The following is a 41,219-nucleotide window of genomic DNA, read 5'->3' as shown; positions in this document are numbered from 1 at the left end:
AGCTTCAAATAGGTCCCGCGCTGGACTTGCGGCGAGATCTGCGACGCGGGACCTATTTGAACCCTCCAGTATTCCGAGATGATCTCGCCCACCATTCCGATTTGATGTCGCCCGGGGCGCGAGGCGTTCTGGCTGTCTGGTTTCTGGCATCGGCGAAGCCGCGTGGTCAATCTTGAATCGCGGCTCGACGGGCGGGTTTTTCTGTTGTTCCTGCTGTGGGCATGTGGGCAACGCTCTTGCGTTGTCCAAGCGTAGCGGCATGTCCACAGCGCCACAGGCTCAGGCCTTTCGGTCAGGTTTGCGGGTTCGCCGCATGCTTTCGCCGTTCAGATCGATCCGGTGGGCGTTATGGACCAGGCGGTCGAGGACGGCGTCGGCGTAGGTGGGATCACCAAACACAACAGAGTGCCCCTATTTTGGAACGGGTCGTGTCTCACGTCACGATCACTGACCCGCATCATTTTCTTTTTGGGCACCGGCTTGAGGTGCTGAAGGAGCGGTCGGGGGCGGTCCCGCCTACGTCGTTGTCGCGCTGCCGGACGGCCGGCCGCGGGCAGTTCGGATCGCGTCGACGGATCTTGTCGAGACGCCGATCACGCCTCGCCCGAACGCCGCCGATCTGCCGCGCATCAGTGCCCGTACGCTGATCCCATTGATGCAACATTTGAGCGCGAGTCTGAGCCTTCTCGACGAGAAGGTGATTCGCGATGACCCACCGACCGCTTCCAGGTCGCGTTGCGTATCGACCCCTGCCGATATTGGCAAATCCACCCCGCCGTCCGACGGCCGACATTCCGCGCCTGTGGCCGAATCTGTCGACCGCGACGCAAACCCAGATCGCTCAAATCCTCGCCACGCTGCTGCGGCGAATGCAAGCGGTTCCCGGCACGGCCGGAAGGAGACTGGGTCGTGCTGATCAGCTCGACCGTCGCTGACGAGCGGCTCACGACCGCACACCGAGCCAAGTTGGCCTACGTCTACGTGCGGCAGTCATCCGTGAACCAGGTGCGCCAGCACCAGGAGAGCACCGAGCTGCAGTACCGCCTCGTCGATCGGGCCATCGGTCTGGGCTGGCCGCCGGAGCGCGTCCAGGTCATTGACGAGGATCTGGGCAAGTCCGGAGCTGGCGCTGTGGATCGTCATGGTTTCCAGAAGCTCATTGCCGAGATCGGCCTTGGCAACGCCGGCCTTGTGGTGAGCCTCGACGCTTCTCGCTTGGCCCGTCGTCTGGCAGACCGCCACAACCAGCGAGCATCACGTACAACGGCGCGTTCATACCTACCGCAACTACATTGACATTGATCGGTTGCGGCGACGGATCGTCGAGTTGAATGCTGAACATAAAATGGATGCCGAGATCGCGGCAATCCTCAATCAGGAAGGCTTTGTCGCGGCCCGAGGCTGCGCTTTCAAAGGCGAGAACGTCCGGCTGTTGCGCACCCGCTGGGGCATTCCCACGGTCAAAATCAACGGCGTAGACAAGAATCCGATGCGCTGGCCCGACGGCAGCTTCTCGATTCAGGGCGCAGCGGCTGAGCTTGGAGTAACCCCGCAGACGGTATTCGACTATCTCGCGCGCGGAATGCTGGCAGGTCGTCAGTTAACCAAAGGCCAGCCATGGCAGATCGAGCTCTCAGACGAACAAATCAGTCAGCTTCGCAATCGAGTACAACACACCAAGCGTTCGAAGGAGGAGGCATCATGAAGTCATCGGCTCGCCGATCAGCGCGTGCCATTGATCGATCGGGAGCTGGCTGGTGACGATGGTGGAGCCGCGGCCGTAGCGGTCCTCGAGGATCTCCAGGAGGTCGTGGCGGGCCGCGGCGTCAAGCGGCTCGAGGCCCCAGTCGTCGTATGTGGACGGCCTCTGATGGCAAGCACAATTTGGCACTTCGAACGACTTGGACGGCTGCGATCGTATGTCCGGCGTTTAGCGCGGATCATATCTCCGCTGGCCCTGATGAAGTCCGACAACCAAGGGGTCACATCAAGGATGCGAGCTTTGAGGCTCACACGACTGGTCGGGTTTTCCTGGTTTTCGGTGGCGACCGTTGTCTTTCATCATGCCTTTCTTGCACTTACCAAGCTTATAACTCTTCGATGCGGCTGTCCGACACTCAAAGTTTGGCGAACATCTCGGTGCGGAAGCATTCTCCGGTTTTCATCATTGCCCAGATGATCCGAGCAAGCTTGTTGGCGAGGGCGACGGTCACAAGCCGCGCCGGCTTTTTTAGCCAAAAGCCCGACAATCCAGTCGCGCAAGCCGCCGCGGCGTTTTTCCACAACGTTTAGAAGCGATGTTGCTCCGAGAACGAGTAACTTCCTTATATATCGATTACCCGCCTTGGTGATGGTTCCGAGAGTTGGTTTACCCCCGCTTGAAATTTGCCTGGGCGTCAGACCCAGCCAGGCAGCAAAATCCCGTCCCGAATTGAATACGCTTGGGTCTGGTACACTGGCTGTAATTACCGAGGCAACAAGCTTGCCAACGCCGGAAATTTCTCCGAGCGAACGGCTCGTCTCGCTGAGCGCGTGAGCCTTGGCGATCTCCCTCTCCAAATCATCGAGTGCGCCTCCGAGCGCATCAATTTGCTGACCGAGAACCCTCGCGGCCAGGACAGCGGCGTCGGGAAGAGTCGCATCGCCTTCTGCGAGGCCTAAAGGCTCGTCGACGCGGCCGGTGCCCTTGGCGACGACAAGACCGAATTCGGCCAAATGGCCGCGTAGAGCGTTCACGCTCATCGTTCGCTGTTTGACCAGCAGCTCGCGCGTCTTGTGCCACATCAGGGTCGCTTGCTGATCAGCGCTCTTGATCGGCACAAAACGCATGGCAGGGCGCGAGACCGCTTCACAGATGGCTTCCGCATCGACGGCATCGTTCTTACCTCGCTTGACATAGGGTTTTGTGTAGGCCGGCGGCATCAGAGACACATCGTGTCCCATGGCCTTCAGTTCGCGCGCCCTATAGTGGGCTGAGCCGCAAGCCTCCATGCCAACGCGGCACGGCTCGATCCTCGAGAAGAACTCGCGCATCGTCCGGCGCGTCAGCTTGCGCTTTACGGCTGGTGCATCCTCACTAGACAGCGCATTAATCTGAAAATAGTTCTTGGCGAGATCAACGCCTATTCTAATAAACTTCATCTCGGACGGTCCCCCTTCTTTGTGGCGCTCTGGCGACCACGCCTTGGCACTATGATGCCGTTGAGGTGAGGCCGTCCACACCATCAAAGATGAGGAGATCGACGCGGCCAAGCGCGCGCAGCAGGCGGGAGTGGCGGCCGTCGCCGCGCGCCAAAGCGAGATCGCTAAACAGCCGTGGGACGCGCTGATAAAGCACGGAGCGATTGTCGCGGCAGGCCTTGTTGCCGAGCGCTGAGGCGAGCCAGCTCTTACCGACGCCGGAGGGCCCGCAGATCAAAAGGTGGCGTGGTCGTCGATCCATTGCCCTTCGACCAGCATCGTCAGCAGGCTGCGGTCGAGGCCGCGCGGGGTGCGATAGTCGATGTCCTCGACGCAGGCCTCCTGGCGCAGCTTGGCGTATTGCAGCCGCTTCGACAGCCGCTTGTCGCGTCGCAGCGACGCTTCGCGTTCGAGCAGGAGCGCGAGCCATTCGGCGTGGCCGAGGCTTGCGGCCTCGCCGCCGGCTTCGATGTCGGCGAAGGCGCCTTCGCCATGCCATGCAGGCCGAGCGTGTAGAGTTGATCGAGGGGCGGATGCGTGAGCAAGGCGTGATCTCCTAGTTGTAGTAGCGCGGCCCGCGGTTGTTGGGATGGAGGATCGGCGCGTCGTCCGCGGGCCGCTTGGGTGAAGGCCGCCGATCGAGATTGTTGGCGAGGATCGATTTGACTGAGCCGTAGGTGCGCGCCGATGTGCGAAAGCCCTGCTCGGGGTGCGTGCGTTCATCGAGGATCAGGTCGCACAGCGCGGCGGTGGCCGGCCCGATCGCGGCGGCCTCCTTGCGGATGCGCTCGATGGTCCAGCCGGCGTAGCGCCGATGACTGGACGCCATGTGTTCCGGCACGGTGGTGTGCTTGTGGTTGCCGCTCATGCGCTGATGCGCGGCGATCCGCTCGCCCTTGTGGAATATCTCCACGGTGCGGGCGGTGAAGCGCACCTCGACCTCGGCGCGGACGAAGCGATGCGGGACGCTGTAGTAATGCGCCTCGACCTCGACGTGGTAGTCGATGCTGGCCCGGCAGATCCGCCACTCGGCGAACACGTAAGGGCTCTCCGGCAAGACCCTGAGTGCCGGCCGGTCGATCTCCTCCAGCAGCTTGCGGCGGGTCACGCCGAGCCGCCGGATCGGTCGCTCCTCGTTGAGCCGGGTCATTAACTCGGCGATCGCCGCGTTGACCTCGGCGAGGCTGTGGAAGGTCCGATGGCGCAGCCGTCCGAGCAGCCAGCGCTCGACCATGAGGACCGCCTGCTCGACCTTGGCCTTGTCCCGTGGCCGCCGTGGGCCTGGCCGGCAGAATGGCGGTGCCGTATTGCGCCGCCATGTCGGCGTAGCTGCGGTTGATCTGCGGATCGTACAGGCAGGCCTTGATCACGGCGACCTTGGTGTTGTCCGGCACCAGCAGTGCCGGCACGCCGCCGATCGCCTCGAAGGCGCCGACGTGGCCATCGATCCAGTCGGCGAGCCCCTGCGTCCAGGTCGCCTGCGCGCAGGTGAAGCTCGATGCGCCGAGCACCGCGACGAAGATCTGCGCGGTGCGCCGCTCGCCGGTAAACCGGTCGATCACCACCGGCACGCCGTCGCCCGCATAATCGACGAACAGCTTGTCGCCGGCTGCATGCGACTGGCGCATCGTCGCCGACAGCCGGCCTTCCCAGGCCCGGTAGAGCTCGCAGAACCGCGAATAGCGATACCCGCCGGGTTCGCCCGCGATGTACTCCTCCCACAGGATCGACAGCGTCACGTGCGTGCGCCGGAGCTCGCGGTGCACCGCCGCCCAGTCCGGCTCCGCCTGCCGGCGATGGCCACGCCGGGTGCCGAGACCGGCTCCCGCGCTGGCGAACAACCGGGCTTCCAGCACAGCGTCGGTGATGCCGTCGGGCAATGGCCAGGTCAGCCCCGCCGCTTCAAACCGGCGGATCGTCAACCGCACCGTCGAAGGCACCGTCCCCAACCGCCGCGCAATCTCGCGGGTCGGCATCCCAGCCGACTTCAATCTGATCACATCGCGCACATGGCGCATCGCAAGCCTCTCCGTCGGCATCCAGGTCCCCCTTCGCAACGAAAGGCGGGACCGTATCGGAGCCAGAAGAGGCCTCGTCACCCCGGGTTCGCTCTTGCGATACCCCGGGCGACATCATCCCGGAATGGTGGGCGACATCAAGCGGAATCAGCAGCCGAACTCCTTGACCCATTTGCGCAGAACGTTCTCATGAACGTCCAGGTCGCGGCCGGCTTGTGCCACCGACACCCCGCGTTTCCGGACCAGCTTGACCGCCTAGATCTTGAACTTGCGACTAAACTTCCGTCTCTTCATCGCCCACCTCCGGCTTCATGAAACACCTAATCTCGGTGTCCATCAAACCGGCAGCAGCTCAGACTGAGGGAGCGTGCCACGCGCCGTCGGCGGCTTGGCAATGATGATTGTTTGGTGCAATTCACGCTTGATAGCGCCGTCAGGCAACAGCTTTGGCCAATGTCAACGGCGCGTCAGTCCTGCGAGCGCCGGCTCGGATGTACAGGTTGTCTTCCAATTGTCGCTGAAGTCAACCCACGCTGAGCTTGTCCATATGCTTAAATTGAACTCCGCGCGGCAAGGAGTCTCAAGAGTGCGCGATCACGTTCACCTTCTAATTCGGAAATCGATCTGCCATCCGCCTCTGCATGGACGCCAGCGACCAGACGGGTACAGACATCGGGAGTAAGCTGTGGCTGACCTAGCGTGGCCCATCGGCGTTCCTGGCTAGGCCCGAGATGTCGCAGGTAATGCTCAATTCCCCCAGGACCCCCACCAAGGTGGTAGGCCATATGTGCACCGACCACTGACCAGCGCAGCCCAGGTCCATGCACGAGCGCCGCGTCGACAGCGGCGACATCAGCAATATTCTCGGCGACTAAGTTGACCGCTTCACGCCAGAGTGCTGAAGCAAGCCGGTTGGCGATGTGCCCTACTACGTCGCGGGCTAAAAGAACTGGCTCGCGGCCGAGCCCGCGAAAGAACGACACAGCCGTCGTCCGAAGATCAGCATCGGCCCCATAAATCTCCACTAGCGGCATGATGTGTGGAGGATTGAAGGGATGAGCAGTAATGAATCGCGAGGTTCGTTTTAGGCTGGTGGCAAGCTGTGACCAAGTTAGAGAGGATGTACTGCTTGCGAGTACCGTATCGGGATGGGCTGCCGCCTCAACGCGGCCGTAGAGCTCTCCTTTTAACTCGAGCACTTCGGGTGCGTTTTCCTGAACCCAAAAGGCGTCGGAAACCGCCTGTTCCGGTGTCTCGACAAGGCGAAAGGAACCAAGGCCTGATTCAAGTTCCGAGGGACGAAAAACCTGCTTCTGACATCGAGAAATCGCTTCTTGCAACAGGGACTGCGATTTTGGCGCTGGATCCCAGCCGACGACGTCATAACCATAGGCAGTGAATAGCGCCGACCAGCTTTGGCCTATAAGCCCGCAGCCGAGAACCGCGATTGTGCCATTCATGTTGCGAGCCCCAGATCGATCGGCGTACTGCCGAGTAGCCCCAAACTATCTTCAAGCAGTTTAGCACCGGCCAATAACTGCCCGTCGGCTCGAGGGGGAGCGACCATTTGCAAGCCTACCGGAAGGCCGGAACTCGTGAAACCGCAGGGCAGAGACATCGCGGGGCAACAGACGAGGGTGATTGCAAAAGCGATGGCAACCCAATCCACGTAATTCTCAAATTGTCTGCCGTCGCACTCCATGACGTGGCTGTTGGCCACGGGGAAAGGCTCTACGATTGTTGCCGGCGTCAAGAGAAGATCGTACTTCTCGAAAAACTTAAGTACGCGCACCACCATGGCAACTCGCTGCTCCTCGGCGCGTTCGAGTTGCTCGATAGAAAGCTTCAGCCCTTCTTCGATGTTCCAAACGACGTCCGGCTTGAGCAGATCGCGATGGCTTCGAAGTAGAGCAGCTTTGCTAATAGCGAAATCGAATGCGCGGAGAACGTGGAAGCACTCTTGAGCTTCTCGAAGATCGGGGTGAGCTTCTTCGACGATTACACCAAGTTCGACGAAGCGCGCTGCAGCGCCGCGGGTAATTTCCACAATTTGAGGATCCACGGGTGTAATGCCCAGATCGGCCGAATAGGCAACCCGTCTTGGTCTCTTTGCCGTGCGCGTGGTCGTCAGGAACGATTCTGCGGGTGCCGGCAAGGACAGTGGATCGGCAGGATGCTCACCACTCATTGCGTCCAACAGGAGCGCAACGTCCTCGACATTGCGCGCCATTGGTCCGTGTATGCCGAGGTTGCGGTCGATTTTAGATTTGGGAGTTCGGGCCACTCGGCCCAAGCTCGGCCGAAGACCCACTACACCGCAAAAGCTCGCCGGATTTCGGAGTGAGCCCCCCATGTCAGAGCCATGCGCAACCCAAGCCATGCCGGCGGCGATCGCAACCGCGGCACCTCCGGACGAGCCAGCAGCAGAGCGAGCTGGATTCCACGGATTGAGCGTTGCTCCGAAGAGTTCATTGACCGTGTTGGCCCCCGCTCCGAACTCGGGGGTGTTCGATCTTGCATAAACAACACCACCATTCTGCTCGATGCGCTCGACCAAGATGTCCGACGTCTCAGCTATTTTGTTCCTGAAGATCGGGGAGCCCTGTGTGTTGCGAGTGCCGGCAACGTCAATCAGATCTTTGATGGGAACGGGAAGACCGGCCAGCAGCCCACGTGCGCCGGTAGGTCGCTCCATCAGCGTACGAGCATGTGTGCGCGCGCGATCAAAACAAAGGATGGGCAGCGCGTTAAGCTTGCCGTCGACTTGCCCGATCCGCTGCTCCAGCGCGTCCAGCAGCTCCAGGGGGCTTACTTCGCCATTCCGCAATTTTTCGACAACACTGCAGGCGGTCTGCCTGATCAATTCATGCACTTCAGAACCCCGTCTCTTGCCGTCGTCCCCTTAGTTGGCGATCGAGAGCAATGATCGCAAAAGTGTAGGCATTTTCGAAAGGCCGCTTCGACGACGCATAGAAAAGTCTCCAACTGGACGGCGAGCAGAACGCTGGGCGGCGCTTGACGCGCACGGCCCCGTCTGCCTACGAAAAATTATCTCTTAGCTTTTCCTCAGCCCCGCCTCGCCTGCCGTAGAGAACGTAGGACCACTTTGGGAGTAAATCCGCGAAGAATCCCGGCGTACGCGCATTTATCCTGCCAAATTCTGCGATGAGCGCAGGACTGCGGCCTCTAAGTGTAGTTGCGTGTGTGGAAGATGACCGCCAAACTATCAGGGCTTGTCGTCCTTGCGCTCTTTGGCGGTTCTCGCCTACAGAACCGCCCAGAACAGTGATGTCGGTTGCGCCGTGTCGAAAGTGGACGTGAGCTGAATAGGTGCAGCTCGATCGCTGGTCGGTTAACAGTGTGACGTCGCGAGACTTTCGAACAACTTGCCTTTACGCAGCAAAGGGACTCGTAACGTCGCTCATCTTCTCTACCGAATCGTATGCGAATGAGCACGCACCGTATCTTCCAAAATTTTCTCAATCTGCTGATCAACGCGAACCACGCTGATGGCTTTAGCGACGCCTTGGCGGTCACCGGACGCGCACTTGAGCTGCCATGTTTGGCTTATCTGGCCTGGCCGAAGAGACGGGGTGAGAACGCCCTCGTGATTTCCACGTATCCCGCCAATTGGGTTGCGCATTATGTGCGCAGTCACTATGAGCGCCTCGACCCCATTATCGAGCGTGCGCTGGAGACCACGGAGCCCTTTAGCTGGGACCACAGGGAACCTCATAGATTGATTTCTCGGGCGCAGCGAAGCTTGCTCGACGAAGCTGCTCAGTGTGGGATCCGATTGGGATTCACCGTTCCAATCCACAACGGCGCCTCCATGGCCGCCTTGACGTTTGCCACCGACCAGAATGACCGAGCATTTCAATTGAGCATAGAGCGCCGCTCGGAGGTCCTCCAGTTCATGGCCATTTCTTTCGACCGGCGCGTGCGGCAAAAGCTTTCTCATGAACTGATGATCGCTAACGTTGAACTCTCACGTCGCGAAATGGAGTGCCTCGACTGGGTCGCAAAGGGCAAGACCACATGGGAGATTGGGCAGATCCTGCAGATATCGCCAAATACCGTGAAGTCCTATTTGAATAATGCAAAGAACAAGCTGGGCGTGAGGACATTGGCCGAAGCGACTTCACGACTTGGCGCTGCTAAGGCAGTTAGGCAAGATTAGGGCCGCGCCGCCCCTCTAGTTGTACGTGGTGCCATTTGCACCCGGCTCTCCCATATAGTCGAAATCCGGACAGGAGGGGTCATGATTCAACTGATTGCCGAACCATTTCACGGCGCGTTCTCCCAAACGCTAGCGGCCATGCACAGGCTGCGGCATCGCGTCTTCAAGCAAAGATTAGATTGGAGCGTTCACAGTTCCGGCGAGATGGAGACCGACGAGTTTGACGCGCTAGGTCCGGTATATCTCGTCCAAACGTCGGTCGAGGGACTGGTGCAGGGGTCGGTTCGCCTTTTGCCGACAACCGGCCCGACGATGATCCGCGACACCTTTTCTGTGCTCCTGGGAAAGTGCCCTGCCCCATCGGATCCTCATGTGTGGGAGAGCAGCCGCTTTGCAGTTGATCTTCCTTCAGATGCTCCGAAGGCGGCACACGGGCTTGCGAGGGCAACTTACGAACTCTTCGCGGGCATGATTGAGTTTGGTCTGTCTCGACAGCTCACGAGCATCGTCACAGTCACCGACGTCCGGATGGAGCGAATTCTGAGGCGCGCAGGATGGCCGCTTCGCCGGATTGCATCGCCTTGTGAAATTGGAAACACGCTTGCTGTCGCCGGCCACCTGGAAATCACGCTCAATGCTTTGGACAGGATACGTGCGGCCGGTGGACTCGCCGGCCCAGTTCTCTGGACTCCAGTCCTGTCGCACGCCGCCTGACTGCCGGCTCGCTGCCCGCAGAACTCATCCGACTTAAATCGCCGCACCTTGATTTGTAAATGCCTCCAATCGACCACCTTGCCTGTCAGACACAGCGACCAATATCCAATCCAATAAGTTTACAACATCTGCGCGTTGCTGTGACAGTCAATGAAGCGGGCAGCATTCGGAGCGCAGCCAGGGTGCTGGGTGTCGAACACTCGGCCATCAGTCGGGCGATCGGACGATTGGAATGCCTGGTTGGTACCCGCTTGTTCGAGCGATCGAGATACGGGATGAATCCAACAGCCTCTGGTACGACATTCCTGAGGACGGCAAAGCTTATCATCGAGCAGGTCGATTCATTATCGAAGGCGACAGTCTTGACCCTGTCCAAGCGGGCGGATCACCTGGCTATCGGCTTCTGCCCATTCGTCTCCGCAGGACGAATAACACCTGCGATCGCCGAGTTTCAAAGCCGTTATCCGGAAATCAAGGTCGCCGTCCTTGAACGCGTCATGCCGGAACTCCTGATCGCGCTTCAGACGGGCTCGCTCGATATCGCCATCGCGCCAGACGGTCTATCTTCCATGCTGCTCACGGCGGCCTTTCCCCTATGGCGTGAAGGTATTCTCATCGCACTCGCCAAGAATGATGAGTTAGCTCAGAACGAGTCGGTCTCCTGCGCCGATCTGCACAGTCGAACCGTTCTCGTCAGCCGCGATGATCCCGCAAGAGAAGTCGAAGACCTTCTGGTCTGCAAACTGGCGGCTCATGGAAACGGGGCCTTAATCGAAGCCTGCGACGTGAGCCGCAGCAAGCTGACCAGTCTCGTCAGCATTGGCCGCGGCGTCACGCCGTTATTGGCATCCGAAGCTCACGCCGGATTCCCAGGGGTGGTGTATCGCGAACTGCACGACGCAAGGGGACCCAGTCGGATCACAATGTCAGCTCATGTCAGAACCGGCGATGAAAGATCTGTTGTCGCCCACTTCCTAGCCCTTCTGAGAGAATGTTATTCTTCAGGAGGGGAAGAGCGGGCTTGACGTTTTGATTTCGCAAAAGCCCGGTCTGTCGCCATGAAGCGCGCCAACATCGGGCCAATGAGCTTGGCAGGTTCGACGGCCTGTCCGGTTTGCTTCGCCAGCACATCGGCATAGACGTGCAAATCCCGGTGAACATGGGCCGCGAGTTCGACCGTCATTTTGACAGGCCGATCGTCCACAAGCGCTGCAATCTTCAATTTAGGCATGCGGCTAGCCTCTATAAGGTTCAAGAATGAGATCACGGTTGACCAGGACGCGGACCGGGTAACCCGGGCGTATCGTCAAGGTCGGCTGGATATTGAGGCTACGGCGGACCACTTGTTGGCCGGCCTGGTTCAGCGAATCTGATGCACCGCGCCTGAGGGCACCAATGATTGCGCTGTTGCTATTGCTCGCATCGGAACCTGCACCCGCTTCCGAGCCAACAGCCAGGAAGGTCGACAGCGCCGCCGCCTTGAACAGCTCACCCCAATGGTTGTCAACCTGATCTTCAAGGCCGGCATAGCCTTGCGTGTCTGTCCCCGGTTGGCGCTCCAAGACGACCGAGCGGCCGTTCGGCATGATCAACCGGGTCCAAACGAGCAGCACGCGGCTCTGGCCGAAGCTCACCTGACTGTCATAGATGCCAGTCAGTCTGGCGCCCTGGGGGATGAGGAGAAAGCGCCCGGTGGGCGTATCATAAACATTCTCGCTTACCTGAGCTGTGATCATTCCAGGCAGATCGGAGCGAATGCCGGTGATCAGGGCCCCGGCGATAACCGATCCGGCCTGCACCACGTAAGGTGATGGCGCCTTCACGAGGCGGTCTGGACTGGTCGTTCGTCGATCGGTGGCCGCATTTACGAAGGCGAGCTTCCGGTCCTGAGCGTTTTGCAGTGACCCATCCTCGCTGCTGGGGATCAGGGAGGGAGCATTGGCGCCACCTGCTTGGGCTCCGCTCGACGCTGCCGTGTCCCTCACATTGGTAGAGGCGAACAGTCGGCTTACACGAGCCGCCTCTTGTTCCTGGTCACGGCGTTGCTGTTCCTGGTCGGCCGCAGCGCCTGGCGCGGCGATCTGGCCTTTGGCGGCCAGGATTGGTCTGCCGAGATCGCCGGGAAGAGGTGGACCAAGCTGGGGGACAGGAGGGGTGACCTTCGAGTAGTCCGGCGGCAACGCTGTGACGCTCTCAGCAACATTGTGACGCTCAGCCAGATAGAGCTCCTCGGAAGCGGCCTCACGCGGCCGTTGTTTCTGGAGCGCCCACGTCGCCGCCGCGGCGACCAGCGCCAGGCAGAGCGCGGATCCGGTCAGCAGCACCTTGCGAGACAAGCGGGTGACGCTCGGGTATTCGGGCCGGAGCCGAAACCCATCCTCGAGCTCACCTGTCTCCTGTTCGCCGTCCGGGGAGGTCTCATCTTCGCGGTGTTCTTCCGTCATGACGAAAACCTCCCGTCGGTGCGGACGATCCTAACCTTTTGTTGATGTTCTCCACCAAGCCGCAGTTCGGCAGCCGCAAACAGGCGGTCGACGATCAGGACGCTGCCAAAGGTGCGATAATTGACGATTTCGCTCTTACCGTCAGGCCCGAGCACAAACAGCGGCGGCATTTCGCCTTGGACGATACCTTGCGAGAACTCGATGTAGACTTTTCGGCCGTCGTCGTAGGCTGCAAGGGGGCGCCACGGCGGATTGTCCCCCTCGATCGCATACCGAAAGCGCCGTTGTGCAAGCTCTGGGAGCAGCGGAACAGGAGTCAATTGCTGCCGCTTGATCCGATCTTGCGGATAGTACCACGCGACCGATGGCATGTAGGGCTTCTCGCGCGAGCGGAGCTCGAGGAGATAGGTGCGCCGATCAGTATTGATCACGAGGTTGGTTTCGATGGAGGCGCGCGTCGGCTTGACCAGCACGTGCACCCTGCGCTCCTCGCCGCTGCCGCTTTCGGTGTCGCCGATGACCCATCGCACGGTGTCGCCGGCTGCGAGCGGGCCGGAGCCGGTCAACTGCTCCCCCTCCTCAAGAGCAATGTCGGTGATCTGTCCCGGCGCGGCATAGACCTGATAGAGCGCGCCCGGGCTATAGCTGTAGATCTGTGCGGCGTTGAAATAGCCTCTCCGCCTCGGCTCGACGCGCGCCGCACTGTTGGCGATTTCGATCCGGTTGACCGGCTCGACATCCTCCTTGGTGCCCGGCTTGCCGCCAAGCGACGGCTTCCAGGATGGAGGCACATGCAGGGGACGCGGACGATCATCCGCCGGCGCTGCCGCCACAGGCAGCGGCGGCACATCTGTGTCATAGCTGATTTCGGGTGGAATGAAGGTCGAGCAGCCGCTGAGCATGCAGCCAAGCATGACGGCTGCGGAAGTGATGCCCCTCTTCATTGGCGCTGTCCTGAACTCGCAAGGATATACTTTCACTGCCCCAACTCCTTGGACCAATTGATCGAATTCACATAGATTCCGAGAGGATTTTTGCGCAGCCGATCGGCATCACGCGGCGTTCGGATGACGATGCTCAGGATGGCTGTCCATCGCTCGGTCGAGGCGAGCGAGCCGTTCTCGTAAGCGCGCTGAATCCATGCGACACGAAAGCTGTCGGGCGAGGCCCGTATGACGCTGGAGACTTCCACCGAGATCTGCGCCTTGCCGAGCCCGGCGAATGGGTCGTTTGCCCTGGCATATTCATTGAGTGCGACGGCCCCGCGATCGGTCGTGAAGTCGTAGGCCCGGAGCCAATTCTGCCGCAGCACGATGGCATCGGATGGCAGGGCGCGCACATCTTCGATGAACCGCGCCAGGTGCCAGGCAATTTGTGGATCCGTCGGGTCGTAGTCGGAACTTGCAGGCGAGACCCGCTGAGCTTGACCGAGCCGGTCGACCTCGACGATCCACGGCGTTATCGTTCCTTGTGTCGATTGCCAGATCAGCCCGCCGGCAAGGCTGCAAGACAGAGCAAGGCAGCCGAACGCCATCAAGCGCCAGTTCTTCGCCTGCAGGCGGGCCGAGCCGATGCGCTCGTCCCAGACTTGACCTGCCTTCTGATAAGGGGTGAGTGCCGCCGGCGCGCGGCCATAATGCGTTGCTGATCTCTTAAACATTGAACTTCCCCTGAGTATCCCTGATCCATCGTAGCGAGCCGGCAGCAGACGGCGTTTTGCTCATGTCGGCTGCTCGATGCGGATCACGCGCGCGAACACGCACAAGCACCGTACGATGTGGCAGCTTCTGCACCGCCGGCGGCGAATGCTGCGACTGAGTCCCCTTACTTCCGGGAGCTGCGCCGGATTGCGCGGCAAAAGAACCGAGCCCAATCCTGCCTTCGCACCCGCGACACCGAGAAGAAGGGGCCGTTGGCGCAGCGACGTGTCGGACGGGATCTGGCCATGGATCGCTTGCCAGATCAGAGCTGGCGTCAGCGTCAAGGACAGAATGCGAGAGGCTTGAATGACGCATTGACGACCCAGCCGACGCACTGCAGAGGACCCACGAGAACAGCTGATCATCGGAACAGGCCGAGCGGAGTTCGACGGCCATGCGCCGTTCTCGGAAATCCCTCTCATCGGCGCTCTTCCTGGGAGAGATCGACCGAGCTGCCGCTGCCACCGGGATCGCCGGATTTGACTGCATGAACTGCCGCCGATACCCCCCGATCAAGGCCCTGACCTTGCTTGATGCGCTGAGCCCAAGTGGGGCTACCGCTCGCGGTCTGAGCTGAAGTGCTCGTCGATTGACCGCCTCCGCCAACCGTCGAGGCCATCCTGCGAAGTGGACTTGCTGCTGCAGAGGCGGCCGCATTTGCGACGCCCGTGAGGCCGCCACTGCGATATGCCGCTGCGGTGCCCGTGACAGCGCTTGCGCCCATCCTGCCGGCGCCCACGAGCGCTCCGCCGGCGAGACCTGCCGCACCTGCAGCAAGCCCGGCTGTCGCCACCGCGGCGCCGCCTGCGGCAAGTGCTGTACCGACCGCAGATCCTGCGCCGAGTTGCGGCCCACCGGAGACCAGCCCGCTTGCGATGCTCGGTCCGAAGATCCCCAACGCCAACAGCGAGAGCGCCGCAAGAACCAATGTCATGGCATCTTCGATGGTCGGTTGGGCGCCGTTGAAGCCCGACGTAAATTGCGAAAACAGTGTTGAGCCGATGCCGACAATCACAGCCAGCACCAGCACCTTGATGCCTGATGAGACCACGTTGCCGAGGACGCGCTCTGCCGCAAAGGCGGTCTTGCCGAACAGGCCGAAGGGAATCAGCACAAATCCGGCCAATGTAGTGAGTTTGAACTCGATCAGTGTCACGAAAAGCTGAACGGCCAGAATGAAGAAGGCAAGAAGCACGATTGCCCAGGCAAACAACAGAACCACGATCTGGACGAAGTTCTCGAAAAAGCTGATGTAGCCAATCAGGCTGGAGATCGAGTCCAGGAGCGGACGGCCTGCATCGAGGCCCACCTGCGCGATCTTGCCCGGCCGCACGAAATCGCCGGCCGACAAGCTGGTGCCGGAGGCCTTCAGCCCAAGGCCCGCAAAGCTCTCGAAGACGATACGGGCGAGACTGTTCCAATTTCCGATCAGGTAAGCAAAAACCCCGACGAAGAGCGTCTTCTTGACCAGCCGCGCGATGATGTCGTCGTCCGCGCCCCAGCTCCAGAACAACGCTGCAAGCGTGATGTCGATCGCAGCGAGGGTCGTTGCGAGGTAACCGACCTCCCCGCCCACGAGACCAAAGCCGCTGTCGATGTAGCGTGTAAAAGTCTCCAGGAATTGGTCGATGATGCCCGTGCCGGTCATTGGTCGCCCCCTACCGCAGGACGGGCTAGATAGCCTTGAGGCAATCGGCTCTGATCCTTTGCTTCCAAAGCCTCTTCCGCCGAAGAGCCAACTGACGAACCCTTCGAGTCCGTCTTCTGCCCAAGGAAGCTCCGGCGGCTTTCTGCCCAGACCTTCCGGCAAGTCTCATAGGCATCAGTTTGCGTGGATGTCACGGCACGGCAACGGATCAGGTCAGCCTCGTGCACACTCGGTATTTGGGCGGTCATCGGCTGGTGTTCGAGCTCACCCGCATGATTCTGCAGCGTGAGCGTGCATGCGATGATCGCCACTATGCCGCCAAAGACGGTGATTGCGATCGACACCGCCTTGATAGTTTTCGGATCCCTCATCAGTGAAACATCTGTACGTTGGAGGATTGATAGCCGGGCCCAGGAGTCAGAAAGCGCTGCAGCTGTTCGCGGCCCTGGTCTTGGGCCGCTGCGCGTTGGGCTGCTTCGAGAGCCTGTGCCCGGCCGTGGGCCGCGACGGTCGCGGTGAGATCGGCGAGCTGTTGGGCCTGAAGAGCGAGGAGCTGATTACCGGCCTGGGTTGCCTGGAGCGCGCCGCTGGCGCTCTGGCTCGAGCTCACCAGGGCGGACAGCTGAATGCGATTGGTGTCGAGGTTGCCCACAACGCCGGCTTGGAGGCGAAGAGCGTCCTGAAGCGCTCCGACGGAGTTCTGCCAGCGCGCCTGCGCTCCCGCAAACAGCGCGGCATCGGACTGGCTGCTTGTTGCCGGCGCATAGCTTGTGGCAAAGGCGTGGTCGATCTGTTGGACGTCGTAGGCGATGTGCTGCGCCTGACCAAGGAGCTGCTGGGTGCGCTGGATGGAGGTCTGAAGCTGCAGAAGCGAAGAATAGGGCAGGCTCGCCAGGTTTTTTGCCTGGTTGATCAGCATCTGCGCTTCGTTTTGCAGCGAGGTGATCTGGTTGCTGATCTGCTGCAGCTCGCGAGCGGCGGTCAACACGTTCTGAACGTAATTGTTGGGATCGAACACAATCCACTGGGCACGCGCTGTGCCGCTAGAAAAAGCCGATGCAACAAGGATCGTGATGGCGAAACGCAAGCGTCGAAGGCTCATCGTGATGACTCCAGATTTTTCAGATTCGGGATGAGGTCGATAGCCCAGCTTGCTCCGCGGTGCTCAAGCCAGACCGCTAGAAACCCCTCGGCGCCGTGCTCGGCGACCAGGTGCTCGATTGCGAGTTGATCGGACTTGGCTGATGCGGCTGTAAAGGCGAGTGCGACCTCGCCGAGGCCAAGCTCGAACATGCGGTTGCCTCGGCGAGACTGGCAATAATAGTCGCGCTTCGGCGTTGCCCTGCTCAGGAGTTCGATTTGGCGATCATTGAGCCCGAACCGGCGATAGATGGCTGTGATCTGCGGCTCGATCGCGCGCTCGTTTGGCAAGAGCAGCCGCGTCGGGCAGCTCTCGATGATTGCGGGGGCGATTGCCGAGCCGTCGATGTCGGAAAGGGACTGGGTGGCAAACACCACCGAGGCGTTCTTTTTTCGGAGCGTCTTCAGCCACTCCCGCAACTGTCCTGCGAAATCGGCATCATCGAGCGCTAGCCACCCCTCGTCGACGATGATCAATGTAGGCCTGCCGTCGAGCCGGTCACCGATCCGGTGAAAAAGATAAGCGAGTACGGCCGGCGCAGCCCCCGTTCCGATCAGTCCTTCGGTCTCAAATGCCTGGACTGAGGCTTCCCCAAGCCGCTCGAATTCTGCATCCAGCAGCCGCCCATAGGGCCCACCCAGACAATAGGGCTGGAGAGCGCGCTTGAGGACGTTCGACTGCAGAAGGACAGAAAGCCCGGTTAGCGTCCGCTCGGGTACCGGTGCCGAGGCAAGCGAGGTCAGGGCCGACCACAGATGGTCCTTGCCTTCTGGAGAAAGATCGACCTTCTCTCGTGTAAGAAGAGCGGCCACCCAGTCAGTCGCCCAGGCCCGTTCGGCGGGATTGTCGATCCAGGCCAGCGGCTGCAATGCGATCGGTGCGCCATCATCGGCCGACAACGCGCCACCAAGGTCGTGCCAATCGCCGCCCATGGCGATCGCGGCCGCCCGGATCGAGCCGCCAAAATCGAACGCGAACACCTGCGAGCCGGGATAGCGGCGGAACTGAAGGGCCATCAACGCGAGCAGAACCGATTTGCCGGCGCCGGTCGGTCCCACAACAAGAGTATGCCCGACGTCGCCAACGTGAAGGGAGAAGCGGAATGGCGTCGAGCCTTCCGTCTTGCCAAAGAGCAGCGGCGGCGCGTTGAAGTGCTGGTCCCTCGCCTCGCCTGCCCAGACGGCAGAGAGAGGAATCATGTGCGCGAGATTCAAGGTGGAGATCGGAGGCTGCCGAACATTGGCGTAGACATGGCCGGGGAGGCTGCCGAGCCACGCCTCGACGGCATTGACCGTCTCGACCATGCAGGTGAAATCGCGACCCTGAATGACCTTTTCCACTTGGCGTAGCTTTTCGTCGGCCGCCCTTGCATTCAGATCCCAAACGATGACAGTGGCGGTGACAAAGGCCTCTCCGATCTCGTCGGATCCAAGTTCCTGGAGCGCGGCGTCCGCGTCCATCGCCTTGTTGTGCGCATCGGTATCCAGCAGCGAGGATGCTTCGTTCGTCATCACCTCCTTCAGGATCGCGGCAATAGACTTCCGCTTGGCGAACCACTGCCGGCGAATTCGGGTTAGCAGCCTTGTGGCTTCTAGCTTGTCGAGCATGATGGCTCGGCTCGACCAGCGATAGGAGAAGGCAAGCCGATTGAGGTCATCAAGAATCCCAGGGGTCGTGGCGGTCGGGAAGCCGACGATCGTGAGCACCCGCAAATGCGCCGCTCCCAGCATCGGCTCCAGCCCTCCCGAGAGCGGCTGATCCGCCAGCAGAGCGTCCAGGTACATCGGGATCTCCGGGACGCGGACACGATGGCGCTTTGTCGAGATCGTCGCGTGAAGATAGGTCAGTGTTTCGCTGTCATCGAGCCAGCGGCATTCGGGCATGAAGCCTTCGATCAACTGCAGGAGGCGCGCCGTCCGATCAACGAAGCCAGCCAGCACCTGCCGCGCATCGGCATCTTCGTTGCGAGCGCAGCCCTCATAGAGAAGCCGCTCGGCCCTTGCGGCATCTTCCGGCGGCGGAAGATAAAGGAGCGTAAGATAGTAGCTCGACTCGTAGTGGACGCCCTCCTCCTCGAACTGGGCCTTGCGCTCGGCGTCAACGAGCGCGGAGGCGACGTCCGGGAACATGCTCGGCGGGTATGCTCCCGCGGAGTGACGCTGGGCTTCGACGAAGACCGCCCAGCCCGAGCCAAGGCGGCGCAGCGCATTGTTGAGCCGGCCGGCGACTGCGACGAGCTCCGCCGGTACCGCGCTGTCGAGATCGGGCCCGCGAAATTTGGCCGTGCGTTGGAACGAGCCATCCTTGTTCAGGACAATGCCCTCATCGACCAACGCGGCCCAGGGAAGGAAGTCCGCAAGGCGGGTGTTCGACTTGCGATATTCGGCAAGATTCAACATGGGAAAGGTTCCTAAAGATCGAAATGAGCGGGAATTCGCAGGTGGCGGTGTACGACCTCGACGAAAGCGGGATCGCGCTTTGCGGCCCATACAGCTGCGGCGTGGCCGAGCGCCCAGAGCAGCAGGCCCGCGATCCACAGGCGCAATCCCAATCCAAGTGCCGCTGCGAGCGTGCCATTGACGATCGCAACAGCTCTCGGCGCTCCGCCCATCAGGATCGGTTCGGTCAATGCGCGATGCACCGGCACGAGGAAGCCTGCGACGCCCTCCTGCATCAGATCACCACGCCGCCGCCAAACGAGAAGAACGACAGGAAGAAACTCGAAGCCGCAAAGGCAATCGACAGGCCGAAGACGATCTGGATCAGCCGGCGAAAGCCGCCGGACGAATCGCCGAAGGCCAGCGTCAAGCCTGTGACCACGATGATGATGACCGCGATGATCTTGGCGACAGGCCCCTCGACCGATTGCAGAATCTGGTTGAGCGGCTGCTCCCAGGGCATGTTGGAGCCGGCGGCCATGACGGGGGTAGCGGTCGTGGTCATGGCAATCAAGGCCAGGGTGAAAGCTTGCGAAGTCTGGAGGCGATGGTTCACTTGAGATCTCCTGCTGGTGAAAGACTGTAGTCGCCGCCCGCACTGATGCCCTCGACGCGGGCGAGCTCGGCAAGGCGGCGATCGGCGCCGCGCCCCGAAAGGACGGCGATGACATTGATGGTCTCGGCAATGAGCGCGCGCGGGACGGTGACGACCGCCTCCTGGATGAGCTGCTCCAGGCGACGTAGCGCCCCGAGCGCAGAACCTGCGTGGATCGTGCCGATGCCGCCGGGATGCCCCGTGCCCCAGGCCTTGAGGAGATCGAGCGCCTCCGCGCCTCGGACCTCACCGATTGGAATTCGATCCGGCCGCAGCCGAAGTGAAGAGCGCACGAGGTCAGACAGCGAGACCACGCCGTCCTTGGTTCGCAGAGACACGAGGTTTGCTGCCAGGCATTGCAGCTCCCTGGTATCTTCGATCAGAACGACCCGGTCGGAGGTCTTGGCAACCTCCACCAGCAGCGCATTGGTCAGCGTGGTCTTGCCTGTCGACGTGCCGCCCGCGACGAGGATGTTCTGTCGCCCGGCAACGGCGTCCCGCAGCATCGCGGCTTGACCGGCGCGCATGATCCCGGCGGCGACGTAATCGTCGAGCGTAAAGACAGCGACCGCTGGCTTTCGGATCGCAAAGGTCGGCCGAGCCACGACCGGCGGCAACAATCCCTCGAACCGCTCTCCGGTTTCCGGCAGCTCGGCCGAGATCCGGGGAGCAGCTCCATGGACCTCTGCACCGACATGATGCGCGACCAGCCGAATGATGCGCTCCCCGTCCGCAGGTGACAGCTGCTGGCCGGTATCCTCCAAACCGCCGGACAGGCGGTCGATCCAGAGCCGCCCATCGGGATTGAGCATCACTTCGATGACGGCATCGTCTTCGAGATAGCGCGCGACCGCAGGCCCGAGCGCGCTGCGCAGCATGCGCGCGCCGCGCGAGATCGCCTCCGCTTGAGCCGACTGGATTATCACGAGAGCCCCATTCGCTTGAGAGCGCCCCCCACGAGCGCCTCAGATGGGGACGATTAGAAAAACCACGATGGAAGATGACGCAACAACGTGGCTCGTCGGATCGTAGGCTAGCGTAGAAAGAGAAACATTGGCGCAAAGCCTCAACAACCGATGTCAGTTGCTGTCTCCGTCCGCCGGCTGCCGAACGATATCTTCGGGAATCTCGCGCAGAAAACTCTGCCCCTTTTGCAGGCGACGGCCGAGCGTCTCGACAAAACCCTCGAAGCGCTCACGCCCCTTGGCTTGGGCGGCAGCCTGGGCGTCGGAGGGAAGCGGGGGCGTGACTGTCAACCAGAACCGCACGAACAGAGCCAGAGTTTCAGCGGTAAGTCCGAGGTCGCGTTCGAGGCGTTGCATTTGGCGCGATATCCTGTCGAGACGACGCGAAAAGGCGGCTTCCCGCCGGTCCGAGCCATCTGGGGACAGGAACGAGCTGACTGCCGCCTCGACGATTGCAGAGCGTGAGATGTTTTTTCGATCGGCAAGTTCCGTGATCTGTGCCAACAGCTCTGGAGGGAAGTAGACGTTCATGCGGTTGCGCATGATCTTCTCACAATTCAATGCCATCATTCGGGTCGAGTGCGGCTTGCCGCGCAACGCCGCGCATCTTCTGCCGCAGCAGGCGCGACTGGCGCGCGGCATCTTCGTCGTCTTCCAGCACGGCGAATTCCTCGGCCGGCGCGACCTCCGTCGTTTCCTTAACGATGGCGAGGTGATCCGGAAGCTCGGGCTCTCGCCGCAGTCCGCCATTGGCCGTGTCAGCGTCGCCACCGCCAATGTCCGCGGGCGTCTTATCGGGAATAGCGGCCTTCAGCCCTGACCAGCTGTCGGCGCGAGAAGACCTTCGGATCTTGACGGGATCTGGCGGGGGAAGTACGCGCTCGGCAAATCGCTCATCCTCGTAGTAGCGCACTTTTCTCGCACGGATTGGAGGAGTGCCTGCCACCATCACGATCTCCTCTGACGGCGGCAGCTGCATGACCTCTCCCGGGGTCAGAAGCGGCCGCGCGGTATCTTGGCGAGAGACCATGAGATGGCCGAGCCATGGGTTGAGCCGATGGCCGGCGTAGTTCTTCATGGAGCGTATTTCGGTTGCCGTGCCTAGCGCATCGGAGACGCGCCTTGCGGTGCGCTCATCATTGGTCGCAAAGCTTACCCGGACATGACAGTTGTCTAGGATCGCGTTATTCGGGCCGTAGGCCTTCTCGATCTGGTTGAGCGACTGGGCAATGAGGAACGCCTTGATGCCGTAGCCGGCCATGAAAGCCAGTGCCGACTCGAAAAAATCAAGTCGTCCCAAAGCTGGAAATTCATCCAGCATCAGCAACACGCGGTGACGGCGATCCTTATCCTGAAGGTCCTCGGTGATCCGCCGCCCGATTTGGTTGAGGATCAAGCGGACTAGTGGCTTGGTTCGCGAAATATCCGAGGGCGGCACGACCAGGTAGAGCGTGGTGGGGCAGTTGTCTGCGATAAGGTCGGCGATCCGCCAATCGCAGCGGCTTGTCACTTCGGCGACGACGGGATCCCGATAAAGTCCGAGGAAGGACATCGCTGTCGAAAGCACACCCGAGCGTTCATTCTCGGATTTGTTCAGCAGCTCTCTTGCCGTAGAGGCGACGACCGGATGCGGCCCCTGGTCCTTGAGGTGTGCTGTCGTCATCATCGCGTTCAGCGTCGTTTCGATCGGCCGCTTGGGATCCGATAGAAAAGCGGCGACGCCGGCGAGCGTCTTATTGGGCTCGGCATAGAGGACGTGAAGGATTGCCCCGACGAGCAGGGAATGACTGGTTTTCTCCCAATGGTTCCGCTTGTCGAGCGAGCCCTCGGGGTCTACGAGCACATCTGCGACGTTCTGGACGTCCCTGACCTCCCACTCCCCGCGCCGGACCTCCAGAAGCGGATTATAGGCTGATGATCTGGCATTGGTCGGATCGAACAGCAGCACACGGCCGTGCTTCGACCGAAACCCGGCTGTGAGCTGCCAGTTCTCACCCTTGATGTCGTGCACGATGGCCGAGTGCGGCCATGTCAGCAGCGAGGGGACGACGAGCCCGACGCCCTTGCCGGACCTCGTTGGAGCAAAGCAGAGGACGTGCTCGGGCCCATCGTGACGCAGGTCGTTCTTCTCCAGTCGGCCAAGCACAACCCCGTCCGCGCTCAGCAAACCTCCCGCCCTCACCTCCTCAAGCTTGGCCCATCGGGCCGAGCCATAGGTGGCAACGTCCTTGGCCTCCCGGGCGCGCCAGACAGACATGGCGATGGCCACGGCGATGGAGAGAAAGCTTCCAGAGGCGGCGATGTAGGCGCCCTCGGTGAATACGTCAGGTGCATAGGCGTCGAACACGAACCACCACCAGAAGAACTCGGGCGGGTAATAGACCGCAAATCCATACATCTTGAACCAGGGCAGACCGAGCTCGGGTTGGAAGGCCAAGCGCCAGGCCGTCCACTCCGTCGCGCTCCAGATCGTGAGCAGGACGATCGCGCCGACAGCCACGAGCTGCCCCCACAAGATCTTGGTTCCGGACATCGACAAGGCTCTCCTTCGCTGAATGACGCTCTGGCCAAGGAAATCAAAGACCGAGGTCGCGCTTGCGGCCGAAACTCCACTCGATCCCACCGCCATCCCTAACGCTTCCCGTCACATGCTGGCCGAGGCGTTTTTCCAGTTCGCGCGTCCAGGGGACGAGTTGAAAGCCAAGCCCATTGTCGATCAATGCAAAGCGGCCCGACGTGAGGGACAGGCTCTTTCGGTATGTTCCTGCGACCTGCTCACCGACTGCGGCTTGCGCGTGAGGCAAGCCGGTCTCGGCCGCGATTTCGGCACCGGCCGCCTCTAGCTCCCGGCGCCGCAGCGTATTGAGGAGATCGCGTTGCAGGATGATGCGCCCTCCCGCTCGGTGTGCGAGCCCTGCTTCTGCAAGATGTTCGGCTCGCGCCTGCATCGCTTGCCGAGCCTCCCGCCCGAAGCCGCCCAAGGCGAGCGGCATCGAATCGCGCTCGACCAGTCGGTGGTCGAGCCAGGTTGCTCCCGGCGCACCTATTTGCGCGGGAAGATCGAAATCCGAGCGATTGGCGAGCACGCGCGTCGGCCGCTGCTCGTCCATCCCACCGAACTGCCTGACTTCGACAATGCCGCCAATGGGGGGCGCCTGTTCGAATGCCTCAAGACCACGAAAGCGGACGTGATGGAGCCGTCCGTCGGTCGCATCAATGAGCGCATAGGCTTCGCCGGTGAGCTCGTCGTGTAGCCCGGTTGCCAATAATCGCCCGATAATCGGTGCGGTCGTTCTTTCCCCCGTAACGGCGAATTCCGAGAGACTTCGTTCCTGTCCCCGCTCTGTCATCGCTTGATGCATGGTCTTGATGATATCGCCCCGAATTGCAAGGTCTCTGAGATGGGGTTCTGCGTCCAAACCCACCATCCACTCACCGGGTACCGCCGATGAGGCAAGGCCCATCTTTTGCAGATGCTGAAGGCGCCCGATCATAAGGCGGCGGATTTCGGGGTCAGATATCCCTTCCCGATCGGGCCGCAGGTCGAGATAGCCGGTCTCGTCGGCAGCCAGACGGATCTCGCGGTCGAGCCGTGTCCATCTTTCGGCGAAGACTTCGCGTTCGAGAGCCCTGCGGATCTCGTGCTCGGCTTTGGGCCCGAGCTCGATGGATGCCAGCTCTTCCGCGCGAGAGCGTAGTCCCTGGCTGATATAGTCGCGGGAGATCACGAGGTCCTCAACGTTGTCGCTGACCCCGCGAACAAGCAGGTGAATGTGTGGATTGTCCGTGTTCCAGTGATCGACGGCGACCCAGTCGAGCCGTGTGCCGAGGTCCGCCTTCATCTGCCTGGCGAGATCGCGCGTGAACGCTTTCAGATCGCTCATCTCGCCCCCGTCCTCGGGTGCGATGATGAATCGAAAATGATGCCGATCGCCCTTGCAACGCTCGGCGAAGGCGCTGCCATCAACCTCTTCGCGTTCGGCGTCAAACAGCGAGGCTCTCTCGCCGCTGCGGGTCACGCCATCGCGCCGGAGGTACGAGATATGCGCCGCGAGTGATGCCGAGCCGAATGCCAATCCCTTATGCCGCGCGACCCGCGCCTTCACGGTCACGCGGCGCGCAGCGCTAAACAGACGGTTGCGGGCAAACTGGAGCCGGCCGCGGCCGAACGTCGAGCGCCCGACGCGTCCTCCGCGGCTCATCGAGGAGGCGGAGGTGTGGCCCGCCTTCTGCGCCGCTTGCAGTACCTGATTGAAGAAGCTCTTGGCCTTGGGCGCGCGCGTGCTGCGGATGCGGCCGGGCCGGATGTGAAGTTCGCTGTCCTTGGTATTCACGGTCGTTCTTTCCTCGTAAATCTTAGTCAGTACCGAAAGATGCATTGAATTTGCTTGTGAATGTTCAAAGCGCGGCACGCGCCACGACCGATCGGCACGCCAGAACCCAAGCCATGGCAATGGCTTGGCGTTCGACGGGCGAGCCGCTTTTATCTTGCCCTAGCCCGTCGTTCTTTGTTACTCGCTCTTCCTTCCTCTAGTTGACGAACATTTCGTCTGCTGGTCCACGGATCAGCAGACAAATCTCCTGCCTTTTCGCCTGCAAAGGAGGGAGATTTACGGCAAAGAGCAGTTGGGATTCATTGTGGTGGATCCTCCAACAGCGCCTGCAGAAACACGTCGGCTGGTGGCCGATTCATTGGGAAAAAAACAGCCGCGACGTGGCAGTTAGTTTGCGAAGCGCACACTGTTTGCGAGCGCTTGCGATAGCGATCGTTACCCGAAGGGCCGAGACACCCATAGGGTGGCTCGGTGAGGAGCGAAGCGACGAGTAGAGCGCGGGCCGAAGGCATCGCCCATATGCCGTATGCAGATGCCGGACGCTTACGGTCGTTCACCTCCGCCCCTCTCACTTCTCGCCGATCGCTCGCTGACATGTGTTCCGCTCCGCAACCGCGCTTCTGATCATTGCATGGTGCGAGAATCGGTCCGCGCCACGAATAGACCAGTCGAGCTTGGAACGATCCGCAGAATATCTCGCGAGGAGATAGCGTTCATGATGTCTGCCGAAGGCACAATCCTTATCGACCGGTCGTCCGTTCTCGGCATGTCAGTTGGCTTATGAGTTGACTGCGGAATGAGCAGCGACGATGCTGATGACGTGACGCCAGCCTTCCAGGTCGGTTGCTGATCGACGTCCAGCACGGACCCAAGCCTCTTCACATAGGCTTGGGTTTCGACAGGCAATGGACGCCCGGCAAGATGCTCCTGATAGCGCAGCGGTCCTGCGTGATAGGCAGCAAATACGCCGTTCGGTCCGAAGCGGTCGAGCATTTCACGCAGATACGCCGTTCCTGCCAGGATGTTGTCACGGGGGTCGAACGGATCGCTGCCGAGGGCGTGCCGGCGGCGCAATTCGGCCCAGGTGTCGGGCATGAGCTGCATCAGCCCCATGGCGCCTTTGGGCGATCTGGCACGAACGTCTCCAGTGCTTTCGACAGCCATCACCTCGACAATCCAGGAGACTGGAATGGAAAAACGCTGTGAAGCTTCGATGATGAAGGTTTCGAATGGCTGGGCCCCTTCGTGCTCCGCCCCTGTTGCTGTCTCCTCGGCGACCGAAGCACTGCAAAGCGCGAGCACGAGCAACAGGAAGGGTGCAGCGAACAGGCGCGCGCCAAACTGTGCCAGGTACGTCCTCCTGCGCGCCTCTTCCCGATGGAGAAAGCCTTTGTGCGCGCCATTCAGCAGCGGGAGGTGTTCCTCCCTAACATCGCCTTTGCATGGAGGAGCCGGAATGGAGAAAGGGCCTTGCGGTCCATCGAACAAGCGCATGGTGAAATGAATATGACGAACACACCTCATCACTCCTCCGAGGTCCACACCGGGTCCGCACGGCCGATCACGGCTGCGGCTGGAAGAAAGCCAAAATACCGGCCGTCGAAGGACTCATCCGATTGCCAGTTCATGAGAAAGAGCTCGGCCGGCCCGACGACGCGGCAGCCCTGCCAGTCTGGCAGCGGACGGCCGCGGCCGTCACGCTCACGCGCCTCACCCATAGCAATGTTGTCCACCGAGATGGCGAGGCCTGTTCTGCAAACCGTCTGCCCGGGGAGCGCGAGGATACGTTTGAGCATAGGAAGGCCGAGCGGCAAATAGCCCTTCAGGTCGAGGAAGCTCGCCAGCGGTTCAGGCGGCTGAACCGCAACCAGCTCCGTGACATACAAAGTCTCTGCGGAACGCAGGCGGTAAAGGCCGATGGGCACGCTCGGCGATGCATTCCAGATGAAGGCCGGCGTTCGCCCTTCCACGATGGTTACGGCGATCGCTGCGGCAGCCCCGCACATCGCAAGCAGCGTCATCATCCGCCCTCTCATCGGATGATCCTCCGCCGGCGAAGCCAGGCCTGATGGCGAGCTTTCGTGTAGGGACGTGGGCTTTCATTGACGGAAAGACGGTTGTGGACATGCTGCCAATGATCTGGGGCGACATCAGCCGGATCGATACCAAGTGCCTCGACGGCATCGATCATCTGCAGCACGCGCTCGACCTTCGGCCAGCCAGAAAGGCGAAGCAGAATGTCGCCTCCTGGCTTCACATAGGGCACGGTCGAGCAGCGCTGACCCGCGGCGACGGCACGCAGGATATCAATGCGCGAAATCACCGTCCCGAAATCATTCGACGTCCAACGAACGAACGCAAAGATGCTGCCTGGAGCAAATGCCAGGACGCGACGATGGCGATCGAGCTTCCGTTCCTCGACATTGCGGCCAAATCGAACCCGGTTCTCGATCCGCTTCTCCAGCCACAGCACTTCCACCTCGGTGAGATCGCTCATGCTGTCTCTCCCGGAAGCTCGAAAAGCCAACGGCTAGTGATGAGGACGGACGATTGCGGGATTTGAACCTGAAGGCAGCTCGACCGTCCGTGCCACTGCCGCTCTTCCACAATGTGGGCAACAGCGAGTTCCGTTAGAAGAAATCCGAAGGATTTCTGGTTAGTAAAGTTAGGGGGCCAGGAAAGCGCGCGTTCACAAGCCTTTAGGTTCGCTTTCGGTCCCCGATAGCACGATGATCTGGTCCCTGATGGCACGAGGGTTGCGGTCCCCGATAGCACGAGCTGATTCACAGGTTGTCCCCTGAAATTGGTCCCGAACGACGCGCCGACAGGCGCGCCGTAACGGGAAGGTTTGGGATCGAGGCGAAGTTCAGCCGCTCGCGGCCGTTTGGATCGCGCGTGAGGACGAGCCGATAGCCCGGCAATGTCTGCCGCTGGACAATCTGTCGAACGTCGTAGGCAAAATGCTTGAGCGGCGAGAGGCTGCCGGACTTGGCATGAAGATGGGCAAGGTCGAAGCTCCAGCCGCCGCGCTGCCGGCCGCCGTGCTTGCGCACCAGCCGGTAAAGCCAGCGCTCAAGGCCACCTGTCAGGTCGAAATAGGCGCGGTCGATCGTCAGAACGAGAGCGTCATCGATCACGCCGGCATAGAACCAATCTGGCAGGATCAGTTCGATCCCAAATGGTCTGCCATATGCATCAGCGGCTTCCTTCCACTCGTTAATCCAGGAGAAGCGGTGCCGCCGCCGTTCTGCGGGTTGACGGATCGAGGTCAGCACGGTCGTTGACTGAAGTCTGTCAAGACCTGCCTTCAGCCGGTCGTAGTCGCGTGCGCTGGTGCCGCGGCCGACGAACGTCAGAATCTCATATGGCGTTGCGGCTATCAGGCGTGATGTTTTCAGACCGGCATCGCGAGCTTCGACGATCTGGGAGGCAGCCCAAATCAGGACGTCGGCGTCCCAGATCGTTGCCATGCCGTGCTCCGGGACAGCTTCGACGCGGATTGAGGTTGTTCCGGCGCAGAAATCGATGGGCACGATCCTTTTGGTCTTAGCCAGCGAAAAGAATGGATAAGCCATCAGATCCTGCGCATCGCGTGGAGCAAGATCTCCCGGCAGGGCGCGGAAAAGCTCAAGCTGATGGCGGTCGGCTTGCTGAATGCGTCGCATGATGATTGCCTTCAGAGCGACCATCAGCGGTGTTCCTGGCCGGCATAACGACGTAGTTGCGAATGCTTTTTGGCCGGCAGCACCGTGTCTTTGCCAGGGTCAGAAGTGGACGTTTTGGCGCCGAGATCGGCCCACGCTTTCAGGTCGTCCAAGGCGTAGACGACGCGGCCGCCGATCTTCCGGTAGGTCGGCCCGGTACCGTAAGTGCGATGTTTTTCCAGCGTGCGGCCAGACAGGCCGAGGTAGCGTGCAGCCTCGGGAGTGCGCAGGAAACGCGGAGGAAGTCCGGCGGTCGGATCGGGCATTTGAGAGCTCCAAGATGGCGGCGCACCACCCATGAGGGCGCCGGCGTGGGTGTGGTCATCTTGGAGAAGCAGGGCTTCGGAGGGGGATGCCGAAGATCGGGGGTGCATGTTTCGACACCCCCGCGATGAGGCTATTTGTTCCTGCGCCCGGAGCGCAGAAGCCTGCAATAGCCGCCCCGCATCAAGGAGAAGCCGTCGTGTACCAGACGGATGATGAGGCTACGGGAATCGTGGGTCTTCCAGGCTTGCTTTGGGACGCTTTTCTTTCCAAGCAGTGCCAACGCGATCACACGATAGCTGCTACCGGCATGACGTGCGTCGAGCGCACGCGCGACTTGCCTTAGGCGATCCCGGCGCTGTTTGGAAAGTTCGTGGAAAGCGGGGCCTGCCGCGCGTCCGTTGAGCGCGCGCCACAATCTGCGAGCTGCATGCGCTCGCGGCGGCAAGTTCTCATCGAAGGGAAGTTTGGCGGCATAGCGATGACCAATGGAAGGTTCATCCTTCAACCAGACACGGTGGTTCACGGTCCCGATGCGCAGCACGGCGTGCCACCCATCAGCGGCGCGACGCATTTCGGCCGTCGAGACGTTGAATAGAGGTAGATCTGGCGCACTCGGGTCAGCGCCTGACGTCGTTACCGCAACCGGGACGACATCCGGCAGCGCCTCGGGCGCCCAAAAGATTGTCTGTTGATCAAAGGACCGCTGCGGGTCATGGGCGAAAGCAGATGCCCCACTTCCTCCTGAATTCCTCGGTGACTTCACCCGTCGGGCTCTTGGCGATCACAGCCTGGTAGTCACGTTGGTATTCAGGATTGCGACGCACGAACTCCCAAGCGATATCAGTGGGGTCAGCATTATTCAGGTAGTCGTAGGAGTCCGGGGAGCGCCAATCGACTTGGGCCATAACATCCGCCTCATTGCAAAGAGCTAACAACGATGACGGCGCAATAGCTGCGAACAGGCCTTTGGGAAAAGATGCCAGCTTGTCACCACGTGGTGCACGTGAGTCACCACGCCCGAGTGCCGAGAAAAAGGTGTCGTCAGAACCAAAGCCGTCTAGAAAACTATTCTAGGTTGATCTAGGTCCGCGCAACAGACGTCCCTGTTCGGTCAACCACTTCGCGCGCTGAACATGTGTCTGGTATGCAGTACGCGCACGCTCCGGCTCGCGATCGGAGTCGATGTGCAACACGATCCGAGCGACCTCGGACCAATCGGCCCCCTCGCTCTCCGCCTGCAGAAGGCGCATGTAGGTTACGACATGCTGTTCGTCGTAGGAGGTCATGGCGTCCCCAGCGGGAGGGGCATCGGCCACTTCGGGATTTAAGTTGAACTTGGTCATGGGCTGACAACAAACATCGAATAATTGCAAGGTTCCTGGACGCGCGATTGACGAGCGGTCTCATTTTAGTCGTATTCCGGGGTCGGTGCAGATACATACTATAGGAGATAAACCTCATAGTATGTAAGACGCAACTTGCGCGAATGGACATGCGCAAGTTGGTCGGCCGGAATTTCGCAAAGCTGCGGAAGCAAAAGCGCTTTACGCAGGAGAAGTTCGCCGACCTGTCCGGCTTTACTCAACAATACATCAGCGACTTGGAACGCGGCCGCCGCAATCCAACCGTCGTAAGCCTGTTCCAGCTCGCCAGTGCGTTGGGCGTCACTCCGGTTGATCTCATCGCGCCGGACGAGGAGGCGCGAAACGAAGGAAAACTGGCCAAGCGGAAGTAACTGTTTCCGAAAAAGCCAAAGCACCTGCCCCAAGTGAGGGTAGGACGCTTCCCACAGGTGCGACGATGGTTCGGACAGCACTGTTCGCACGTCGACGGCTCCAACGGCCTACAAAAGTCTTACCGTTTCAGCTGCGCCAGCAACCTCCTTGGGAGACACGGGATGTTCTGGTGATGGCGTGCTGAACGGTCTCTCTATCGAGAGCCTACTTAAATAGTCGGGCCATATCCAGTGGTTTAATGGGCCACCAAATGGCTGCCTGCGCAAATGAAAGCTCGCGCACTCGTAGCCTGGAATATACGCCGGATACGCGTCGATCGCGGTATTCCGCAGGAGCAATTGGCTTATGACGCGGGAATAGATCGTTCGTATATGAGTGGTCTTGAGCGGAAGTTGGAAAATCCTACGATTGATTTGCTTGACCGGTTGGCTGACACCCTCGGTGTCCAACTCAACGAGTTATTCCTTCCATTACCAAAGGGCGCTACGATCCATAAAACATTGCCTAAAGGGCGCAAATCGACCCGACTTGACCGCAAGAAGAAATAACACCCTCTGTTTCGACAATCGCGGGATATACGCCTACGTCGCTTGTGTAACGCGTGGGCCGTCTTTGGAGCGAGATGGCCCTGATCGTAACAGGCCGGTGCGAAGGGGTTTGCCGATCTCAGTGGCGCCGACCTGTGGCTAGTGCTGAATCCATCGCAAAATTAAGATTCGCATTCCGAGCCCATGGAATTCGCGCCGATGTGCGGAAAGCCCGCCCGGCGAACCGGGCGGGGCTTGGCGGAGGATCTCACTCGCCGTTCTTGCGCGGCCGGGACCAGAGCAGGTTGTAGCCCTCGCCACCTTCGTCGTCGAACAGGCTCGCGTAGATCGGCGCGTTGAAGGAGGGATCGTCAAGCTTGATCGAGAGGTAGTCGCGGCCCTCTTCGGAGCGCTTCGACCAGGCTGCGCCGATCTCGGCCCGACCCACATAGATGCGGTGGCTGGGCGCGTTCTCGTTGGAGCGGTTGGTCTCGGCGACGATGCGGACGCCCCTAGCCTGCAAGCTCAGCGTGACGATCTCGCCCTGGAAATCATTGCCGACCTTCTTGAAAGTTCCGATATTAGCCATCTTGCTTCTCCGTTGTGTTTCGAGCCCGCGACCACCGCGGCCTCGATGGCGATCTCAAGGGCGAGGACGATCGGCGACGCACCCGCTCGCGGGCTGAAGCGCAGCGGAGGACGCCGTTGAAGAGACTTTCTTGTCTCGCGAGGAATGGGCGTGAGCCCAGGGGAAGAAAGTCGCAGCAACGGCGTTGCGGCTCAGCCGATCGAGGCGCAGCCGGTCTTCGGCCAGATCGAGCCATCAAAGAGGCCTCGTGCGTCCGCGTGCTGAACCTCAAACCCGGGGAGAAGCTTGGCGAATTTCGGTTCCTCTGCACAAGAGGTCGGAACGGTTCGGGAAGGAAGAGAAACAATCTGCGGGAATGGGCGGCATCGTCCCCGCAAAGCCGGTCAAGCGGTGCGCTTCGTCCCGGCGCCGGAGCTATGTGGGGCGAGACGTGATAATCGGTGCTGCTTGTTCGTAGCACTTCATAGGCAAGCCGTTAAGCTGCTCACACGACATCATGCCTCGTCGGCTACCAATCTTAGAAATCTGTATGACGATGAGGAACGTCCTAACGGTCCGGCTTTGCGCATCGCGGCCGCAATAACTGGGTGAGTCGGTAGTTCACCGCCTCGGCCGTCCAGTCGAGTACGTCTATCCTAGCAGCGTCATCCATGTGAACGCTGCCTCACCGTTGCAGATTAAGGCCATTCAGGTGATGACCCAGGCCAGTGCTGCGTGCACGTACCGCAGGACATCTGCGAGAACTGATCAGTACGGCCCCCGGACGCCGAGAACCAGATATCGCGGCCCTCAGCTCATCGTCGAGCCACTGCACATGTCAGATATGTTTTATCCCGCCTCACGGGCATTTGTTCTCGGTGCGGCAATCCGGCGCGAAGTAGGACTTCGTCACTGCAATTCTTCGGCGGGCATGGGTATAATGTGTGATTCTAAGGGATCGGTAGGACCGCGAAAAGGTCCGCCGAAAGGCAGACCTTCGTGTGTCCAGATAATTCGCTTCGCTCATTGAACGGCCCTGTCCTGGCTCCGGGCAAGCCGAAAGAGCGGTCGACGACCGAGGAAGCTGAGCCAACCTCGCCTGACCTTGAAGCTCGCCTCCACTCTGCCAAGGCCGATCGCATTACCGCCCCTCTGCGGCACCGCACGTTCCGCCGCATCTGGACCGCCAGCCTGGTGTCAAATCTCGGTAGTTTGGTACAGGGAGTCGGGGTGGCCTGGGCTATGACCGAAATGTCATCGTCAGCGGACAAGGTCGCGCTGGTCCAAACCGCTCTCGGATTGCCGGTGATGCTCATTGCGATTCCGGCCGGCGCAATTGCTGACCTGCATGACCGGCGCATCGTGGCATTGATTTCACTCGGTATTGCACTGACCGCCAGCGCTACGCTGGCGGTACTCGCTTTGCTGGGATTGCTTACGCCGGACCTCTTGCTTGGTCTCTGCTTTGCAGCAGGCTGTGGCACCGCGATGTTGGGACCCGCGTGGCAGGCGGCAGTGGGCGAGCAAGTGCCTCCACAAGCCCTGCCCGCCGCAGTTGCGTTGAATGGCATCAGCTACAACATCGCGCGGAGCGTAGGTCCGGCAGTCGGGGGTATCATTGTGGCCTCCGCCGGGACCGTAGCCGCGTTCACATTCAACACGATCTCGTTCGTGCCACTTATCGCCGCGCTCTATCTATGGAAGCGCGCAAGTGAGCGGTCGCGTCTCCCACCGGAACGGCTCGGCCATGCCATCCTGTTGGGCGTCCGGTACATCACGAACTCGCCACCTATTATGATCGTGTTGGTCCGAACGATCATATTCGGGTTGGTCAGCGGAGCTATCCTGGCGCTGTTGCCAGTGGTCGTACGTGATCGCCTTCTCGGTGGCGCGCCAACTTACGGCGTGATGCTGGGCGCCTTTGGCCTGGGAGCCATTTTGGGAGCGATCAATATCTCGCTGGTGCGCGAGCGCTTAAGTAGCGAAGCCGCCATGAGATGCTGCACGCTGTCCATGGCAGCGGGTATTGCAACTCTGGCACTAAGCCACAATCCGTTGATGGCTGCGTTCGGATTGGTTCTGGCTGGTACAGGGTGGACGTTGTCTTGGACGCTCTTGAACATCGGCGTACAGCTTTCTGCACCCCGCTGGGTTGCCGCGAGGTCTCTGGCGGCGTACCAGGCCGCCGCATCCGGCGGTCTTGCCATAGGCAGCTGGGGGTGGGGACATCTCACCGACATCGCCGGCGTTGAAACAGCGCTGCTTGTCGCAGCCTCGCTGATGCTGGCATCTCCTCTGGTCGGCCTACGATTGCGGATGCCTTCTGTTGGTGAGGGTGCCGAAGAGGGAAGCCTCCTCGAAGATCCGCAGGTGCGGTTGCCGGTCAGGGGGCGCGACGGACCTGTGGTGATCGAGATCGAATATCGGGTGGAGCAGAAAAACGCTCCGGACTTTCGGGAGGCCATGCAAGAGCTTCGGCTCGTCAGGCAGCGCAATGGCGCCTACGGTTGGTCGATCGCACAAAACATGGCAGACCCAGAAGCGTGGATCGAGCGCTATCACTTCCACACCTGGCACGACTACCTGCGCCAGCGCAACCGCTCCACCATGGCCGAGCAAGCTCTGGAAGGCGCTGTGATAAAAGACTACCACGTTGGTCCCGGCAAAGTGCGTGTCCGCCGCACGATCGAGGGTTTTGCTCGGGGATAGCTTGACGCCCGCAGTTGCGGACAACCGGCGGATGCGACCGCAGTGTCGCGTATTAGCGAGATGCTTCTCCGATGGAGATATTACCCCGCCCGGCGAACCGGGCGGGGCTTGGCGGAGGATCTCACTCGCCGTTCTTGCGCGGCCGGGACCAGAGCAGGTTGTAGCCCTCGCCACCTTCGTCGTCGAACAGGCTCGCGTAGATCGGCGCGTTGAAGGAGGGATCGTCAAGCTTGATCGAGAGGTAGTCGCGGCCCTCTTCGGAGCGCTTCGACCAGGCTGCGCCGATCTCGGCCCGACCCACATAGATGCGGTGGCTGGGCGCGTTCTCGTTGGAGCGGTTGGTCTCGGCGACGATGCGGACGCCCCTAGCCTGCAAGCTCAGCGTGACGATCTCGCCCTGGAAATCATTGCCGACCTTCTTGAAAGTTCCGATATTAGCCATCTTGCTTCTCCGTTGTGTTTCGAGCCCGCGACCACCGCGGCCTCGATGGCGATCTCAAGGGCGAGGACGATCGGCGACGCACCCGCTCGCGGGCTGAAGCGCAGCGGAGGACGCCGTTGAAGAGACTTTCTTGTCTCGCGAGGAATGGGCGTGAGCCCAGGGGAAGAAAGTCGCAGCAACGGCGTTGCGGCTCAGCCGATCGAGGCGCAGCCGGTCTTCGGCCAGATCGAGCCATCAAAGAGGCCTCGTGCGTCCGCGTGCTGAACCTCAAACCCGGGGAGAAGCTTGGCGAATTTCGGTTCCTCTGCACAAGAGGTCGGAACGGTTCGGGAAGGAAGAGAAACAATCTGCGGGAATGGGCGGCATCGTCCCGGCAAAGCGGTCAAGCGGTGCGGCGGGTCCAGCCGTGGCAGCTATGTGTGCCGGATCGGAAATCTCCAGCACGTGTTCGAAGGTTTCTGAGAGGACCGTCCGCCTCCTCTGCTCTGGTGAGCATCATCCATCGTCGAGGGTGCTTATTCTGCGACCTGTTCGACGACAAAAGCGCGGAAAGTTCATCCCTCGTTTGCCGCGGCCGTGAGAACGGGGCGGGACGGCTCTCCGCCCGTCCTTTCCGGCTCGATCGGGCGGGTCTTCGAGATGAGCGTCAAGCGCGTGAATGTTGACGAGCCGATGCAAACCGCGCCCAGCCATGCGAAGACCTCGCGCCAAGCCAGCGACGGCGCTCCGATCTGTGAGAGCGCGAACACCACGTGATAGCCGGCAACGGCCGCGGGAACGACGAACACGGCCGCAATTGCAAGTCGCAGGGCCACGTGGCGGCTAAGGGTAATGGCCAGCTGGCCGGCTGCGAGTGTGAGCACAGCGCAAACTGTGCCGACGAGCAGTGCGCCGACAATGCCCGCACCGCTGTTGAACGCCATCAATCCGATATTGATCGCAACAAAAAGCGCAGCGCATAGACCGCTAGCACAACGATCAGCCAGCAAATAGGCCGATACCAGCAATATTGAGAAGAAGCCCGAGGGCGAGCATGGTGGTGGCTCCAAGGCACGCGTGTGAGCGCTCGCGCCTTCCACCACCACCGCAGCCCAGCCGCCGACGTATAAACAAAACGAGGCGGAGTTACGGCGGGTGCGGCCTCGCCACTCGTCGGTTGACGGCAAGACGGCGCTCACGCGCCGCCAAACTTCCAGACCGGAATGCCAAGCCGCTTTGCCTTATCGGCAAGGTTGTCCTGAATGCCCGTGCCGGGGAAATGCAGGACGCCGATCGGCAGCAGTTCGAGCATCGCGTCATTGCGCTTGAAGGGCGCTGCCTTGGCGTGTTTGGTCCAATCCGGTTTGAATGCGATCTGTGGCACTTGCTGGTTGCCCATTTGGAGCCGATCAGCTCGGCGCCTTTCGGTGAAGCGCTGTGCAGCAGAACCATGTCGGGATGCTTGGCGTGCACCTTGTCGAGCCGATCCCAGACGAGGCTATAGTCGTTGAAGTCGAGCCCACCGGTCAGGGCGATCTTCGGACCCGGCGGCACCATGATCTCGGTTTCCGAGCGGCGCTTGGCTGCGATGAAGTCGCGGGAATCGATTATCGCCGCGGTGAGCGTGCGATGGCTGACCAGTGATCCCGACCGTGGGCGCCAAGCAGACCCCGTGTGGACTTCGAAGCGCTCGATCGCCTGGTCGCGGAAGAGTTCGAGACAGTTGCGGCGCTCGATCAGCGAGATGCCCTCGGCGGTTAGGCGCTCAAGCTCGACCGAGCGCACTTCCGAGCCGTTCTGCTCGCGCTGGCTCTTCTGCTGCGCCTGTTCGTTGACGTCGAGCTGGCGCTCGATGCGTTCGACGGCGCGATGGAACAGGTTGACCGTCGGCCAGAGGAGATCATCGAGGTCGGGCTCCAGCCGGGTATCGCTCAATGACGCAACCAGCGCGTCAAACATGTCTGCAACAGCGCCGGTAATGATCCTGGTCTCCGGTAGCGGCCTTGGATCGGGCTGATCGTCGAAGGGACGGTATAGGCGCGACTCAGCCTCTCATTCATGCCATATCGCGCGATCTCCGCCTCGACCCTGGGGATTAGAATCAGATCGTCGTGAGTGTCGGGGATGAGCGATATTGACTGGAAATGCATAAGAACTCTCTGCGGGTTGTTCGGCGACTGATTTCAGTATCAGACGACCATTTCCCGACCGTTTTCATCATTCACGAGTTGATACACGACCGCTACAGACGATCAATGACCAGCCCTGGTAGGAATGTCCCGCAGCCAATGAGGTCCCGTCGTGCGGGCCCATTCTGGGCTACCAACTTCGGCAGGTTGATGCTTGCATTGGATTGGCATCTTGTTTCGCAGCTGCCAGCTGCCGGCGGTACTGTGCAAGCGCGCGGGCGCGATGTTTTGTAGTCGCATAGTTGGCGCAAACAATGGCACTCAGATTTGCCGTGAGGCCCTCATGCGGACAATCGTACTGGACGATCGCGGCCACGCTTGGGACGCATGTTCTTCAGCTCTGCGTAAATGTTTTCTACACTACCCAGTGACCGAATTCGATTTCCTGAGTTATCTCATCAATAATATGGGTTTCGTGACAGTTGCTCTGTTCCGCCCCGGGTCGGCACAGATACGAATCCGGTTTGAGACTGCCACCCCAGTCAGCGTTGCTGCGGCGATCAATCTTGTCAGCGACCTTGGGGTGGAGCGAATGGTCATTTCAAATTCGGTAGACCTCGCCGACAAGTTGTTTTCAACTCGTTCGCAAGCGGTCACATATATAAATCAGCGGCTAGGCGAGCCTTGCCAGCGAGCGGCGACAAACATTCGATACAGGCAGATGCCGATTGAGACTTTGGTAGGCTGCCAAGGTCCACTATCCATGCTTTTGTCCTACTGGGACTGTTCGGACCGAACCGCCGATCTGACAGCTCTGAAGAAGGCGTTGTGCTCCCCAGCCGCGGTCAGGTTCGCCGCAATTGAGGCCGTGGCTGGTCGCCTCACCATTATCGATCTCGGAGCCGGCTTCGAAATCTTCAGCAAGACCTGGCGGGAGAATGCGCCCGGCATTCCGGTTGATGAACAACCGGATTATGAATATGGGCGATGGGTGCATCGTATGTACGAGTCCGTCCTAGAAACGCACCAACCTCGCCTAGATGAGGTCGATGCCAAGATTCTTCGCCCCCATTTGAACGACAAAGTTCAGCTGTCGTACCAACGCCTGATTGTTCCTTTCAAATACGGAAGGCGAGGAGTCACTCGTCTGATCGGCGCGTCGCTAGTGAGACAATCAATCAAACTCTCCAGCGAGTCGTAGGTGACGTGCCCATTAGGCCGCCTCACATCAGGAGGTCCGCCGGGAGTCGACCAGTGATGATCATCGATGCAGTTAAACAGCTGTCAGACCTGATGAAGCAGCCCATTCATATCAAGTCTCCCCGCAACTGTTTGGTGATCACATGCCAACAGCGCGCGATTCAGCAGTTCTTACCTTCGGCTTGAGCCATAACAGCCTGGAAATCCGCAAGCATCTCGTGGCTCGGCATCCAAACGAGACGCATCGCAGTACCCCGAGCGGCGGGGCGATAAGTTGATCCTGGACAGATCAATCCTTGTATAATCGGCATGACCTGCCACTCATCCGGCAGCGGTTAGAGGCTCAGGGTTTTGTACGCTGAGCGGCGCGTGTGTAGCAGCGGACGATCGGCGGAGCTGGTCGGGTTTGCGTAACCGGTCGTCCTTGCGGTGAGTTGGACGGCATAGGCCGCTGGGTGAGGTATTTAGCGACGAGTGAGGGCGCCGGATATCGTAGTCAGCGACCCAGCGGACGATCTTGGCGCGGGTGTCGTCAAGATCGAAAACGGGGTCTTGTTCAGGAGTTCGTCACGCATCGAGCCGTTGGAGCTTTCGATGAAGCCGTTCTGCATCGGCTTTTTGGGCGCAATGAAGTACCAGTCGATGATTGTGTCCTTTGCACCAGGCAGCATGGCATTGGAGGTGAAACTCGGTGCCATGGTCGGACACGATCATCCGTAGCTTGCCCCGTCGCTCGACGAACGTCAGCTCGCGGGCGACGCGCTGGCCCGAGACCGACGTATCCGGAACAGCCCCCCGGCACTTTTTGGTCACGTCATCGACGATGTTGAGAATGCGGAAGTGCCGTCCATGCCGAACTGGTCATGAACGAAGTCCAGCGACCAGCGTGCATTGGGCCTGGCCTGCACCAGAATCGGGGCCGGGTCCCCACGGCCTTGCGGCGAGCTCACCGCTTGCGGACGCGAGTGCTTCTTCCCGATAATGCCGGTAGATCCGGCTGATCCCCCATGGCTCTGCTTCCCGTCGTAAGAGGACGAACACCCGGCGGTAGCCGAACGACCGCCGCCGCCCGGTGGCGAGATCGCGCAACCGGCCGCGCAGCTCCGCATCCAGCGGGCGGCTGGACTGATAGCGGATCATCTTCCGGTCCGCGCTGATGATTGAGCAGGCGCTCCGCACCGACAGGCTCATGACAGCCTGCAGACGGCAGCGCGCGTGGCGGGGGGGCCCCCTCCCCTTCTTTGAAAGGAGCTCGCGAAGGGCAGCCGCATCGAATCTGCTCGGCCAGAAGCTTCTTCAGCTTCGCATTCTCCTCCTCCAGCGTCTTCAGTCGCTTGACCTCGATCCGCCGCCAAGAAACACGGTCCGTCTGGCGAGGCCTAACACGCCTCAATGTTGCATCGCGATCAGTTTGATTTGGTAATTAAAGCTGTCGGCGACGGCCTTGTGTATTTACGAGGCGGTCTTCGCGCCCCACTCACCATGAGATCGTTTTCTTACGCCCCGATTTAGATTTTCGGCTCGGCGTCCGCGTTGGCGGCCAGTTCGCGCAGCGCGCGCCGGTACTCGACCGGCATCACCTTGCGGAATTTAGGCAGCCATTCCTTCCAGTTGGCAAGGATATCGGCGGCGCGCTTGGAGCCGGTCGCCTTGGCGTGGCGCGAGATCAGGACGTGAAGCCGCTCGACGTCGGAGTCGAGCAGGTTCTTGAAGACGTCGACCCGGCCATGCGCCTCGAGGTCACCGGAGTGGTTGTAGGTGCCGGCGTTGATCAGCTCTTCCGACAGCACCGGCTCGAGCTCGACCATCGACAGATTGCACAGCTTGTCGAAGTCACCGGTCTCGTCCAGCACATAGGCGATGCCGCCGGACATGCCGGCCGCGAAGTTGCGCCCGGTCTTGCCGAGCACGACCACGATGCCGCCGGTCATGTATTCGCAGCAATGGTCGCCCGCGCCCTCGACCACCGCCACCGCGCCGGAATTGCGCACGGCAAAGCGTTCGCCGGCGATGCCGCGGAAGTAGCACTCGCCCTGAATGGCGCCGTACATCACGGTGTTGCCGACGATGATGCTCTCTTCCGGCACGATGCCGCTGTTGGCCGGCGGCCTGACGATGATCTTGCCGCCCGAGAGCCCCTTGCCGACATAGTCGTTGGCTTCACCTTCGAGCTCGAAGGTGACGCCCTGCGCCAGCCACGCGCCGAAGGCCTGGCCGGCAGTGCCCTTGAGGCCGACATGGATGGTGTCGTGCGGCAGCCCGGCATGGCCGTAGATCTTGGCGACCACGCCCGACAACATCGCGCCGGCAGAGCGGTTGGTGCTGTTGATCTTGGCCTCGATCTTCACCGGCGCGCCGCGGTCGAGCGCAGGCGTCGCCTTCTCGATCAGCGTGCGGTCGAGCACAGCCTCCAGATGATGGTTCTGGCGCTCGGAGTGATAGATCTTCTGGCCCTTCTCTTCCTTCTGCTTGACGAACAGCTTGGAGAAGTCGAGGCCCTTGGCCTTCCAGTGCGCGACCAGCCTGGTCTGGTCGAGCAGCTGAACCTGGCCGACCATCTCGTTGAAGGTGCGGAAGCCGAGCGAGGCCATGATCTCGCGC

The 41,219-nt window shown here is 60.8% G+C and carries 39 protein-coding genes and 8 pseudogenes; 9 read left to right on the top strand and 38 right to left on the bottom strand.

Annotation, left to right across the window (positions count from 1 at the left end):
• Positions 1-279: 279 nt before the first annotated feature.
• A pseudogene (locus L6639_RS40645) lies at positions 280-399 on the bottom strand (ATP-binding protein); the annotation flags it as partial.
• Positions 400-909: 510 nt separating this feature from the next.
• Between L6639_RS40645 and L6639_RS40640 the strand changes: the two are divergent.
• Positions 910-1,296, top strand: a complete 387-nt coding sequence (locus L6639_RS40640; protein ID WP_128929831.1) for a recombinase family protein — start codon at positions 910-912, stop codon at positions 1,294-1,296.
• Between the two features lie 49 nt (positions 1,297-1,345).
• A complete protein-coding gene (locus L6639_RS40635) occupies positions 1,346-1,705 on the top strand; it encodes a hypothetical protein (protein WP_128929830.1) in 360 nt (119 codons plus the stop codon).
• A gap of 6 nt (positions 1,706-1,711) precedes the next feature.
• Here the strand turns inward: L6639_RS40635 and L6639_RS40630 are convergent.
• From L6639_RS40630 to L6639_RS40600, 7 genes and pseudogenes are all read right to left on the bottom strand, one after another.
• Positions 1,712-1,852, bottom strand: a pseudogene (locus L6639_RS40630) (ATP-binding protein); the annotation flags it as partial.
• A gap of 265 nt (positions 1,853-2,117) precedes the next feature.
• A pseudogene (locus tag L6639_RS40625) lies at positions 2,118-3,141 on the bottom strand (IS110 family RNA-guided transposase).
• Positions 3,142-3,223: 82 nt separating this feature from the next.
• Positions 3,224-3,725, bottom strand: a pseudogene (locus L6639_RS40620) (ATP-binding protein); the annotation flags it as partial.
• Between the two features lie 11 nt (positions 3,726-3,736).
• Positions 3,737-5,198: pseudogene (istA, locus tag L6639_RS40615) on the bottom strand (IS21 family transposase).
• Positions 5,199-5,357: 159 nt separating this feature from the next.
• Positions 5,358-5,492 (bottom strand): annotated as a pseudogene (locus L6639_RS40610) (transposase); the annotation flags it as partial.
• Positions 5,493-5,749: 257 nt separating this feature from the next.
• Positions 5,750-6,658 carry a 3-hydroxyacyl-CoA dehydrogenase NAD-binding domain-containing protein gene (locus L6639_RS40605; protein ID WP_128929829.1) on the bottom strand — a complete coding sequence of 303 codons (909 nt, stop codon included), beginning with the start codon at positions 6,656-6,658 and terminating at the stop codon, positions 5,750-5,752.
• Positions 6,655-8,070 (bottom strand): amidase, encoded by a 1,416-nt coding sequence (locus L6639_RS40600; RefSeq protein WP_128955110.1) that lies wholly within the window; start codon positions 8,068-8,070, stop codon positions 6,655-6,657. The genes L6639_RS40605 and L6639_RS40600 overlap by 4 nt, the downstream gene beginning before the upstream one ends.
• A 576-nt stretch (positions 8,071-8,646) precedes the next feature.
• Between L6639_RS40600 and L6639_RS40595 the strand changes: the two genes are divergently transcribed.
• From L6639_RS40595 to L6639_RS40585, 3 genes are all read left to right on the top strand, one after another.
• Positions 8,647-9,378, top strand: coding sequence for a LuxR family transcriptional regulator (locus L6639_RS40595; RefSeq protein WP_128929827.1), 732 nt, complete (start codon positions 8,647-8,649; stop codon positions 9,376-9,378).
• Between the two features lie 81 nt (positions 9,379-9,459).
• Positions 9,460-10,092, top strand: coding sequence for an acyl-homoserine-lactone synthase (locus L6639_RS40590; RefSeq protein ID WP_128929826.1), 633 nt, complete (start codon positions 9,460-9,462; stop codon positions 10,090-10,092).
• 59 nt (positions 10,093-10,151) lie between these two features.
• Complete coding sequence (locus L6639_RS40585; protein WP_128929825.1) at positions 10,152-11,117, top strand: LysR family transcriptional regulator; 966 nt, start codon at positions 10,152-10,154, stop codon at positions 11,115-11,117.
• On the opposite strand, the gene L6639_RS40580 is transcribed toward L6639_RS40585, so the two are convergent.
• From L6639_RS40580 to L6639_RS40475, 22 genes are all read right to left on the bottom strand, one after another.
• Entirely contained in the window at positions 11,087-11,323 is a 237-nt protein-coding gene (locus L6639_RS40580; protein WP_128929824.1) for a DUF2274 domain-containing protein, read from the bottom strand. The two genes, L6639_RS40585 and L6639_RS40580, sit on opposite strands and share 31 nt — an antisense overlap.
• 4 nt (positions 11,324-11,327) lie before the next feature.
• Entirely contained in the window at positions 11,328-12,536 is a 1,209-nt protein-coding gene (locus L6639_RS40575) for a TraB/TrbI/VirB10 family type IV secretion system protein (protein WP_128929823.1), read from the bottom strand.
• Positions 12,533-13,480, bottom strand: coding sequence for a P-type conjugative transfer protein TrbG (gene trbG / locus L6639_RS40570; protein ID WP_128929822.1), 948 nt, complete (start codon positions 13,478-13,480; stop codon positions 12,533-12,535). Before trbG ends, L6639_RS40575 begins: the two co-directional genes overlap by 4 nt.
• A gap of 32 nt (positions 13,481-13,512) precedes the next feature.
• Complete coding sequence (gene trbF, locus L6639_RS40565) at positions 13,513-14,196, bottom strand: conjugal transfer protein TrbF (RefSeq protein WP_128929821.1); 684 nt, start codon at positions 14,194-14,196, stop codon at positions 13,513-13,515.
• Positions 14,197-14,654: 458 nt separating this feature from the next.
• Positions 14,655-15,884 carry a P-type conjugative transfer protein TrbL gene (gene trbL, locus L6639_RS40560; protein WP_128929820.1) on the bottom strand — a complete coding sequence of 410 codons (1,230 nt, stop codon included), beginning with the start codon at positions 15,882-15,884 and terminating at the stop codon, positions 14,655-14,657.
• Positions 15,881-16,255, bottom strand: a complete 375-nt coding sequence (gene trbK-alt, locus L6639_RS40555; protein ID WP_128955109.1) for a putative entry exclusion protein TrbK-alt — start codon at positions 16,253-16,255, stop codon at positions 15,881-15,883. The genes trbL and trbK-alt overlap by 4 nt, the downstream gene beginning before the upstream one ends.
• Positions 16,255-16,986: a P-type conjugative transfer protein TrbJ gene (trbJ, locus tag L6639_RS40550; RefSeq protein ID WP_128929818.1), complete on the bottom strand. Its 732-nt coding sequence runs from the start codon at positions 16,984-16,986 to the stop codon at positions 16,255-16,257. Before trbJ ends, trbK-alt begins: the two co-directional genes overlap by 1 nt.
• Positions 16,983-19,424, bottom strand: a complete 2,442-nt coding sequence (gene trbE / locus L6639_RS40545) for a conjugal transfer protein TrbE (RefSeq protein ID WP_128929817.1) — start codon at positions 19,422-19,424, stop codon at positions 16,983-16,985. The genes trbJ and trbE overlap by 4 nt, the downstream gene beginning before the upstream one ends.
• An 11-nt stretch (positions 19,425-19,435) precedes the next feature.
• Positions 19,436-19,699 carry a VirB3 family type IV secretion system protein gene (locus tag L6639_RS40540; protein WP_128929816.1) on the bottom strand — a complete coding sequence of 88 codons (264 nt, stop codon included), beginning with the start codon at positions 19,697-19,699 and terminating at the stop codon, positions 19,436-19,438.
• Complete coding sequence (locus L6639_RS40535) at positions 19,699-19,968, bottom strand: TrbC/VirB2 family type IV secretion system protein (RefSeq protein ID WP_232995658.1); 270 nt, start codon at positions 19,966-19,968, stop codon at positions 19,699-19,701. The genes L6639_RS40540 and L6639_RS40535 overlap by 1 nt, the downstream gene beginning before the upstream one ends.
• 47 nt (positions 19,969-20,015) lie before the next feature.
• Positions 20,016-20,936, bottom strand: coding sequence for a P-type conjugative transfer ATPase TrbB (gene trbB / locus L6639_RS40530; RefSeq protein ID WP_128930183.1), 921 nt, complete (start codon positions 20,934-20,936; stop codon positions 20,016-20,018).
• A gap of 201 nt (positions 20,937-21,137) precedes the next feature.
• Positions 21,138-21,566 carry a ribbon-helix-helix domain-containing protein gene (locus L6639_RS40525; protein ID WP_128929814.1) on the bottom strand — a complete coding sequence of 143 codons (429 nt, stop codon included), beginning with the start codon at positions 21,564-21,566 and terminating at the stop codon, positions 21,138-21,140.
• A gap of 7 nt (positions 21,567-21,573) precedes the next feature.
• Entirely contained in the window at positions 21,574-23,556 is a 1,983-nt protein-coding gene (locus L6639_RS40520; RefSeq protein ID WP_128955108.1) for a conjugal transfer protein TraG, read from the bottom strand.
• Positions 23,557-23,599: 43 nt separating this feature from the next.
• Entirely contained in the window at positions 23,600-25,357 is a 1,758-nt protein-coding gene (locus L6639_RS40515) for a relaxase/mobilization nuclease domain-containing protein (RefSeq protein WP_128929812.1), read from the bottom strand.
• Between the two features lie 624 nt (positions 25,358-25,981).
• The gene (locus L6639_RS40510) at positions 25,982-26,881 is read right to left on the bottom strand and encodes a lytic transglycosylase domain-containing protein (protein ID WP_232995621.1); all 900 of its coding nucleotides are present in this window, start codon (positions 26,879-26,881) and stop codon (positions 25,982-25,984) included.
• Entirely contained in the window at positions 26,881-27,393 is a 513-nt protein-coding gene (locus L6639_RS40505; protein WP_128929811.1) for a S26 family signal peptidase, read from the bottom strand. Before L6639_RS40505 ends, L6639_RS40510 begins: the two co-directional genes overlap by 1 nt.
• Positions 27,390-27,854: a DUF2840 domain-containing protein gene (locus tag L6639_RS40500; RefSeq protein ID WP_128929810.1), complete on the bottom strand. Its 465-nt coding sequence runs from the start codon at positions 27,852-27,854 to the stop codon at positions 27,390-27,392. The genes L6639_RS40505 and L6639_RS40500 overlap by 4 nt, the downstream gene beginning before the upstream one ends.
• 286 nt (positions 27,855-28,140) lie before the next feature.
• Positions 28,141-29,022, bottom strand: a complete 882-nt coding sequence (locus tag L6639_RS40495; RefSeq protein ID WP_128930181.1) for a replication initiator protein A — start codon at positions 29,020-29,022, stop codon at positions 28,141-28,143.
• Between the two features lie 23 nt (positions 29,023-29,045).
• On the bottom strand, positions 29,046-29,327 hold the full coding sequence (locus L6639_RS40490) for a helix-turn-helix transcriptional regulator (protein ID WP_128929809.1): 282 nt from the start codon (positions 29,325-29,327) through the stop codon (positions 29,046-29,048).
• Positions 29,328-29,458: 131 nt separating this feature from the next.
• Positions 29,459-29,869, bottom strand: coding sequence for a DUF2285 domain-containing protein (locus L6639_RS40485; RefSeq protein ID WP_237867056.1), 411 nt, complete (start codon positions 29,867-29,869; stop codon positions 29,459-29,461).
• A 169-nt stretch (positions 29,870-30,038) separates the two neighbouring features.
• The gene (locus L6639_RS40480) at positions 30,039-30,233 is read right to left on the bottom strand and encodes a transcriptional regulator domain-containing protein (protein WP_128929807.1); all 195 of its coding nucleotides are present in this window, start codon (positions 30,231-30,233) and stop codon (positions 30,039-30,041) included.
• A gap of 165 nt (positions 30,234-30,398) precedes the next feature.
• Positions 30,399-30,671 carry a DUF2285 domain-containing protein gene (locus L6639_RS40475; protein ID WP_128929806.1) on the bottom strand — a complete coding sequence of 91 codons (273 nt, stop codon included), beginning with the start codon at positions 30,669-30,671 and terminating at the stop codon, positions 30,399-30,401.
• 143 nt (positions 30,672-30,814) lie between these two features.
• Here L6639_RS40475 and L6639_RS40470 point away from each other — a divergent pair, with 143 nt between their 5' ends.
• Complete coding sequence (locus tag L6639_RS40470; protein ID WP_128929805.1) at positions 30,815-31,063, top strand: helix-turn-helix domain-containing protein; 249 nt, start codon at positions 30,815-30,817, stop codon at positions 31,061-31,063.
• Positions 31,064-31,330: 267 nt separating this feature from the next.
• Positions 31,331-31,612: a helix-turn-helix domain-containing protein gene (locus L6639_RS40465; RefSeq protein ID WP_128955107.1), complete on the top strand. Its 282-nt coding sequence runs from the start codon at positions 31,331-31,333 to the stop codon at positions 31,610-31,612.
• A gap of 247 nt (positions 31,613-31,859) precedes the next feature.
• Here the strand turns inward: L6639_RS40465 and L6639_RS40460 are convergent, their stop codons facing one another.
• Positions 31,860-32,180 carry a DUF736 domain-containing protein gene (locus L6639_RS40460; protein ID WP_128929802.1) on the bottom strand — a complete coding sequence of 107 codons (321 nt, stop codon included), beginning with the start codon at positions 32,178-32,180 and terminating at the stop codon, positions 31,860-31,862.
• A 1,119-nt stretch (positions 32,181-33,299) separates the two neighbouring features.
• Between L6639_RS40460 and L6639_RS40455 the strand changes: the two genes are divergently transcribed.
• Complete coding sequence (locus tag L6639_RS40455; protein WP_232995657.1) at positions 33,300-34,868, top strand: MFS transporter; 1,569 nt, start codon at positions 33,300-33,302, stop codon at positions 34,866-34,868.
• 121 nt (positions 34,869-34,989) lie between these two features.
• On the opposite strand, the gene L6639_RS40450 is transcribed toward L6639_RS40455, so the two are convergent.
• The 3 genes and pseudogenes from L6639_RS40450 to L6639_RS40440 all read right to left on the bottom strand — a co-directional run.
• Positions 34,990-35,310 carry a DUF736 domain-containing protein gene (locus tag L6639_RS40450; RefSeq protein WP_128929802.1) on the bottom strand — a complete coding sequence of 107 codons (321 nt, stop codon included), beginning with the start codon at positions 35,308-35,310 and terminating at the stop codon, positions 34,990-34,992.
• 554 nt (positions 35,311-35,864) lie between these two features.
• Positions 35,865-36,476, bottom strand: a complete 612-nt coding sequence (locus tag L6639_RS40445; protein WP_308421719.1) for a hypothetical protein — start codon at positions 36,474-36,476, stop codon at positions 35,865-35,867.
• 8 nt (positions 36,477-36,484) lie between these two features.
• Positions 36,485-37,323: pseudogene (locus L6639_RS40440) on the bottom strand (DUF2493 domain-containing protein); the annotation flags it as partial.
• Between the two features lie 438 nt (positions 37,324-37,761).
• Here L6639_RS40440 and L6639_RS40435 point away from each other — a divergent pair.
• Positions 37,762-38,619, top strand: coding sequence for a hypothetical protein (locus L6639_RS40435; RefSeq protein ID WP_128929800.1), 858 nt, complete (start codon positions 37,762-37,764; stop codon positions 38,617-38,619).
• A 320-nt stretch (positions 38,620-38,939) separates the two neighbouring features.
• Here the strand turns inward: L6639_RS40435 and L6639_RS43635 are convergent.
• The 4 genes and pseudogenes from L6639_RS43635 to L6639_RS40425 form a co-directional block, all read right to left on the bottom strand.
• Positions 38,940-39,229, bottom strand: a pseudogene (locus tag L6639_RS43635) (integrase core domain-containing protein).
• Positions 39,186-39,431, bottom strand: a complete 246-nt coding sequence (locus tag L6639_RS43630) for a hypothetical protein (protein WP_371746376.1) — start codon at positions 39,429-39,431, stop codon at positions 39,186-39,188. Before L6639_RS43630 ends, L6639_RS43635 begins: the two are co-directional and overlap by 44 nt.
• Before the next feature lie 48 nt (positions 39,432-39,479).
• A complete protein-coding gene (locus L6639_RS43625) occupies positions 39,480-39,809 on the bottom strand; it encodes a hypothetical protein (RefSeq protein ID WP_371746377.1) in 330 nt (109 codons plus the stop codon).
• Positions 39,810-40,126: 317 nt separating this feature from the next.
• A partial coding sequence (locus tag L6639_RS40425) for a GltB/FmdC/FwdC-like GXGXG domain-containing protein (protein WP_465251697.1) occupies positions 40,127-41,219 on the bottom strand: 1,093 nt, incomplete at its 5' end.

This window comes from Bradyrhizobium zhengyangense (genome assembly GCF_022012555.1).
Taxonomy (GTDB): Bacteria; Pseudomonadota; Alphaproteobacteria; order Rhizobiales; family Xanthobacteraceae; genus Bradyrhizobium; species Bradyrhizobium zhengyangense.
This window is presented reverse-complemented; position numbering and strand designations above follow the sequence as displayed.

Excerpts from the sequence above, each read along its gene's own strand:
- L6639_RS40635 (WP_128929830.1), top strand. The coding sequence starts at position 1,346 with ATGGATGCCGAGATCGCGGCAATCCTCAATCAGGAAGGCTTTGTCGCG.
- L6639_RS40605 (WP_128929829.1), bottom strand. The coding sequence starts at position 6,658 with ATGAATGGCACAATCGCGGTTCTCGGCTGCGGGCTTATAGGCCAAAGC.
- L6639_RS40595 (WP_128929827.1), top strand. The coding sequence starts at position 8,647 with ATGAGCACGCACCGTATCTTCCAAAATTTTCTCAATCTGCTGATCAAC.
- L6639_RS40590 (WP_128929826.1), top strand. The coding sequence starts at position 9,460 with ATGATTCAACTGATTGCCGAACCATTTCACGGCGCGTTCTCCCAAACG.
- L6639_RS40585 (WP_128929825.1), top strand. The coding sequence starts at position 10,152 with ATGCCTCCAATCGACCACCTTGCCTGTCAGACACAGCGACCAATATCC.
- L6639_RS40580 (WP_128929824.1), bottom strand. The coding sequence starts at position 11,323 with ATGCCTAAATTGAAGATTGCAGCGCTTGTGGACGATCGGCCTGTCAAA.
- L6639_RS40575 (WP_128929823.1), bottom strand. The coding sequence starts at position 12,536 with ATGACGGAAGAACACCGCGAAGATGAGACCTCCCCGGACGGCGAACAG.
- trbG (WP_128929822.1), bottom strand. The coding sequence starts at position 13,480 with ATGAAGAGGGGCATCACTTCCGCAGCCGTCATGCTTGGCTGCATGCTC.
- trbF (WP_128929821.1), bottom strand. The coding sequence starts at position 14,196 with ATGTTTAAGAGATCAGCAACGCATTATGGCCGCGCGCCGGCGGCACTC.
- trbL (WP_128929820.1), bottom strand. The coding sequence starts at position 15,884 with ATGACCGGCACGGGCATCATCGACCAATTCCTGGAGACTTTTACACGC.
- trbK-alt (WP_128955109.1), bottom strand. The coding sequence starts at position 16,255 with ATGAGGGATCCGAAAACTATCAAGGCGGTGTCGATCGCAATCACCGTC.
- trbJ (WP_128929818.1), bottom strand. The coding sequence starts at position 16,986 with ATGAGCCTTCGACGCTTGCGTTTCGCCATCACGATCCTTGTTGCATCG.
- trbE (WP_128929817.1), bottom strand. The coding sequence starts at position 19,424 with ATGTTGAATCTTGCCGAATATCGCAAGTCGAACACCCGCCTTGCGGAC.
- L6639_RS40540 (WP_128929816.1), bottom strand. The coding sequence starts at position 19,699 with ATGCAGGAGGGCGTCGCAGGCTTCCTCGTGCCGGTGCATCGCGCATTG.
- L6639_RS40535 (WP_232995658.1), bottom strand. The coding sequence starts at position 19,968 with ATGACCACGACCGCTACCCCCGTCATGGCCGCCGGCTCCAACATGCCC.
- trbB (WP_128930183.1), bottom strand. The coding sequence starts at position 20,936 with ATGCTGCGCAGCGCGCTCGGGCCTGCGGTCGCGCGCTATCTCGAAGAC.
- L6639_RS40525 (WP_128929814.1), bottom strand. The coding sequence starts at position 21,566 with ATGCGCAACCGCATGAACGTCTACTTCCCTCCAGAGCTGTTGGCACAG.
- L6639_RS40520 (WP_128955108.1), bottom strand. The coding sequence starts at position 23,556 with ATGTCCGGAACCAAGATCTTGTGGGGGCAGCTCGTGGCTGTCGGCGCG.
- L6639_RS40510 (WP_232995621.1), bottom strand. The coding sequence starts at position 26,881 with ATGAGGTGTGTTCGTCATATTCATTTCACCATGCGCTTGTTCGATGGA.
- L6639_RS40505 (WP_128929811.1), bottom strand. The coding sequence starts at position 27,393 with ATGAGAGGGCGGATGATGACGCTGCTTGCGATGTGCGGGGCTGCCGCA.
- L6639_RS40500 (WP_128929810.1), bottom strand. The coding sequence starts at position 27,854 with ATGAGCGATCTCACCGAGGTGGAAGTGCTGTGGCTGGAGAAGCGGATC.
- L6639_RS40495 (WP_128930181.1), bottom strand. The coding sequence starts at position 29,022 with ATGCGACGCATTCAGCAAGCCGACCGCCATCAGCTTGAGCTTTTCCGC.
- L6639_RS40490 (WP_128929809.1), bottom strand. The coding sequence starts at position 29,327 with ATGCCCGATCCGACCGCCGGACTTCCTCCGCGTTTCCTGCGCACTCCC.
- L6639_RS40480 (WP_128929807.1), bottom strand. The coding sequence starts at position 30,233 with ATGGCCCAAGTCGATTGGCGCTCCCCGGACTCCTACGACTACCTGAAT.
- L6639_RS40475 (WP_128929806.1), bottom strand. The coding sequence starts at position 30,671 with ATGACCAAGTTCAACTTAAATCCCGAAGTGGCCGATGCCCCTCCCGCT.
- L6639_RS40470 (WP_128929805.1), top strand. The coding sequence starts at position 30,815 with ATGGACATGCGCAAGTTGGTCGGCCGGAATTTCGCAAAGCTGCGGAAG.
- L6639_RS40465 (WP_128955107.1), top strand. The coding sequence starts at position 31,331 with ATGAAAGCTCGCGCACTCGTAGCCTGGAATATACGCCGGATACGCGTC.
- L6639_RS40460 (WP_128929802.1), bottom strand. The coding sequence starts at position 32,180 with ATGGCTAATATCGGAACTTTCAAGAAGGTCGGCAATGATTTCCAGGGC.
- L6639_RS40450 (WP_128929802.1), bottom strand. The coding sequence starts at position 35,310 with ATGGCTAATATCGGAACTTTCAAGAAGGTCGGCAATGATTTCCAGGGC.
- L6639_RS40435 (WP_128929800.1), top strand. The coding sequence starts at position 37,762 with ATGCGGACAATCGTACTGGACGATCGCGGCCACGCTTGGGACGCATGT.
- L6639_RS43625 (WP_371746377.1), bottom strand. The coding sequence starts at position 39,809 with ATGAGCCTGTCGGTGCGGAGCGCCTGCTCAATCATCAGCGCGGACCGG.